The organism is Janibacter anophelis NBRC 107843, from assembly GCF_001570945.1.
GTDB lineage: Bacteria > Actinomycetota > Actinomycetes > Actinomycetales > Dermatophilaceae > Janibacter > Janibacter anophelis.
On sequence record NZ_BCSQ01000017.1, the window covers coordinates 1 to 56,625 of the forward strand.

Annotated in this window: 57 protein-coding genes and 4 tRNA genes; 50 read left to right on the plus strand and 11 right to left on the minus strand. The window is 70.1% G+C overall.

Annotated elements, in window-relative coordinates:
- The 10 genes from JAN01S_RS06160 to JAN01S_RS06205 all read left to right on the plus strand — a co-directional run.
- On the plus strand, positions 1-728 hold a 728-nt coding region (locus tag JAN01S_RS06160), incomplete at its 5' end, for an SDR family oxidoreductase (protein ID WP_157075632.1).
- Positions 728-1,543: an SDR family oxidoreductase gene (locus JAN01S_RS06165; protein WP_306305656.1), complete on the plus strand. Its 816-nt coding sequence runs from the start codon at positions 728-730 to the stop codon at positions 1,541-1,543. The genes JAN01S_RS06160 and JAN01S_RS06165, both read left to right, overlap by 1 nt.
- Positions 1,540-3,066 (plus strand): class I adenylate-forming enzyme family protein, encoded by a 1,527-nt coding sequence (locus JAN01S_RS06170; protein ID WP_068315277.1) that lies wholly within the window; start codon positions 1,540-1,542, stop codon positions 3,064-3,066. The genes JAN01S_RS06165 and JAN01S_RS06170 overlap by 4 nt, the downstream gene beginning before the upstream one ends.
- 17 nt (positions 3,067-3,083) lie before the next feature.
- Positions 3,084-4,301, plus strand: coding sequence for an acyl-CoA dehydrogenase family protein (locus JAN01S_RS06175; RefSeq protein WP_068315281.1), 1,218 nt, complete (start codon positions 3,084-3,086; stop codon positions 4,299-4,301).
- On the plus strand, positions 4,294-5,472 hold the full coding sequence (locus tag JAN01S_RS06180) for an acyl-CoA dehydrogenase family protein (RefSeq protein WP_068315284.1): 1,179 nt from the start codon (positions 4,294-4,296) through the stop codon (positions 5,470-5,472). Before JAN01S_RS06175 ends, JAN01S_RS06180 begins: the two co-directional genes overlap by 8 nt.
- Positions 5,469-6,545: an acyl-CoA dehydrogenase family protein gene (locus tag JAN01S_RS06185; protein ID WP_068315287.1), complete on the plus strand. Its 1,077-nt coding sequence runs from the start codon at positions 5,469-5,471 to the stop codon at positions 6,543-6,545. The genes JAN01S_RS06180 and JAN01S_RS06185 overlap by 4 nt, the downstream gene beginning before the upstream one ends.
- A gap of 40 nt (positions 6,546-6,585) precedes the next feature.
- Complete coding sequence (locus JAN01S_RS06190; protein WP_068315291.1) at positions 6,586-7,782, plus strand: acetyl-CoA C-acyltransferase; 1,197 nt, start codon at positions 6,586-6,588, stop codon at positions 7,780-7,782.
- A gap of 25 nt (positions 7,783-7,807) precedes the next feature.
- Positions 7,808-10,984: a carboxyl transferase domain-containing protein gene (locus tag JAN01S_RS06195; protein ID WP_068315294.1), complete on the plus strand. Its 3,177-nt coding sequence runs from the start codon at positions 7,808-7,810 to the stop codon at positions 10,982-10,984.
- 14 nt (positions 10,985-10,998) lie between these two features.
- Complete coding sequence (locus JAN01S_RS06200; RefSeq protein ID WP_068315298.1) at positions 10,999-12,672, plus strand: AMP-binding protein; 1,674 nt, start codon at positions 10,999-11,001, stop codon at positions 12,670-12,672.
- Between the two features lie 175 nt (positions 12,673-12,847).
- Positions 12,848-14,149 carry an MFS transporter gene (locus JAN01S_RS06205; protein WP_068315301.1) on the plus strand — a complete coding sequence of 434 codons (1,302 nt, stop codon included), beginning with the start codon at positions 12,848-12,850 and terminating at the stop codon, positions 14,147-14,149.
- A gap of 96 nt (positions 14,150-14,245) precedes the next feature.
- Here JAN01S_RS06205 and JAN01S_RS06210 read toward each other — a convergent pair whose 3' ends face one another.
- Positions 14,246-14,740 carry a YajQ family cyclic di-GMP-binding protein gene (locus tag JAN01S_RS06210; RefSeq protein WP_007928706.1) on the minus strand — a complete coding sequence of 165 codons (495 nt, stop codon included), beginning with the start codon at positions 14,738-14,740 and terminating at the stop codon, positions 14,246-14,248.
- A 69-nt stretch (positions 14,741-14,809) separates the two neighbouring features.
- Here JAN01S_RS06210 and JAN01S_RS06215 point away from each other — a divergent pair.
- Positions 14,810-14,895 (plus strand) — tRNA-Tyr (locus JAN01S_RS06215).
- A gap of 76 nt (positions 14,896-14,971) precedes the next feature.
- Here the strand turns inward: JAN01S_RS06215 and JAN01S_RS06220 are convergent.
- Positions 14,972-15,631 (minus strand): hypothetical protein, encoded by a 660-nt coding sequence (locus JAN01S_RS06220; protein ID WP_068315304.1) that lies wholly within the window; start codon positions 15,629-15,631, stop codon positions 14,972-14,974.
- Positions 15,632-15,736: 105 nt separating this feature from the next.
- Here JAN01S_RS06220 and JAN01S_RS06225 point away from each other — a divergent pair, with 105 nt between their 5' ends.
- From JAN01S_RS06225 to JAN01S_RS06265, 9 genes are all read left to right on the plus strand, one after another.
- Entirely contained in the window at positions 15,737-16,372 is a 636-nt protein-coding gene (locus tag JAN01S_RS06225) for a DNA-3-methyladenine glycosylase I (protein ID WP_068315307.1), read from the plus strand.
- Positions 16,365-16,799 carry an acyl-CoA thioesterase gene (locus JAN01S_RS06230; protein WP_068315310.1) on the plus strand — a complete coding sequence of 145 codons (435 nt, stop codon included), beginning with the start codon at positions 16,365-16,367 and terminating at the stop codon, positions 16,797-16,799. The genes JAN01S_RS06225 and JAN01S_RS06230 overlap by 8 nt, the downstream gene beginning before the upstream one ends.
- 57 nt (positions 16,800-16,856) lie before the next feature.
- On the plus strand, positions 16,857-18,434 hold the full coding sequence (locus JAN01S_RS06235; RefSeq protein ID WP_068315313.1) for a choice-of-anchor I family protein: 1,578 nt from the start codon (positions 16,857-16,859) through the stop codon (positions 18,432-18,434).
- A gap of 130 nt (positions 18,435-18,564) precedes the next feature.
- Positions 18,565-18,637, plus strand: a tRNA-Thr gene (locus tag JAN01S_RS06240).
- A 39-nt stretch (positions 18,638-18,676) separates the two neighbouring features.
- Positions 18,677-18,750, plus strand: a tRNA-Met gene (locus JAN01S_RS06245).
- Between the two features lie 171 nt (positions 18,751-18,921).
- Positions 18,922-19,092, plus strand: a complete 171-nt coding sequence (gene rpmG, locus JAN01S_RS06250; protein ID WP_068315316.1) for a 50S ribosomal protein L33 — start codon at positions 18,922-18,924, stop codon at positions 19,090-19,092.
- A gap of 91 nt (positions 19,093-19,183) precedes the next feature.
- Entirely contained in the window at positions 19,184-19,630 is a 447-nt protein-coding gene (locus JAN01S_RS06255) for an FAS1-like dehydratase domain-containing protein (protein WP_068315319.1), read from the plus strand.
- A gap of 2 nt (positions 19,631-19,632) precedes the next feature.
- A complete protein-coding gene (locus JAN01S_RS06260; protein ID WP_068315322.1) occupies positions 19,633-20,067 on the plus strand; it encodes a MaoC family dehydratase in 435 nt (144 codons plus the stop codon).
- Positions 20,067-21,140 carry a UDP-N-acetylmuramate dehydrogenase gene (locus JAN01S_RS06265; protein ID WP_068315325.1) on the plus strand — a complete coding sequence of 358 codons (1,074 nt, stop codon included), beginning with the start codon at positions 20,067-20,069 and terminating at the stop codon, positions 21,138-21,140. The genes JAN01S_RS06260 and JAN01S_RS06265 overlap by 1 nt, the downstream gene beginning before the upstream one ends.
- Positions 21,141-21,264: 124 nt before the next feature.
- On the opposite strand, the gene JAN01S_RS06270 is transcribed toward JAN01S_RS06265, so the two are convergent.
- Genes JAN01S_RS06270 through JAN01S_RS06280 form a run of 3 tightly spaced genes read right to left on the minus strand, consistent with a single transcriptional unit; the run spans position 21,265 to position 24,131 of the window.
- Positions 21,265-22,314 (minus strand): adenosine deaminase, encoded by a 1,050-nt coding sequence (locus JAN01S_RS06270; RefSeq protein WP_068315328.1) that lies wholly within the window; start codon positions 22,312-22,314, stop codon positions 21,265-21,267.
- Positions 22,311-22,826: a DUF5709 domain-containing protein gene (locus JAN01S_RS06275; protein ID WP_068315331.1), complete on the minus strand. Its 516-nt coding sequence runs from the start codon at positions 22,824-22,826 to the stop codon at positions 22,311-22,313. Before JAN01S_RS06275 ends, JAN01S_RS06270 begins: the two co-directional genes overlap by 4 nt.
- A gap of 3 nt (positions 22,827-22,829) precedes the next feature.
- Complete coding sequence (locus JAN01S_RS06280) at positions 22,830-24,131, minus strand: aspartate aminotransferase type Ic (protein ID WP_068315334.1); 1,302 nt, start codon at positions 24,129-24,131, stop codon at positions 22,830-22,832.
- Positions 24,132-24,346: 215 nt separating this feature from the next.
- Between JAN01S_RS06280 and JAN01S_RS06285 the strand changes: the two genes are divergently transcribed.
- The 7 genes from JAN01S_RS06285 to rplL all read left to right on the plus strand — a co-directional run bounded on the left by JAN01S_RS06285 (position 24,347) and on the right by rplL (position 28,542).
- Positions 24,347-24,419, plus strand: a tRNA-Trp gene (locus JAN01S_RS06285).
- Between the two features lie 55 nt (positions 24,420-24,474).
- On the plus strand, positions 24,475-24,732 hold the full coding sequence (gene secE / locus JAN01S_RS06290) for a preprotein translocase subunit SecE (RefSeq protein ID WP_068315337.1): 258 nt from the start codon (positions 24,475-24,477) through the stop codon (positions 24,730-24,732).
- Between the two features lie 70 nt (positions 24,733-24,802).
- Positions 24,803-25,660 carry a transcription termination/antitermination protein NusG gene (nusG, locus tag JAN01S_RS06295; protein WP_068315339.1) on the plus strand — a complete coding sequence of 286 codons (858 nt, stop codon included), beginning with the start codon at positions 24,803-24,805 and terminating at the stop codon, positions 25,658-25,660.
- Between the two features lie 87 nt (positions 25,661-25,747).
- Positions 25,748-26,185, plus strand: a complete 438-nt coding sequence (rplK, locus tag JAN01S_RS06300; RefSeq protein ID WP_068315342.1) for a 50S ribosomal protein L11 — start codon at positions 25,748-25,750, stop codon at positions 26,183-26,185.
- 168 nt (positions 26,186-26,353) lie between these two features.
- Entirely contained in the window at positions 26,354-27,079 is a 726-nt protein-coding gene (gene rplA, locus JAN01S_RS06305) for a 50S ribosomal protein L1 (protein WP_068315346.1), read from the plus strand.
- Positions 27,080-27,460: 381 nt separating this feature from the next.
- Positions 27,461-28,078 (plus strand): 50S ribosomal protein L10, encoded by a 618-nt coding sequence (rplJ, locus tag JAN01S_RS06310; protein ID WP_068315349.1) that lies wholly within the window; start codon positions 27,461-27,463, stop codon positions 28,076-28,078.
- A 71-nt stretch (positions 28,079-28,149) separates the two neighbouring features.
- Positions 28,150-28,542: a 50S ribosomal protein L7/L12 gene (rplL, locus tag JAN01S_RS06315; protein WP_068315352.1), complete on the plus strand. Its 393-nt coding sequence runs from the start codon at positions 28,150-28,152 to the stop codon at positions 28,540-28,542.
- Between the two features lie 192 nt (positions 28,543-28,734).
- On the opposite strand, the gene JAN01S_RS06320 is transcribed toward rplL, so the two are convergent.
- Positions 28,735-29,991, minus strand: a complete 1,257-nt coding sequence (locus tag JAN01S_RS06320; RefSeq protein ID WP_068315355.1) for a phospholipase D-like domain-containing protein — start codon at positions 29,989-29,991, stop codon at positions 28,735-28,737.
- A gap of 359 nt (positions 29,992-30,350) precedes the next feature.
- Between JAN01S_RS06320 and rpoB the strand changes: the two genes are divergently transcribed.
- The 9 genes from rpoB (at position 30,351) to tuf (ending at position 43,916) form a co-directional block, all read left to right on the plus strand.
- Positions 30,351-33,833: a DNA-directed RNA polymerase subunit beta gene (gene rpoB / locus JAN01S_RS06325; protein ID WP_068315359.1), complete on the plus strand. Its 3,483-nt coding sequence runs from the start codon at positions 30,351-30,353 to the stop codon at positions 33,831-33,833.
- Positions 33,834-33,964: 131 nt separating this feature from the next.
- Entirely contained in the window at positions 33,965-37,846 is a 3,882-nt protein-coding gene (locus JAN01S_RS06330) for a DNA-directed RNA polymerase subunit beta' (protein ID WP_068315363.1), read from the plus strand.
- A gap of 220 nt (positions 37,847-38,066) precedes the next feature.
- Entirely contained in the window at positions 38,067-38,342 is a 276-nt protein-coding gene (locus JAN01S_RS06335) for an HU family DNA-binding protein (protein ID WP_068315373.1), read from the plus strand.
- A gap of 82 nt (positions 38,343-38,424) precedes the next feature.
- Positions 38,425-38,706 carry a hypothetical protein gene (locus tag JAN01S_RS06340; RefSeq protein WP_068315377.1) on the plus strand — a complete coding sequence of 94 codons (282 nt, stop codon included), beginning with the start codon at positions 38,425-38,427 and terminating at the stop codon, positions 38,704-38,706.
- A complete protein-coding gene (locus tag JAN01S_RS06345) occupies positions 38,706-39,233 on the plus strand; it encodes a GNAT family N-acetyltransferase (RefSeq protein ID WP_068315381.1) in 528 nt (175 codons plus the stop codon). Before JAN01S_RS06340 ends, JAN01S_RS06345 begins: the two co-directional genes overlap by 1 nt.
- Before the next feature lie 321 nt (positions 39,234-39,554).
- Entirely contained in the window at positions 39,555-39,929 is a 375-nt protein-coding gene (gene rpsL / locus JAN01S_RS06350; protein WP_007930014.1) for a 30S ribosomal protein S12, read from the plus strand.
- Entirely contained in the window at positions 39,929-40,399 is a 471-nt protein-coding gene (gene rpsG / locus JAN01S_RS06355; RefSeq protein WP_068315384.1) for a 30S ribosomal protein S7, read from the plus strand. The genes rpsL and rpsG overlap by 1 nt, the downstream gene beginning before the upstream one ends.
- An 85-nt stretch (positions 40,400-40,484) precedes the next feature.
- Complete coding sequence (gene fusA, locus JAN01S_RS06360; RefSeq protein ID WP_068315387.1) at positions 40,485-42,611, plus strand: elongation factor G; 2,127 nt, start codon at positions 40,485-40,487, stop codon at positions 42,609-42,611.
- Between the two features lie 111 nt (positions 42,612-42,722).
- Positions 42,723-43,916 carry an elongation factor Tu gene (gene tuf, locus JAN01S_RS06365; RefSeq protein ID WP_068315390.1) on the plus strand — a complete coding sequence of 398 codons (1,194 nt, stop codon included), beginning with the start codon at positions 42,723-42,725 and terminating at the stop codon, positions 43,914-43,916.
- Between the two features lie 163 nt (positions 43,917-44,079).
- Here the strand turns inward: tuf and JAN01S_RS06370 are convergent, their stop codons facing one another.
- Positions 44,080-44,742, minus strand: coding sequence for a helix-turn-helix domain-containing protein (locus JAN01S_RS06370; protein ID WP_068315393.1), 663 nt, complete (start codon positions 44,740-44,742; stop codon positions 44,080-44,082).
- Between the two features lie 16 nt (positions 44,743-44,758).
- Here JAN01S_RS06370 and JAN01S_RS06375 point away from each other — a divergent pair, with 16 nt between their 5' ends.
- The gene (locus JAN01S_RS06375; protein ID WP_068315396.1) at positions 44,759-45,337 is read left to right on the plus strand and encodes a LuxR C-terminal-related transcriptional regulator; all 579 of its coding nucleotides are present in this window, start codon (positions 44,759-44,761) and stop codon (positions 45,335-45,337) included.
- A 158-nt stretch (positions 45,338-45,495) separates the two neighbouring features.
- Positions 45,496-46,128, plus strand: coding sequence for a hypothetical protein (locus JAN01S_RS06380; protein WP_068315399.1), 633 nt, complete (start codon positions 45,496-45,498; stop codon positions 46,126-46,128).
- 60 nt (positions 46,129-46,188) lie between these two features.
- Here the strand turns inward: JAN01S_RS06380 and JAN01S_RS06385 are convergent, their stop codons facing one another.
- The 4 genes from JAN01S_RS06385 to JAN01S_RS06400 are packed head-to-tail and all read right to left on the minus strand — an operon-like array spanning position 46,189 to position 49,677.
- Positions 46,189-46,902: an ABC transporter permease gene (locus tag JAN01S_RS06385; protein ID WP_068315403.1), complete on the minus strand. Its 714-nt coding sequence runs from the start codon at positions 46,900-46,902 to the stop codon at positions 46,189-46,191.
- Positions 46,899-47,813 carry an ABC transporter ATP-binding protein gene (locus JAN01S_RS06390; RefSeq protein ID WP_068315406.1) on the minus strand — a complete coding sequence of 305 codons (915 nt, stop codon included), beginning with the start codon at positions 47,811-47,813 and terminating at the stop codon, positions 46,899-46,901. Before JAN01S_RS06390 ends, JAN01S_RS06385 begins: the two co-directional genes overlap by 4 nt.
- On the minus strand, positions 47,810-48,718 hold the full coding sequence (locus JAN01S_RS06395; RefSeq protein WP_068315411.1) for an ABC transporter permease: 909 nt from the start codon (positions 48,716-48,718) through the stop codon (positions 47,810-47,812). Before JAN01S_RS06395 ends, JAN01S_RS06390 begins: the two co-directional genes overlap by 4 nt.
- Complete coding sequence (locus JAN01S_RS06400) at positions 48,715-49,677, minus strand: ABC transporter ATP-binding protein (protein WP_174522275.1); 963 nt, start codon at positions 49,675-49,677, stop codon at positions 48,715-48,717. The genes JAN01S_RS06395 and JAN01S_RS06400 overlap by 4 nt, the downstream gene beginning before the upstream one ends.
- A 97-nt stretch (positions 49,678-49,774) precedes the next feature.
- On the opposite strand from JAN01S_RS06400, the gene JAN01S_RS06405 reads away from it, so the two are divergent.
- The 12 genes from JAN01S_RS06405 to rpsQ all read left to right on the plus strand — a co-directional run bounded on the left by JAN01S_RS06405 (position 49,775) and on the right by rpsQ (position 56,536).
- Positions 49,775-50,869, plus strand: a complete 1,095-nt coding sequence (locus JAN01S_RS06405) for a YihY/virulence factor BrkB family protein (protein WP_068315414.1) — start codon at positions 49,775-49,777, stop codon at positions 50,867-50,869.
- Between the two features lie 402 nt (positions 50,870-51,271).
- Positions 51,272-51,580, plus strand: coding sequence for a 30S ribosomal protein S10 (gene rpsJ / locus JAN01S_RS06410; RefSeq protein ID WP_007924661.1), 309 nt, complete (start codon positions 51,272-51,274; stop codon positions 51,578-51,580).
- 11 nt (positions 51,581-51,591) lie between these two features.
- Entirely contained in the window at positions 51,592-52,248 is a 657-nt protein-coding gene (gene rplC, locus JAN01S_RS06415; protein ID WP_068315417.1) for a 50S ribosomal protein L3, read from the plus strand.
- A gap of 1 nt (position 52,249) precedes the next feature.
- On the plus strand, positions 52,250-52,903 hold the full coding sequence (gene rplD / locus JAN01S_RS06420) for a 50S ribosomal protein L4 (protein WP_068315420.1): 654 nt from the start codon (positions 52,250-52,252) through the stop codon (positions 52,901-52,903).
- Positions 52,900-53,217, plus strand: a complete 318-nt coding sequence (rplW, locus tag JAN01S_RS06425) for a 50S ribosomal protein L23 (RefSeq protein WP_240312487.1) — start codon at positions 52,900-52,902, stop codon at positions 53,215-53,217. Before rplD ends, rplW begins: the two co-directional genes overlap by 4 nt.
- 22 nt (positions 53,218-53,239) lie before the next feature.
- Entirely contained in the window at positions 53,240-54,076 is an 837-nt protein-coding gene (gene rplB / locus JAN01S_RS06430; RefSeq protein ID WP_007924676.1) for a 50S ribosomal protein L2, read from the plus strand.
- A gap of 15 nt (positions 54,077-54,091) precedes the next feature.
- Positions 54,092-54,373: a 30S ribosomal protein S19 gene (gene rpsS, locus JAN01S_RS06435; protein ID WP_007924678.1), complete on the plus strand. Its 282-nt coding sequence runs from the start codon at positions 54,092-54,094 to the stop codon at positions 54,371-54,373.
- Between the two features lie 32 nt (positions 54,374-54,405).
- Positions 54,406-54,783: a 50S ribosomal protein L22 gene (rplV, locus tag JAN01S_RS06440; protein WP_068315448.1), complete on the plus strand. Its 378-nt coding sequence runs from the start codon at positions 54,406-54,408 to the stop codon at positions 54,781-54,783.
- The gene (gene rpsC / locus JAN01S_RS06445; protein ID WP_068315423.1) at positions 54,783-55,607 is read left to right on the plus strand and encodes a 30S ribosomal protein S3; all 825 of its coding nucleotides are present in this window, start codon (positions 54,783-54,785) and stop codon (positions 55,605-55,607) included. Before rplV ends, rpsC begins: the two co-directional genes overlap by 1 nt.
- A gap of 1 nt (position 55,608) precedes the next feature.
- Entirely contained in the window at positions 55,609-56,028 is a 420-nt protein-coding gene (gene rplP, locus JAN01S_RS06450) for a 50S ribosomal protein L16 (RefSeq protein ID WP_068315426.1), read from the plus strand.
- Positions 56,028-56,255: a 50S ribosomal protein L29 gene (rpmC, locus tag JAN01S_RS06455; RefSeq protein ID WP_068315428.1), complete on the plus strand. Its 228-nt coding sequence runs from the start codon at positions 56,028-56,030 to the stop codon at positions 56,253-56,255. Before rplP ends, rpmC begins: the two co-directional genes overlap by 1 nt.
- A gap of 23 nt (positions 56,256-56,278) precedes the next feature.
- Positions 56,279-56,536 (plus strand): 30S ribosomal protein S17, encoded by a 258-nt coding sequence (rpsQ, locus tag JAN01S_RS06460; RefSeq protein WP_240312486.1) that lies wholly within the window; start codon positions 56,279-56,281, stop codon positions 56,534-56,536.
- Positions 56,537-56,625: the final 89 nt, after the last annotated feature.

A 56,625-nucleotide genomic window follows, 5' to 3' on the forward strand; every position in this document is an offset into this window, starting at 1 on the left:
CCGGCGCGGCCCGGGGCATCGGCGCGGGCGTCGCCCGCCGGCTCGCGGCCGACGGGATGGCCGTCGCCGGCCTCGACCTGGACGAGTCGGCCTGCCGCTCCGTCGTCGACGAGATCACCGCGGCCGGGGGACGTGCCCTCGCCGTGGGCGCTGACGTCGCCGACCCGGAGCAGGTCGAGGCCGCGGTCCAGCGCATCGCCGACGAGCTCGGAGCGCCGACCGTCCTGGTCAACAACGCGGGCATCATCCGCGACAACCTCATCTTCAAGATGACCGTCGAGGACTGGGACGCCGTCATGGCGGTCCACCTGCGCGGCGCCTTCCTCATGACCAAGGCCTGCCAGGCCCACATGACCGCGGCGAGGTATGGCCGGATCGTCAACCTCTCCTCGACCTCGGCCCAGGGCAACCGCGGTCAGGTCAACTACTCGGCGGCCAAGGCCGGTATGCAGGGCTTCACCAAGACCCTGGCCATCGAGCTCGGCACGTTCGGCGTGACGGCCAACGCGATCGCCCCGGGCTTCATCGAGACCGAGATGACCGCCGAGACCGCGGCCCGCATCGGCATCGGCTTCGACGAGCTGAAGCAGATGGCGAGCCAGCAGGCCGCCGTCGCCCGCACCGGCCGCCCCGAGGACATCGCGCACGCCGTGTCCTTCTTCGTCAGCGAGGGCGCCGGGTTCACCACCGGCCAGGTCCTCTACGTCGCCGGCGGGCCGTGCGACTGATGGGGACCATGGAGCTGACCGGCAAGGTCGCGATCATCACCGGTGCTGCCGGCGGCATCGGTGCCGCGCTCGCCGAGGCGCTGCTCGCCGCAGGTGCCCGCGTCGTGGTCTCCGACCTCGACGAGGCGCGCCTGGCCGAGACGGCCGAGCGCATCGGCGCGGTCGCCGTGCCCGGCGACGCCTCGAGCGAGGCCGTCATCTCGGCAATGGTCGCCGCGGCGGAGGAGCACTACGGCCCGGTCGACCTCTTCTTCGCCAATGCCGGCGTGGGCGACGGCTCCGGCCTCGCCGCCACCGACGAGCAGTGGCGCACGGCCCTCGACGTCAACGTGCTCGCGCACGTGCGGGCGGCACGTCTGCTCGTGCCCGGATGGGTCGAGCGCGGCAGCGGCTGGTTCGTCTCGACGGCCTCGGCGGCCGGGCTGCTCACCCAGATCGGGTCGGCGACCTACTCCGTCACCAAGCACGGTGCGGTCGCCTTCGCCGAGTGGCTCGCGGTCACCTACGGCGACCGTGGCGTCGGCGTCAGCTGCTTGTGCCCGATGGGCGTCGACACCGACATGCTGCGCGGCGGGATGACCTCGTCCGGGGGAGAAGGGGGCCGGGTCGCCGCGGCCGCCGTCACCGGCGCCGGTGAGGTCCTCGCCCCGCGCGACGTCGCCGACCAGGTGCTCGCCGCCGTCACCGAGGGGACCTTCCTCATCACCCCGCACGCCGACGTGCGGGAGTTCGTCCGCCGCAAGGCCGCCGACCACGACCGCTGGATCCACGGCATGCAGCGCTACCAGCAGCACCTGATGGGAGATGCACGATGAGCAACGCCGCCGGACTGGTCTGGACCTGGGCCGACACGACGCCCGACGTCCTCGCCCTGCGCGAGAGGGAGCGCACCTGGACCTTCGCGCAGCTGCGTGAGGGCGTCCGGGGCGCGATGGAGGAGCTCACCGAGCGGGGCGTGCGACCGGGCGACCGGGTGCTCGTCGTCGTGCCGACGAGCGCCGAGTTCGTCCTGACCTACCACGCGCTCCTCGCCCTCGGCGCGACCGCGGTGACGGTCAACCCGCTGTGCACCCCGCGCGAGCTGACCCACTTCGTGCAGGACGCCGGCTGCACCTTCGCGATCGGCTGGCACGAGGGTGCCGGCCCGGTCACCGAGACCGCGGCGGCGGAGCAGCTGCCCCTGTGGCTGCTGGAGCCGGGGTGCGTGCGCGCGCCCGAGTGGGCGCCCGACCCGCGGGAGGTCGGCGCGCAGGACGCCGCCGTGCTCCTCTACACGTCGGGCACCACGGGTGCGCCCAAGGGTGCGGTCCTCACCCACGCCAACCTGCTGGCGTGCGGCGCTGGCTTCGCCGAGGCGCTCCAGGTGACCGGCGAGGACCGGATGGCCACCGCCCTTCCGCTCTTCCACGTCTTCGGCCAGGCCGCCGTGATGTTCACCGTCTTCACCGCCGGCGGCTCGATGTCGCTGCAGCGCCCCTTCGACCCGGCGGGACTGCTGCGCATGGCCGCAGACCAGCAGCTGACGTCGCTCGCCGGGGTGCCGACGATGTGGAACGCGATGCTCCACGCCGAGACAGACGTGACCGCCGCCGACCTGACCAACCTGCGTCTGGCCTGCTCCGGTGGCGCCGCCCTGCCCCTCGAGGTCGCCAAGGCCTTCCGGGACCGTTTCGGCGCGATGGTGCTCGACGGCTACGGGCTGAGCGAGACGACCGGCGCCGCGAGCTTCAACCGCGAGATCCACCCGCGCAAGGAGATGAGCGTCGGCCGCGCCCTCGACGGCTGCAAGCTCGCGATCTTCGACGACGACCGCAACCAGCTGCCGCCCGGCGAGGTCGGTGAGGTGGCCATCGCCGGCCCGGTCGTCATGCGCGAGTACTGGGGCCGGCCCGAGGCGACCGACGCCGTGCGGGACGGCGAGTGGTTCTTCACCGGCGACATCGGTCGCATGGACGAGGACGGCGACCTGTGGATCGTCGACCGCAAGAAGGACCTGGTCATCCGCGGTGGCTACAACGTCTACCCGCGCGAGGTCGAGGAGGTCCTCTACGGGCACCCCGACGTCCTCGAGGCCGCGGTCATCGGTGTCGCGGACGAGCGACTCGGCGAGGAGATCGCCGCGGTCATCACGCCGCAGCCCGGAGCGAGCATCGACGCCGGCGCGATGCGCGCCTGGCTCGAGGAGCGCGTCGCGGCGTACAAGGTGCCGCGCATCTACCGCATCGTCGAGGAGCTGCCCAAGGGCGCGACGGGCAAGATCCTCAAGAGGCAGATCGACCGCGACGACGTCGCGACCACCGGCGAACGGCCCACCCGGGCCGACGCCCCCACCACCTGAGACGAGAGGAGCGAGCCGTGGACTTCACGACCGACGCGCGGACGACCGAGCTGCAGGAGCAGCTGACCGCCTTCATGGACGAGCACGTCTACCCCATCGAGGCGACCTACCAGGAGCAGCTCGACGCTGCCCCGGACCGGTGGTCCCCGCCGCCGGTCATCGAGCAGGCCAAGGAGGCCGCCCGCAGCCAGGGGCTGTGGAACCTCTTCCTCCCCGGCGAGGACGGGGCCGGGCTGACCAACCTGCAGTACGCGCCGCTGTGCGAGACACTCGGCCGCAGCCTGCACATCGCCCCCGTCGCCACCAACTGCGCGGCACCGGACACGGGCAACATGGAGGTGCTGCACATGTTCGGCACCGACGAGCAGAAGGAGCAGTGGCTCACCCCGCTGCTCGCCGGCGAGATCCGGTCGGCCTTCGCCATGACCGAGCCGCGGGTCGCCAGCTCCGACGCGACCAACATCGAGACCTCGATCGTGCGCGACGGTGACGAGTACGTCATCAACGGCCGCAAGTGGTACATCTCCGGCGCGATGAACCCCAACGCCAAGGTCTTCATCCTCATGGGCAAGACCGACCCGTCGGCCGACCGCCACCAGCAGCAGTCGATGATCCTCGTGCCCCGCGACACCCCGGGCGTCGACGTGCGCCGCGGGATGAAGGTCCTCGGCTACGACGACCGCGACCACGGTGGCCACGCCGAGATCGACTTCACCGACGTGCGGGTGCCGGCGAGCAACCTGATCGGCGAGGAGGGCTCGGGCTTCGCCATCGCCCAGGCCCGCCTCGGTCCCGGACGCATCCACCACTGCATGCGCCTCATCGGCATCGCCGAGCGCTCGCTCGAGATGATGATCGACCGGGCCGCCGACCGGGTCGCCTTCGGCAAGCCGCTGTCCGACCAGGGCGTCGTCCGCGACTGGATCGCGGAGTCGCGGGTGCGCATCGAGCAGCTGCGCCTGCTCACCCTCAAGGCGGCCTGGCTCATGGACACCGTGGGCAACAAGGGCGCGCACACCGAGATCCAGGCGATCAAGATCGCGGCCCCCTCGACCGTCGAGTGGATCGTCGACAAGGCCGTGCAGGTCCACGGTGCCGGCGGCCTGAGTCAGGACTTCCCGGTCGCCGAGTGGTGGGCCCAGGTGCGCACCCTGCGCTTCGCGGACGGCCCCGACGAGGTCCACAAGAACGCCCTCGCCCGCCACGAGATCCGCAGGAGGACCGCCCGTGCCTGACCGGACCGATCTCGCCCAGCGGGTCGCCGACCTCCTCGAGGCGCACGACCCGCAGATGACGCCTCCTGCTGATTTTCTCGGCGCGCAGTTCGACGCCGGTCTGGCCTGGGTGCACTTCCCGGAGGGGAAGGGGGGACTCGGCCTGCCCCGTGGCCGGCAGGCCGAGGTCGACGCCCTCCTCGAGGAGGCGGGTGCACCGCGACCGGACTTCGGCCGCAACAGCATCGGGCTCGGCATGGCCGCGCCGACGATGCTCGCCCTCGGCAGCGAGGAGATGCAGCAGCGTCACCTGCGCCCGATCTTCACCTGCACCGAGATCTGGTGCCAGCTCTTCAGCGAGCCGGGAGCCGGCTCGGACCTCGCCGGCGTCGCCACGCGTGCGGTGCCGGACGGGGACGAGTGGGTCGTCGACGGGCAGAAGGTGTGGACCTCCGGCGCGCACAACGCCGACTTCGCCATCCTGCTGGCCCGCACCGACACCTCCGTGCCGAAGCACGCCGGCATGACCTACTTCCTCGTCGACATGACCGACCCGGGCGTCGAGGTGCGACCCCTGCGCCAGCTGACCGGCGAGGCGGAGTTCAACGAGGTCTTCCTCTCCGGCGTGCGCGTCCACGACCGCAACCGCGTCGGCGCGGTGGGCGAGGGATGGCGGGTCGCGACGACGACGCTCAACAACGAGCGCGTGGCCATCGGTGCCGGTGCCGACCGCGAGCCCGGCCAGATCGGCCTGGTCACCGAGCGGTGGCGCACCGACCCGTCGGTGCGCACGCCCGGCCTGCACGCCGAGCTCATGCACTGGTGGGTCGAGGTCGAGGTGACCCGCCTGGCCGGCGAGCGCCTGCGCCAGGGACTCGAGGCCGGGCAGCCCGGCCCCGAGAGTTCGGCGATGAAGCTCGCCTTTGCCCACCAGGCGCAGCAGGTGAGCGGCTTCGCCCTCGAGCTGGCGCCCGAGGAGGGCCTGACCTACCACGACTGGACGATGGTGCGACCCGAGGGCGGCTCCTTCCTCGGGCACGGCCCCGGCTACCGCTACCTGCGGGCCAAGGGCAACTCGATCGAGGGGGGCACGAGCGAGATCATGCGCAATGTCATCGCCGAGCGGGTGCTCGGCCTGCCCCCGGACCACCGCCCCGACAAGGGCATTCCCTTCAAGGACGTGCCGCGATGACCGACCTGCTCTACACCGATGTCGAGGAGTCGCTGCGCTCCAGCGTCCGCTCGACCCTGGCCCGCTCGCTCGACGAGGACCTGCCCGCCCGGCTGGCCGACGAGCCCGACACCGACGTGAGCGGCCTGTGGCGCGAGCTCGCCGAGCAGCTCGGCCTCGCCGGTCTGCTCGTGCCCGAGTCCCTCGGCGGGGTCGGCGCCGGCCCACGCGAGGCGGCCGTCGTCCTCGAGGAGCTCGGCCGCGCGGTCGCGCCGGTGCCCTTCCTCACCAGTGCCGTCATCGCCACGAGCGCGCTGCTGGCCGCCGGTGACGAGGAGCTGCTGCCGCAGCTCGCCGCTGGCGAGCGCACCGCCGTCCTCGTCCTGCCCTGGACCGCGCGCCGTGGCGCGTGGACGCCGGTGCAGGGCACGGCCGAGCCGGTCGCCGGTGCCCTCGGGGCCGACGTCTTCCTCGTGCCGACCACGGGCGAAGGGGGCGTGACCTCCCTTCGTGCCCTCGGTCGCGACGAGGTCGAGCTGGAGCCGATCACCTCGCTCGACATGACCCGACCGCTCGCGCGGGTGACGGTCGCCGGGCAGGGGAGCGAGGTCGCCTCCGGACAGGCTGCGGACGAGGCCGTCGACGCGGCGCTCGCCGCCGGTGTCGCGCTGCTCGCGTCCGAGCAGCTGGGCCTGGCCCAGTGGTGCCTCGAGACGACCGTGGAGTACGCGAAGACCCGAGTGCAGTTCGCCCGGCCGATCGGCTCCTTCCAGGCGATCAAGCACCGGCTCGCCGACCTGTACCTGCTGCTCGTCGGCACCCAGGCCACCGCCCGTCAGGCGGCGGGTGTGCTCGCCGACGGTGGGGCAGAGCTCGAGCAGCGGATCGCCCAGGCGACCGCGGGCTCGTACTGCTCCGACGCCGCGGTCCACGCGGCCGAGGAGGCCCTGCAGCTGCACGGCGGCATCGGCATGACGTGGGAGCACCGCGTGCACACCCGGCTCAAGCGGGCCAAGGCCGACCAGCTCGCCCTCGGCACCCCCGAGCGGCACCGCAGCGACCTCGCCGCCCTCGTCGACCTGCCCGTGGCCTGACCCCACCCGACCCACCCCCTTCGACCCACCAGGAGTGACCATGCGCGAAGCAGTCATCGTCTCCACCGCACGTACCCCGATCGGCCGCGCCTACCGCGGCGCCTTCAACGACACCCAGGCCCAGGAGCTCATCGGGCACGCCGTGCGGCACGCCGTCGAGCGCGCCGGCGTCGAGGGCGAGCGCATCGAGGACGTCGTCATCGGCGCCGCCATGCAGCAGGGCTCGACCGCGATGAACATCGGCCGCCAGGCCGCCCTGCGCGCCGGCCTGCCCGTGACGGTCGCCGGCATGTCCGTCGACCGGCAGTGCGCCAGTGGCCTCATGGCCATCGCGACCGCGTCCAAGCAGGTCGTCCTCGACGGTCAGGACGTCGCCGTCGGCGGCGGCGTCGACTCGATCTCGCTCGTGCAGAACGAGCACATGAACACCTACCGCGCCCAGGACCCGTGGCTCGTCGAGCACGTCCCGGCGACGTACATGTCGATGCTCGAGACGGCCGAGGTCGTGGCCCAGCGCTATGGCATCAGCCGGGACGCGCAGGACGAGTACGCCCTGCAGTCCCAGCAGCGCACGGCCGCCGCGCAGGAGGCCGGTGCCTTCGACGACGAGATCGTCCCGCTGCCCACGACGATGCTCACCAAGGACAAGGCCACCGGCGAGGTCGGCTCGCAGGAGGTCACCCTGGCCAAGGACGAGGGCAACCGTCCCGGCACGACCATCGAGGACCTGCGCACGCTGGGCCCGGTGCTCGCCAAGGACGGCACGGAGGGGTTCTCGATCACCGCGGGCAACGCCTCGCAGCTGTCCGACGGTGCCTCCGCCGCGGTCGTCATGGAGGCCGCCGAGGCCTCCCGCCGCGGGCTGGAGCCGCTCGGTGCCTTCCGCGGGATGGCGGTCGCCGGGTGCGAGCCGGACGAGATGGGCATCGGGCCCGTCTTCGCCGTACCGAAGCTGCTCAAGCAGCACGGCCTGACCGTCGACGACATCGACCTGTGGGAGCTCAACGAGGCCTTCGCCGTGCAGGCCCTGTACTGCCGCGACACCCTCGGCATCGATCCCGCGAAGTACAACGTCAACGGTGGTGCCATCTCGATCGGCCACCCCTACGGCATGAGTGGTGCGCGCATGGCCGGGCACGTGCTCATCGAGGGTCGGCGCCGCGGCGCGAAGTACGGCGTCGTGACGATGTGCGTCGGCGGCGGCATGGGTGCCGCCGGTCTGTTCGAGATCTTCTGATCACCCCCCGAGCCAGGAGCACAGAGTGAGCGGGTCCGTCTTCGTCGCCAACCGCGGAGAGATCGCCGTCCGGGTCGTCCGGGCGGCCCGGGAGGCCGGTCTCGACGTCGTCGTGGCCGTCACCCGCGCCGAGGCGGACTCGCTCGCCGCGCGCCTGGCGACCGGGGTCCACGAGCTCCCCGGGGACGGGGCGGCGGCCTACCTCGACGCCGCCGCGCTCGTCGCCGGGGCGCTCGAGCACGGGTGCACGCTGCTGCACCCGGGCTACGGGTTCCTCAGCGAGAGCCCGCAGCTGGCCCGGGCCTGTGCCGACGCCGGGGTGACCTTCGTCGGTCCGGACGCGGAGCTGTTGGAGCTCTTCGGCGACAAGGGCAGCGCTCGGGCCGCGGCGGAGCAGTCCGGCGTGCCCGTCCTGCCCGCGACCCCGGTCGGGGTCTCGGCGGCGCAGGTCGCGGACTTCGCGGAGCAGCAGCGCCCGGCGGGCGTGATGATCAAGGCAGCGGCCGGCGGTGGCGGACGCGGGATGCGCGCGGTCCCCGCCGGCACGTCGGTCGACGAGGCGTGGGAGCGAGCCCGCTCCGAGGCCGAGCGCAGCTTCGGCTCCGGTGACCTCTTCGCCGAGCTGTACGTCGAGCGGGCCCGGCACGTCGAGGTCCAGGTCGTCGCGGACGGCGAAGGGGGCGTCGCCCACCTCGGTGAGCGCGACTGCACCCTGCAGCGCCGCTTCCAGAAGGTCGTCGAGGTCGCCCCGGCCCCGCGGCTGCCGGACGCGGTGCGCGCCGACCTGCACCAGGCGGCGGTCCGCCTGCTCACCGGGCGCGGCTACCGCGGCCTCGCCACCGTCGAGTTCCTCCTCGACGCCGACGACCCGACCCGCTGGTGGTTCATCGAGGTCAACCCGCGCCTGCAGGTCGAGCACCCCGTGACCGAGCTCGTGACGGGTGTCGACCTCGTGCTCACCCAGCTGCGCCTGGCGGCGGGGGAGACCCTCGCCGACCTCGGCCTGGCCGCGCCACCGACCGTGACCGGCACGGCGATCGAGCTGCGCGTCGCGGCCGAGCGCGTCGGCAGCACGGGCGAGGCGCTGCCGGCCCACGGCGTCGTCACCGGCCTCGCGCTGCCGACCGGCCCCGGCGTGCGCGTCGACACCCACCTCGTCGAGGGCACCCGGGTCGACGGCTCCTTCGACTCCCTCGTGGCCAAGGTGGTCACCCACAGCCACGGCGGCCTCACCGGTGCCCTGGGCAAGGCCCGCCAGGCACTCGCGGAGTGCGCGGTCGGCGGCGTCGAGACCAACCTCCCGTTGCTGCGCGAGCTGCTCGCCCACGACGACGTCGCGGCGTGGGAGCTGACGACCCAGTGGTTCGCCGGCGCCGGGATCGCGCAGGCCCAGCACGGCACCGAGGGCGCCGACGGGGAGGTGCGGGCCGAGCTGGCCGGCACCGTCGTCGCGGTGCTCGTCGAGGAGGGCCAGCAGGTCGCCGCCGGCACCCCGCTCGTCGTCGTCGAGGCCATGAAGATGGAGCACCTCGTGCCCGCCCCCGTCTCCGGCACGGTCACGTCCGTGCGCACCCGGCCCGGGGTGACGACCGCGCCCGACGACCTGCTCGTGCGGCTGCTCCCTTCGTCCGGGCAGGAGGACACCGGTCCGGTCGACGACGGCCCCGACCTCGACGCCGAGCGGGCCGACCTGACCCGGCTGCGCGAGCGACGCGACCGCCGGCTGGACGAGGCGCGGCCGCAGGCCGTCGCCAAGCGGCACGCGCGGGGACAGCACACGGCGAGGGAAAACATCGCGGACCTGCTCGACGAGGACACCTTCGTCGAGTACGGCGGTCTCGCGGTGGCCGCGCAGCGGGCCCGGCGCAGCGAGGAGGAGCTCATCGCGAGCACCCCGGCGGACGGCATCGTCACCGGCATCGGGGCCGTGGCCGACACCCGCTGTGCCGTCCTCGCCTACGACTACACGGTCCTCGCGGGTACGCAGGGCTACCTCAACCACAAGAAGACCGACCGCATCCTCGAGATCGCCGAGCAGCAGCGCCTCCCGGTCGTCCTCTTCGCCGAAGGGGGCGGAGGTCGCCCCGGCGACACCGACACCACGGTCGCCAGCGGCCTCGACGTGCCGACCTTCGCGACGATGGGTCGGCTGAGCGGACTCGTGCCGAGCGTCGGTATCGCGGCCGGCCGGTGCTTCGCCGGCAACGCCGCGCTCCTGGGGTGCTGCGACGTCATCATCGCCACCCGCGACTCGACGATCGGCATGGGCGGGCCAGCGATGATCGAGGGCGGCGGCCTGGGCGTCTTCGCCCCTGAGGAGGTCGGCCCGATCGAGGTGCAGGGCAGCAACGGCGTCGTCGACGTCGTCGTCGACGACGAGGCCGAGGCGGTCGACGTTGCCCGGCGCTACCTGGGCTACTTCAGCGGATCCGTCGACGAGTGGACCGCCGGCGACCAGCGGCGGCTGCGGCACGTCGTCCCGGAGAACAGGGTGCGTGCCTACGACGTGCGCGCGGCCATCGACGCGCTCGCCGACGAGGGCTCGGTGCTCGAGCTGCGCTCCGGCTTCGCCCCCGGCGTCATCACCGCACTCGTGCGCATCGAGGGCCGCCCGATGGGCCTGGTCGCCAACAACCCGCGGCACCTCGGTGGCGCGATCGACACCCCGGCTGCCGACAAGCTGGCGCGCTTCCTCCAGCTGTGCGACGCGCACGGACTGCCCGTCGTGTCCCTGTGCGACACACCGGGATTCATGGTCGGGCCCGACCACGAGCGCACCGCGACCGTGCGCCACTTCGCCCGGCTCTTCGTCATCGGTGCGCACCTGCGCGTGCCGATGGTGACGGTCGTCCTGCGCAAGGCCTACGGGCTCGGGGCGCAGGCGATGGCGGGCGGCAGCTTCCACCGGCCGGCGGCGACGCTCGCCTGGCCCACGGGCGAGGTCGGGGGGATGGGCCTCGAGGGAGCCGTGCGCCTGGGTTACCGGCGCGAGCTCGACGCGGTGGAGGACCCCACGGAGCGTCGCGCCCTCGAGCAGCGACTGCTCGACGACCTCTACGAGCGCGGGCGGGCGGTCAACGCGGCCGCCGTCGTCGAGCTCGACGACGTCATCGACCCCGTGGACACCCGGCGGTGGATCCTCACCGCCATGTCCACGCCGCCGGTCGGCGGTTCGACGACCCGCTACATCGACACCTGGTGATGCAAGGAGCACACATGGACCTCACCGACCACCTCGCCGAGATCCGTCGACGTCAGGAGCGGGTGCGCCCTGCCGGGGTGCCCCGCGAGGTCGTGCACCCGCTCGGTGAGCTCACCGTGCCCGAGTACGTTGACGCATGGGCGCAGCGCCGGCCCGACCACGCCGCCGTGGTCCACGACGACGTCACGATCGACTACCGCGCACTGGCGGACCGGCACGCCCGGTGGGCCGGATGGCTGCGGTCGAAGGGGGTGGCCCCCGGTGAGCGCGTCGGCGTCCACCTGGGCAACGTGCCCGAGTTCGTCATCGCCTTCCTCGGCACCCTGCGCGCCGGATGCGTGCACGTCCCGGTCAACCCGATGTTCCAGCACGCCGAGCTCGTCCACGAGCTCGACGACTCGGGAGCGAGCGTCGTCGTCACGAGCGCCGCGCTCGCCGAGCGGCTCTGCACCGCCGCGGCGCAGACGCAGGTGCGCACGGTCGTCGTCCTCGCAGGTGAGGGGGACCCCCTTCCGTCCGTCGAGGGCGTCGAGGTGGTGCGGTGGTCCGACACGGTGACCGCAGAGCCCCTCGCCGAGCCGGCCCGCGACCTCGACGCGCTCGCGGCGCTCAACTACACCGGCGGGACGACCGGGCTGCCCAAGGGGTGCGAGCACACGCAGCGGCACATGGTCTACACGGCCGTGAGCGGGGCCGGGGCCAACGGCCTGGCGGGCGAGGAGATCGTCTCGCTGTGCTTCATCCCGGTCTTCTGGATCGCGGGGGAGGACCTGGGCATCCTCATCCCGCTCGTCATGGGCGGGACCACGGTCCTGCTCGAGCGCTGGGACGCCGCGGACGTCGTCGACCTCGTCGAGCGACACCGCGTCACGCTGACCGCTGCGACCGTCGAGAGCTATCTCGACATCCTTGCGCTGCCCGGCATCGAGGAGCGCGACCTGTCCTCCTTCACCGCGCCGATGGCGATGTCCTTCATCCGCAAGCTCACGCCCGAGGTGCGACGGCAGTGGTCGCAGGTCGTGGGGCCCGGGTCGATCCTGCGCGAGGGCTCGTACGGGATGACCGAGAGCCACACGGTCGACGTCGTCCCCTTCGGCCTGCACGAGGACGACCACGACCTGCTGACCGAACCGGTCTTCTGCGGGCTGCCCGTGCCCGGGACGGACGTCGTGGTCGTCGACCCGGTGACCGGCGCGCCGATGGACTTCGGCGAGTCCGGCGAGATCCTCCTGCGCAGCCCGTCGATCATGACCGGCTACTGGCGCAACCCCGAGGCCAGTGCCGAGCAGCTGCGCGACGGATGGCTGCACACGGGGGACACCGGCTACCTCGACGAGGACGGCTGCCTGCACTACCTGGCCCGCAGCAAGGACATGATCAAGGTCAAGGGGATGAGCGTCTTCCCCACAGAGGTGGAGATGATCCTCTCCGGGCATCCCGAGGTTGCTTCTGTCGCAGTGGTGCCCGCCGAGGACGAGGAGACGGGCCAGCGGCCGGTCGCCTTCGTCGGCCTGCGTGCCGCCGACGTCTCCGCGGCCGAGCTCGAGGGCTGGGCGCGCGAGCAGATGGCCGGCTACAAGGTGCCGCTCGTCGAGGTCGTCACGGATTTCCCCATGACCGACACGGGCAAGATCCGCAAGGCCGAGCTGCTCCCGCGGGCGCAGCAGGTCGCCGCCGCGCGCGGCTGACACCCGGCCCGCCCGGGCGGCGTGCCCGGCGCCGGCGCCCGGCGCCGAACCGGCCGCGCGCGGGCCCATCCGCCCGCGTCACTCGTGACCGTCCAGTAAGCGCGGGTGACCCTTGACACAGACCTGAATCACAGTTCAAATACACCTGAATCATCCTTCAAGTACAGGAGTTCACATGACCTCTCCGACAACGACGTCGGACCTCGTGCACGCCCGGGCGACCAAGAAGGCCTTCGTGCGCCTGGTCCCGCTGCTCATGGCCGCGTACTTCATGGCCTTCGTCGACCGCACCAATGTCGGTCTGGCCAAGACCTCGCTCGAGGTCGACGCGGGCATCGACGCCGCGGCCTACGGCTTGGGCGCAGGTCTGTTCTTCATCACCTACGCCGTGCTCGAGGTGCCGAGCAACCTCATCCTCCACCGCGTCGGAGCCAAGGTCTGGATCAGCCGCATCGCGGTCACGTGGGGCCTGATCACGATGGCGATGATGTTCATCTCCAGCCCGACGGTCTTCTACATCCTGCGGCTGCTCCTGGGTGCCGCCGAGGCCGGCCTCTACCCGGGGATCATGTACCTCATCACGACCTGGTTCGCGCAGAAGGACCGCGCGACCGTCGTCGGACTGATCCTCACCGCCTCGTCGGTGGCCTTCATCGTCGCCAACCCCATCGGTGGCGCGCTGATGAAGATGGACGGCATCGCCGGACTGCACGGCTGGCAGTGGCTCTTCGTCCTCGAGGGCATCCCCACGGTCCTGCTCGGCATCTACATCTTCTTCGCCCTGCCCAACTCGCCGGCCACGGCGAGCTGGCTCGAGCCGGAGGAGACCCGCCCGGGCGCGATCATCCGCAACGCGATGTCCAAGCCCTTCCTGCTGACGATCGCCGCGATCTACTTCATGAACCAGATCGCGACCTACGGCGTCGTCTTCTTCGTCCCGTCGATCGTCGAGGCGATGAACGTGACCGACAGCTTCATGATCGGCCTGATCTCCGGTGTCGTCGGGATCGGTGCGGTCATCGGTGTGCTCGTCATCCCACGGATCCTCAAGCGCTCGCCCGGCTCCGAGGTGCGCCTCATCGGCATCACCACCGCCGCCGCGATCGTCTTCGCCCTGGCCTTCATCTCGGTGGGCCACCCGGTGGCCAAGATGATCATCCTCAGCGCGACGATGCTCTTCATCGTCGGCGTCCAACCGCTCTACTGGTCGGTGCTCATGGCCCGCCTCGGCGGGGTCGCCGCGGCGGCCGGACTGGCCTTCGTCAACACCATCGGGCTCACGGGTGCCTTCGTCGGCCCGTACGGCTTCGGGCTGGCGGAGACGGCGACCGGCTCGCCGTCCTCGGGCCTGTGGGTCCTCGTCGCCGCGACCGCCATCGGCCTGCTGTGCGTGCCGCTGCTCGGCGTCCTGCTCGCCCGGCACGACCGCACCGCCTCCGCGAAGGAGCCGGACGAGGCGGTCCCGGTCGCCCTCTGACCCGTGGACGACGGAGCCGGCCGTGACGACGCGTGGTCGTCACAGCCGGCTCTGCCGTGCCCGAGGAGGACGAAGGGGGGCGCGTCGCCCCCTTCGTCAGCGGTAGTTGGTGAACTGCAGCGCGACGTCCAGGTCCTTGCCCTTGAGCAGGGCGATGACCTCCTGCAGCTCGTCGCGGGACTTGCCGGTGACGCGCAGCTCGTCGCCCTGGATCTGCGGCTTGATGCCCTTGGGGCCCTCGTCGCGGATGATCTTGGAGATCTTCTTCGCGTTGTCCTGGTCGATGCCCTCCTTGGTCGGGCCCGAGAGGACGTACTCCTTGCCGGAGGCCTGTGGCTCCTTGTCGCCGAAGTCGATGTTCTTCAGCGAGACGCCGCGGCGCACGAGCTTGGACTCGAAGACGTCGAGGACGGCGAGCACGCGGTCGGCACTGTTGGCCTTGATGACGACGTTGTCGCCGCTCCACTCGATGGAGGCGCCGACACCCTTGAAGTCGTAGCGCTGCGAGACCTCCTTCGCCGCCTGGTTGAGGGCGTTGTCGACCTCCTGGCGGTCGACCTTGCTGACGATGTCGAAGCTGCTGGTGGCCATGGTGTGCGCTCTCCTGGTGCCGGAATTGCGTTGATGGGCGGTCGGCTTGCTATCCTTCCAGACGCACACGGCAGGTTGTCCGAGCGGCCAATGGAAACGGACTGTAAATCCGTCGGGTTATCCCTACGAAGGTTCGAATCCTTCACCTGCCACCAGCAGTGCACGAAGGCCCTCGGGAGTGCTCCCGGGGGCCTTCGCCGTCTCCGGTGGCGTCACCGGAGGGTGCCGTGGTCAGTTGGCGATCCCTCCGCACAGCGCGGGCATGGTCGCGGAGAAGGGGATGCCGGAGCCGGGCACGAGCGGGGCCTCACCGGCGTCGGTGAGGCTGTAGGTGCCGTCACCGTCGACGTCGACGCCGTGCACGACCACCTGGACGGTGTCGGCATTGGCCAGCCCGGAGTCGTTGCGGAAGGTGCGGCTGTAGCTCAGGTGACCGGTCTCGTCCGCGACGGCGTAGCGATCCAGCGCCAGTGCGCTCGAGGCGGTGGTGTCACCCGTCGTCGTCAGCGAGGTGAGGATGCCGCCGTAGAACGGTCCCCCCTCGGGCACGGACACGAAGCCGTCCCCGTCGGTGTCGGCGCCCGGCCCGGGGCACCCGTTGTCGGTCGCCGCCCCGTCGACGCCGTGCAGGTGCATGGCGTGGGGGAGGCCGGGAGCCAGCCCGTCAGCGGTGACCTGGACCCGGATCTTGCCGTTGGGCAGCGTCGTGATCCGGGTGGTGCCGCTCGCCGCGGCGTTGGGGACGCTCGAGGACTGGACGGCGGTCAGGGCGTAGGCGTAGCTGTCGACCCGGTCCGAGGGGTTGGTGTCGTGGGCGGCGAAGGCTGCGCCGGACGCTGCGAAGGTCGAGGCGGTGACGGCCGCGGCCGCGGTGACGAGACGGAACTTCATGGCGGACTCCCTTGTCGTCGGCCCGACGGCTCGGACCGTTGCTGGGAGTTCGTCGCGCGCGCCCGGTGCGGATGGGTCGTCGGTGCCGGGTGGCACGATGCCCGCATGGACGTGGTGGTCGGAGAGGACGGGCTGGCGCGGCCGGCGTGGGCGGACGGGCGCGGCGCCCACGGTGAGCTGCTGCGCAGCTACTACGACACCGAGTGGGGCATGCCCGTGCGCGACGAGCGCGGGCTCTTCGAGCGGCTGAGCCTCGAGGCCTTCCAGTCCGGGTTGTCGTGGGCGACGATCCTCGCCAAGCGCGAGGCCTTCCGTGCGGCCTTCGCCGGCTTCGACCCGGACGTCGTCGCGACCTATGGCGAAGGGGAGGTCGCCCGCCTCATGCAGGACGCGGGGATCGTGCGCAACCGCGCCAAGATCGAGGCGACGATCCGCAATGCCGGCGCGACGATCTCCCTTCGCGACGAAGGAGGTCTGCCGCAGCTCATCTGGTCGTACCGGCCGGACCGCACCCCGACGCCGCGGACGATGGCGGACGTCCCGACGACCTCGGACGAGTCGCGGGCCCTGGCCCGCGAGCTCAAGCGGCGCGGGTTCGCCTTCGTCGGACCGACGACCGCCTTCGCGCTCATGGAGGCGGTCGGCATGGTCGACACCCACCTGCTCGACAGCCACCGACGCGGCTCGTCGGGTCTGTGGCGGGCGGACGGGATGCCGGTGGAGGATGGCCCACGTGAGTGAGATCTTCGACCGCGCCCGCTACCCGCACTGGGTGACCGTCCCGACGCGCTGGAGCGACAACGACCAGTTCGGCCACGTCAACAACGCCGTGCACTACTCGGTGATGGACACGACGATCAACAACTGGCTCAAGGCGCACGACTTCGACGTCGCGCAGGGTGGCGACACGATCAACCTCATCCCCGAGACCGGCTGCCGCTACCTCGCCGAGATCTCCTACCCGGACGCCTTCGAGGTCGGCCTGCGGGCGCTGTCGGTCGGCCGGTCGAGCGTGCGCTGGGAGTGCGCGCTCGTGCGGCAGAGCGACGGAGCGCTCGTCGCGCTCGCGACCTCTGCACACGTCTTCGTCGATGCCGTCACCCGGCGCCCGACGGCCGTGCCCGACGCCCTCAGGCCATCTCTGGAGGAACTCGTCGCCGACGATTAAGGCGTCGTTCACCCGGACGTCGCCGGGGTTGGCGGGCGCGCTGCCTAGGTTCCGGGCATGCACACCCCTGTCACGCGCCCCCGTCGCGCTGCCCTCACCCTCGCCCTGTCCGCCGCCCTCGTCGCTCCGCTCGGAGCCGGGCTGGCCGCCGCCGCCCCCACCGACGACGTCACGCTGAGCCCGCTCGGCACCTACTCCGCCGGCGCCTTCGACGAGGGCGCCGCCGAGATCGTCGCCCACGACCCGGGCACCCAGCGCGCCTTCGTCGTCAACGCCCTCGCCGGGACCGTCGACGTGCTCGACATCTCCGACCCGAGCGCGCCGACCAAGGTCGACACCCTCGAGACCCCCGGCGCCAACAGCGTCGCCGTGGCCAAGGGCGTCGTCGCCGTCGCGCAGCAGGCCGACGACAAGCAGCAGCCGGGCTCCGTCTCCTTCTTCGACGCCCGCACCCTCGAGGCGACCCGCACCGTCACCGCGGGCGCGCTGCCCGACATGGTCGCCCTGAGCGACAACGGCCGGTACGCCGTCGTGGCCAACGAGGGGGAGCCGGAGGGCTACGAGGCGGGCCAGGTCGACCCCGAGGGCAGCGTCTCGGTCATCGACGTGAAGAAGGGCACCGTGCGCACCGCGGACTTCACCGCGTGGAACGGCAAGGCCGACGAGCTGCGCGCAGCGGGCGTGCGCATCTTCGGCCCCGGTGCCACCGTCGCGCAGGACCTCGAGCCCGAGTACGTGACGATCAGCGGCAACGGCCGCACCGCCTGGGTGACCCTGCAGGAGAACAACGCGATCGCCACCGTCGAGCTGGCCAGCGCCACGGTCACCGACATCGACGCCCTGGGCACCAAGGACCACTCCGTGGCGGGCTTCGGGCTGGACGCGTCCAACAAGGACGACGCCGTCAACATCGCCACCTGGCCGGTCAAGGGCGTGTACATGCCCGACGGTGTCGAGTCCTTCCGCACCGGCGGCAGCGAGTACCTCATCACGGCCAACGAGGGTGACGCCCGTGAGTACGACGGCTTCGAGGAGGAGCTCGAGGTCGGCGACGTCGAGCTCGACCCCGAGGTCTTCCCCAACGCCGAGGAACTGCAGGAGAACGAGAACCTCGGCAAGCTGAAGATCACCTCCACCTCGCCCAAGGGCGAGAACGGCTACACCGAGCTGCACTCCTTCGGCGGGCGCTCGGTCACCATCCGGGACGCCGCCACGGGTGAGCTCGTGTGGGACTCCGGCGACTCCTTCGAGCAGATCGTCGCCGAGCAGGCGCCCGAGCTGTTCAACGCCGACAACGCCGAGAACGGCGCCGACGACCGCAGCGACAACAAGGGCCCGGAGCCCGAGGGGGTCGAGATCGGTCGGGTCGACGGACGCACTCTCGCCTTCGTCGGCCTCGAGCGCACGAGCGGCATCATCACGATCGACGTGACCGACCCGCACGCGCCCACGATCGTCGACTACACCCACAACCGAGTTGTCGACGGTGACCCGGAGGCCGGCACGGCCGGCGACCTGGGTCCGGAGGGCCTGCACTTCGTGTCCAAGGGTGACTCGCCGACCGGCTCCCCGCTGCTCATCGTGGGCAACGAGGTCTCCGGCACGACGACGATCTGGCAGGTCGGCACGCACTGAGTGACCCGCACCGACGGGTGATCGGGGGCCGGGCCGCAGGCGGTTCGGTCCCCGATTTCATGTCCACGGCATCTGCCGTGTAATCTCTCCCGAGGTTGTCCACCGGATCGCTTCGGTCCGGAGGGTTCCCGCCCCCTTAGCTCAGTCGGCAGAGCGTTTCCATGGTAAGGAAAAGGTCGTCGGTTCGATTCCGACAGGGGGCTCGGGTCCGGCCCGCGCCACGTGCGCAGGTCGACCGCCAAGGCGGGGTAGCTCAGCTGGTTAGAGCGCACGACTCATAATCGTGAGGTCGCGGGATCGAGCCCCGCTCCCGCTACGCAGCACCACGGGTGCGAGCGACCATCGATTTCCGGTGGCTGTCGCCCGTGGACTATTCTTGTGCGTCGCCGTGTTGCACCGTCCGGTCGCAGCACCACATGCACCTCCCGCCCAGCGCAGACCGGCGCAGGCGAGTACCACCCGAAGTGTCTGAGAGCAGGTTCTTACCGTGGCATCCAAGAGCGCCGACGTCCGCCCCAAGATCACCCTGGCGTGCACGGAGTGCAAGGAGCGGAACTACATCACCAAGAAGAACCGCCGCAACAACCCCGACCGCATGGAGCTCGCGAAGTTCTGCTCGCGGTGCCGCAAGCACACGCCGCACCGCGAGACCCGCTGAGCCCAGCACCTCGCACCACCACGATGCGGCCGTCGAGCACCTGCTCGGCGGCCGCATCGTCGTGCCCGGGGCGGCCGCCTAGACTGCCCGCATGGCCGTGAACGAGGACTACCTGGGTCGCACCTACGACCCCACACCCCCCTTCCAGGTCGGGCGCGAGCACATCCGTGACTTCGCCGAGGCGGTCGGCGCGGTGGACCCGGTCCACCACGACGTCGAGGCCGCCCGCGCCGCCGGCTACGCCGACCTCGTCGCCCCGCCGACCTTCGCGGTCATCCCCGGGCAGCGCACCGACCGGCAGTTCGTCGCCGACCCCGGCGCCGGCGTCGACTACTCCCGAGTGGTCCACGGCGAGCAGCGCTTCACGCACCACCGCCCGATCGTCGCCGGCGACGAGCTGCGCGGCGTCCTGCACATCGACGCCATCCGCGCGGCCGGCGGCCACCAGATGGTGACGATGCGCAGCGAGATCATCGACGCCGACGACGCGCCGGTGGCGACCAGCCTGTCGACGATCGTCGTGCGAGGAGGAGAGTGACGATGAGCCAGCAGACCGTGCGCCAGTTCTCCGAGGTGAGCGAAGGGGAGTCCCTCCCGCCCCGCTCGATCCCCGTCACCCGGGCCCACCTCGTGCACTACGCCGGCGCCTCCGGCGACCGCAACGTCATCCACTGGGACGAGCGGACCGCCCAGGCCGTCGGCCTGCCCGACGTCATCGCCCACGGCATGTGGACGATGGGCGCCGCCGTGCAGGTCGTCAGCGACTGGGTCGGTGACGCCGGCCGCATCGTCGACTACGGCACCCGCTTCACCAAGCCGGTGCCCGTGCCCCACGACGGCGGCACGAGCATCGACGTCGCGGGCGTGGTCCGCTCGCTCGACGAGGCGAACCGGCAGGCCACGGTCGAGCTGACCGTCACCTGCGGCGACGACAAGGTGCTCGGCCGCTGCCGCGCCGTCGTCCAGCTCGGCTGATGGGCCGCACCGAGCACGGCGCCCCGCTGGCGCCGCTCACGACCATGCGGGTCGGCGGGCCGGCCGACACGCTCGTCACCGCCGAGACCGCTGACGAGGTCATCGCCGCGGTGCGGGCTGCGGACGAGGCGGGGACCCCCCTTCTCCTGCTGTCCGGTGGGTCCAACCTCGTCATCGCGGACGAGGGCTTCCGCGGCACCGTCGTGCGCATCGCGACGAAGGGGGTGCACGTCGAGTCCCGGGACGCGGACCGGGTCCTCGTCACCGTTGCCGCGGGCGAGGTCTGGGACGAGGTCGTCGCCCGGGCCGTCGCCGAGGGATGGTCGGGCATCGAGGCCCTCTCCGGCATCCCCGGTCTCGCCGGGGCGACGCCCGTGCAAAACGTCGGGGCCTACGGCCAGGAGGTCGCCCAGACGATCACCCGCGTGCGCGCCTGGGACCGCGAGGAGCGGCGCGACGTGACCTTCGACGCCGAGCAGTGCGCGTTCACCTACCGCCACTCCGTCTTCAAGGAGACGGGGCGCTACGTCGTCCTCGACGTCACCTTCGCGCTCGGCCTCGGTGGGCTCTCGGCCCCGGTGGCCTATGCCGACCTGGCTCGCCAGCTCGGCGTCGAGCTGGGGGAGCGGGTCCCGCTCGCCGCCGCCCGCGAGGCCGTGCTCGTGCAGCGCGGCAACCGCGGCATGGTGCTCGACGAGGGCGACCACGACACGTGGAGCTGCGGGTCCTTCTTCACCAACCCGATCCTGCCGACCGGGCAGATGGACGCCCTGGTGGCCCGTGCCGCCGAGCGGCTCGGCCCGGAGGGGCCGGTGCCCCCGGTCTTCCCCGCGGGGGAGGGCAGCGTCAAGACGAGCGCGGCCTGGCTCATCGACAAGGCCGGCTTCGGCAAGGGGCACCGCATGCCCGGCCCGGCGGCGCTGTCGACCAAGCACACGCTGGCGATCACCAACCGGGGCGAGGCGACGGCCGCCGACGTCGCCGACCTCGCGCGTGAGGTGCGTGACGGCGTGCAGGCCGCCTTCGGCGTGACGCTCGTCAACGAGCCGGTCTTCGTCGGTCACTCGCTCTAGACCCGACCGCGCATCTCCCCCCCGGGAAATGCAAACCCTCGACGTCAAGAGGTTGCATTTGCCCGGGGAAATGCAAACGCTCGACGTCAAGAGACTGCATTGCCGTAGGGCAACGCGGAGTCCCTCAGGCAGGCGAGGCGAGCCAGTCGTCGATGTCCGTCATCGCCCGCTCGACGACCTCGCGCGGCGCCCGGCTGGCCCGGAAGGAGCCGCGCGCCAGCTCCGCGAGCTGGGTGTCGTCCAGGCCGTGGACGGTGCGGGCGCTCTCGTACTGGTCGAGCAGCCGCGAGTCGAAGAGCAGCGGGTCGTCGGCCCCCAGGGCGATCGTCGCGCCCGCGTCGAGCAGCGAGCCGAGAGGCACGTCGGGTGCCTCGCGGTAGACGCCGAGCGAGACATTGGAGCCGGGGCACACCTCGAGGGCGACGCCGTCCGCGACGATCCGCTCGAGCAGGTGGGGGTCCTCCGCGGCGCGCACCCCGTGCCCGAGTCGGTCCGGGTGGAGGGTCTCGAGGGTCTCGGCCACCGCGTCGGGACCCAGCAGCTCGCCCGCGTGCGGCACGAGCGCCAGCCCGGCCCGGTCCGCGATGCGGAAGGCGGGCTCGAAGTCGGGGGTGGACCCCCTTCGCTCGTCGTTGGACAGGCCGAAGCCGAGGACGCCGTCGGCCCCTCGCCCGGCGTAGCGGGCCGCGAGACGGGCGAGCGTGCGTGCCTCGAGGGGGTGCCGGATGCGGCTGGCGGCCATGAGCACGCCGACCCGGGCCGACCCGGTCTCGTCGGCCGTGGAGTTCACCGAGCGGGCCTCGTCGAGGACGATCTCCATCGCCGGGGTGATGCCCCCGACGAAGGGGGCGTACGACGTCGGGTCGACCTGGATCTCCAGCCAGCGGGAGCCCTCGGCGCCGTCGTCGAGCGCGGCCTCGCGCACGATGCGGCGCATGTCCGCCTCCCCGCGCACGCAGTGGCGCGCGGCGTCGTAGAGCCGTTGGAAGCGGAACCATCCGCGCTCGTCGGCAGCGGACAGCCGCGGCGGATACCCCGAGCGAAGGGAGTCAGGCAGCCGCATCCCGTGGCCGGCGGCCATGTCGCGCACCGTCTCGACACGCATCGACCCGGTGAAGTGCAGGTGCAGGTGGGCCTTGGGCAGGGCCCGCAGGTCCCGCGCCGCGGTGCTCAGGCGCGTGGTCCGGGTTCGTCGCGGGCGTCGCCGTCGATGACGTGCACGGCGGCCTCCTCGGCGGAGGCGGCGCCACCGTCGACCCCGACGTCGCGACCCCAGGCCTGGTCGTCGTGGTCCTCGTGGCTGCCCTCGTCGGGGGAGACGAGCCGGCCGGCCCGGGCGTCGCCGACCTCGCTGTCACCGATCCAGTCGTCCTCGGCGGCGATCGAGTCGGGGTCGTCACCACCGATGCGGTCGGCGCCCCGACGGCCCTGCTCCTCGGCCTCCCAGGAGGGGTCCGGCTCCTCCTGCTTGAGGCGCTGGTCGATCGTCTCGCCCTCGCGCTGCTCAGCGGCGGTGACGCCGTGCGCGTAGGAGCCCCGCGCGGAGTCCGGGGGCGAGTAGCCGGCGTCGAGCGCGTCCTCGTCCCCGGTCCCGTCGCCCACGAGGCTGTCCTGGGGCTGCAGCTGGTCCTCGTCGTCGAGGCTGTAGCTGGTCAGGTCGGTGTCGAGGTTCTCGGACTCTGACATTGGTCACTCCTTGGTCGGTGCGGCGCCCATCTGCTCGGCCGCGGCGATCAGCACGCACGTGGCGACCGTCTCCATGGCCTCGGTGAGTTCGGACATCGGCGGCATGGTCGGGGCCAGCCGGATGTTGGTGTCCTGCGGGTCCTCGCCGTGGGGGAAGGAGGCACCGGCGGGCGTCAGCGACAGGCCGGCCTCCTTGGCGAGGGCGACCACCCGCGAGGCGGTCCCCGGCAGGACGTCGAGGTTGACGAAGTAGCCACCCGTCGGGCGGTTCCACGTCGCGACCCCCAGACCACCGAGCCGCTCGGTGAGCACGCGGTCGACTTCGGCGAACTTGGGGGCGATGATCTCGGCGTGCTTGCGCATGTGGGCGCGCACCCCGGCGGCGTCGCCGAAGAACTCGACGTGCCGCAGCTGGTTGACCTTGTCCGGGCCGATCGAGCCCTTGCCCAGGTGCTCGAGGTACCAGGCGACCTGCTCGACCGACGAGGCGAGGAAGGCCACGCCGGCGCCGGCCCAGGTGATCTTGGAGGTCGAGGCGAACATGACCGTCCGGTGCGGGTGCCCGGCGCCAGAGCAGAGACTGATGATGTCGGCGCTCTTGGCCTCGTCCTCGGTGAGGTGGTGCAGCGCGTAGGCGTTGTCCCAGAAGATCTTGAAGTCCGGCGCGGCCGTCTCCATCGCGGCCAGCCGGCTCGCGATCTCCTGGGTGACGATCGAGCCGGTCGGGTTGGCGTAGGTCGGCACGACCCACATGCCCTTGATCGAGGGGTCGGAGGCGGCGAGCCGGGCGACCTCGTCCGCGTCGGGCCCGTCGTCGGTCATCGGGACGGTGACCATCTTGATGCCGAGGTCGGCCAGGAGGGAGAAGTGCCGGTCGTAGCCGGGGACGGGGCAGATGAAGGTGACCTGATCCTCCTTCGCCCACGGACGCGGGGAGTCGATCGCGCCGAAGAGCATCAGGTCGACGAGCACGTCGCGCATCATCGTCAGCGACGAGTTGCCACCGGCGACGATCTGGTCGGGCTCGACCCACAGCAGCTCGGCGAACATCTCGCGCAGCTCGGCCAGACCGGACAGGCCGCCGTAGTTGCGCACGTCGGTGCCGGCGCGGTCGGTGGTGGCGGACGGCAGCGAGAGCATGTCGTCGGAGAGGTCCAGCTGGGCCGAGCTCGGCTTGCCGCGCGTGACGTCGAGCTTGGTGCCCTTGGCCGCCTGGGCCGCGTGGGCTGCGCGCTCGGTCGTCGCGAGGGCGGTGAGCTCCTCGACGGAGAGGTCGGACAGGGGGCGGCTGCTCTGCTCGGTCACGCGGCCAGTCTTCCACCTCGGGCCCCGTCGGCGAAGGGAGGTCCCGCCCTCGGACTCCACCGCGACCGGGGTGGGGCGGCTCGGTTCGCGACCCGGCCCTCGAGTGTCGTACAGTTGTCCCTCGGTTGACTTCGACCAGACTCTCCGGCGTGCCCACGTGCAGGAGACGAAGGGCGGGGGAGACCCGGGCGACCGGCCCCACCGCGGTCTCCCGAAGGGCAGTGGCTCAATTGGTAGAGCACCGGTCTCCAAAACCGGCGGTTGGGGGTTCGAGTCCCTCCTGCCCTGCGTTGCACGACATCCCGTTGCGCAGCCCAGGTGATCCCGGAAGAGAAGAGACGACGTGAGCCAGCTCGGAGCGCAGCCGACCAACGCGCGGCGCGGCCCGAAGGGTGGCAACCCGATCTCTCGCTTCTTCGGGTCGATCGGACTCTTCCTCGCCCAGGTGCTCGACGAGCTCCGCAAGGTCGTCCGACCGACGAGGTCCGAGCTGATCAACTACACGCTCGTGGTCATCGTCTTCGTCGCGATCATGATGCTCATCGTCTCCGGGTTGGACTTCGTGTTCACCAAGGCCGTGCTCTGGGTGTTCGGCGGCTGACGCCGCCACGCACAGCCGCAGTCCGGGCGCTCCCGCGCCGTCGTACGAAGTCGAAGTGAGGAAACAGGTCATGTCCGAGCAGGCCGAGACCCCCGAGCCCCAGGACGAGGGCACGTCGAGCGTCATCGCCGCCGAGCAGGCCGAGCACGCTGCCCAGCCGCCGGCTGACCTCCCTTCGTCCCAGGAGGCCGACGACGCCCGCGCGGCCGACGAGGCCCTCGAGGAGGCCGCCTCCGAGCAGTCCGACGAGGAGCAGGTGCTCGCCGCCGACGTCGACGAGGACGGCGACGTCCTCCCCGAGGACGCGGCCGACCCGGTCCAGGCGTTCAAGGACGACCTCGCCTCCAAGTTCGGCGACTGGTACGTCATCCACACCTACGCGGGCTACGAGAACCGCGTGAAGCACAACCTCGAGACCCGTGTCGCGAACCTCGACATGGAGGACTACATCTTCGAGGTGGCCGTCACGATCGACGAGGTCACCGAGATCAAGTCCGGCCAGAAGAAGGTGCGCAAGCAGCCGCGCATGCCCGGCTACGTGCTCGTGCGCATGGACCTCACCGACGAGTCGTGGGGCGCCGTGCGGCACACCCCGGGCGTCACCGGATTCGTCGGCAACGCGCACGACCCGGTGCCGCTGAGCCTCGACGAGGTCTACACGATGATCAAGCCGGCCGACCTGGAGAAGCCGGCTGCTGCCGCCGCTCCGTCGGGCGCCGCCGCGTCGACCGGCTCCTCGCCGGCCGCACCGATCGACGTCGACTTCGAGGTCGGCGAGTCCGTCACCGTCATGGACGGTCCCTTCGAGACGATGCCCGCGACGATCTCCGAGATCATCCCGGAGAGCCAGAAGCTCAAGGTCCTCGTCTCCATCTTCGGCCGGGAGACCCCGGTCGAGCTCGGCTTCCATCAGGTCGCAAAGCTCTGATGGTCCGGTGCCGCCCACCGGCGGCACCACACTGCAACCGGGTCATCGCCCACGGCGTCGGCCCACGACAGGAAGTAGGAACACCGCATGCCCCCCAAGCAGAAGAAGGTCTCCGGCTACATCAAGCTGCAGATCCAGGCCGGCGCCGCCACCCCGGCCCCGCCCGTCGGCCCGGCCCTGGGTCAGCACGGCGTCAACATCATGGAGTTCGTCAAGGCGTACAACGACGCCACGGCGGACATGCGCGGCAACGTCGTGCCGGTCGAGATCACGGTCTACGAGGACCGCTCGTTCACCTTCATCACCAAGACCCCGCCGGCCGCCGAGCTGATCAAGAAGGCCGCGGGCGTCAAGAAGGCCTCCGGTGAGCCGCACAAGGTCAAGGTCGCGTCGCTGACCAAGGACCAGGTCCGCGAGATCGCCGAGACCAAGATGCCCGACCTCAACGCCAACGACATCGACGCCGCGATGAAGATCATCGCCGGCACCGCTCGTCAGATGGGCATCGAGACGCCCGGTATCTGACGACGGCGGGAGAATCCGAGCGAGCGCCAGCGAGCGAGGCTCGGACCGCCGAGGAAGATGCCAGACAGCGGGTATCTGACCCCCGGGGATCTGATCCCCGGAGCACCACCCCCGTGGGAGGGCCGGCGCTGGCCCGCACCACACCTCCACCACCACCAAGGAGCACTCATGAAGCGCAGCAAGAGCTACCGGGCCGCAGCCGAGAAGATCGACCGCGACGTCGCCTACGCCCCCCTCGAGGCCATCCGCCTCGCCAAGGAGGGCGCGAAGAAGTCCTACGACGAGACCGTCGAGGTCGTCTTCCGCCTCGGCATCGACCCCCGCAAGGCCGACCAGATGGTCCGCGGCACGGTCAACCTGCCCCACGGCACCGGCAAGACCGCCCGCGTCCTCGTCTTCGCCAACGGTGACAAGGCCGACGCCGCCCGCGAGGCCGGCGCCGACTTCGTCGGGTCCGACGACATGCTGGAGAAGGTCCAGGGCGGCTGGATGGACTTCGACGCCGTCGTCGCCACCCCGGACCTCATGGGCAAGGTCGGTCGTCTCGGCAAGGTCCTCGGTCCCCGCGGCCTCATGCCCAACCCCAAGACGGGCACCGTCACGATGGACACGGCCAAGGCCGTCTCCGACATCAAGGGCGGCAAGATCGAGTTCCGCAACGACAAGCACGCCAACCTGCACTTCATCATCGGCAAGGCGAGCTTCGACGAGAAGCAGCTCGTGGAGAACTACGGCGCCGCGCTGGAGGAGATCCTGCGTCTGAAGCCGTCCGCCTCCAAGGGCAGCTACATCACCAAGGCCGTGCTGAGCACGACGATGGGCCCGGGCATCACGCTCGACGCCTCGCGGACCAAGAACCTCCTCGAGGAGTCCGCCGCGGTCGCCGCCGAGTGACCTGAGCACCCGTTGGTCGAGGTGCGAGGCCGTCCGCGGCCGAGTCTCGAGACCATACGAAGGGGGCCGCTTCCCGATCCGGGAGGCGGCCCCCTTCGTGTCTCGTCGCTGGAGCTCCTCGAACCTCAGGGCGGCGCCTTCGTGTCTCGTCGCCGGATTTGGAGCACGCGACCGACCTGCCGTACGCTGATCCACGACCATTGACCGCCGGTTGCCGCATCTGCTCGCAGGGACGGCTGAAGGTTCCGCGAGAGCGGGCGACCCGCGCAGGCCACAGACGCTGACCGCACCATTGGTGCGTGTCCTGGAGTCCCGTGCCTGCGCCGGGGCTCCTTTTCTCGTCTCGGGCCCCGGTGGCACCACACGAGAAGGGAGGCCCGCATGGCGAACGCCGAGAAGGACGCCGTCATTGCCGACATGGCGGAGAAGTTCCGCACGTCGAGCGCGGCCGTCATCACGGAGTACCGCGGTCTGACCGTGGCGCAGCTCGGCGAGCTGCGCAGCAAGCTCCGTGGCAACGCCACCTACTCCGTGGTGAAGAACACGCTGACCGAGCGCGCTGCCAAGGAGGCGGGCGTCGAGGCCGCCTTCGAGGGCCAGCTCGTCGGTCCCAACGCGATCGCCTTCGTCGAGGGCGACCCCGTCGAGGCCGCCAAGGGTCTGCGTGACTTCGCCAAGGACAACCCCCTCCTGGTGATCAAGGGTGGGCTCCTCGACGGGAACCCGCTCACGCCGGAGGACATCGAGAAGCTCGCGAAGCTGGAGTCGCGCGAGGTTCTCCTGGGCAAGCTTGCTGGCGCCATGAAGGCCCAGCTCACCCAGGCCGCGTACCTCTTCAACGCGCCGCTCGCGCAGACGGCTCGCGTCGTCGACGCGCTGCGCGCGAAGGTCGAGGAGCAGGGCCCGGTCGCGACCGACGCCCCCGCTGCGGACACCGAGGAGCCGGCTGCGGCCGACGCCTCCACCGAGACCACCCCCGAGGGTGGCGACGAGGCCTGAGGCATCCGCCTCGAGCCACTGCATTTCCCCGCCACTCACGGCACACACGTTCAAGAGAAAGGACGCCCATCATGGCGAAGCTCAGCACCGACGAGCTCCTTGAGGCCTTCAAGGAGATGACCCTCATCGAGCTCTCCGAGTTCGTGAAGCAGTTCGAGGAGACCTTCGAGGTCACCGCCGCGGCCCCGGTTGCCGTCGCGGGTGCCGCCCCGGCCGCCGGTGGCGACGCCGGTGGCGACGCCGCCGCCGAGCAGGACGAGTTCGACGTCATCCTGGCCGCCGCTGGCGACAAGAAGATCCAGGTCATCAAGGAGGTCCGCGCGCTCACGAGCCTCGGCCTCAAGGAGGCCAAGGACCTCGTCGACGGCGCTCCCAAGCCCGTCCTGGAGAAGGTCGACAAGGAGGCCGCCGACAAGGCCAAGGAGGCCCTCGAGGGCGCCGGCGCCACCGTCGAGCTCAAGTGATCTCCGCCCGTCTCTGACGGGCACGGATCTGCCGAAGGGCGGGTCGCACCTCATGGTGCGGCCCGCCCTTCGTCGTGCTCCCGTTCGTCGACGTCGTCGCGCACTTTCGCCCGCCCCGTTCGTCGAGGAGGTCGCGCAGTACCCCGCCCGTTCGTCGAGGAGGTCGCGCAGCGACCGTCTCGAGACGCCGTGTCAGAGCAGCGGACGCCAGGGGGAGAGGATGCCCTCGCTCACGCGGGCGATGAGCGGCCGGCGGGTCCACTCCTCGAGCGTCAGCTCGGTGCAGTTGCCGGAGTCGAGGTCGAAGATCTCCTCCATGCGCCGCGCGACATCAGCATCGAGGATCTCCATGTTGACCTCGTAGTTGCCCGCGAGGCTCAACCGGTCGATGTTGGCGGTACCGATCGTCGACCAGACGCCGTCGATCGTCGCGGTCTTGGCGTGGACCATCGCGTTCTCGAAGCGCAGCAGCCGCACGCCGCCCTTGAGCAGGCGCTCGTAGGTCACCCGGCTCAACCAGTCGGCGACGATGTGGTTGCTGAAGTGCGGGACGATCAGTCGCACGTCGACGCCACGCTGGGCCGCCTGGACGAGGCTGCGGACGAAGGCGTCGTCCGGGATGAGGTAGGCGGTCGTGAGCCACACGCGGGTGTCGGCCCGGTCGATCGCCTCGAGGTACATGTTGCGGATCGGGTAGACCATGTCGGCCGGCAGGTTGCGGTGGACCCGCATGTCGCGGCTCCACGTGCGCCGAGCCGGCTGGGGGAGGGGCGGCTTGCCGCCGTAGTGGTTCCAGTAGTCGACGAACGCGTTCTCCAGCTCGACGACCATGTCCCCCGCGAACCGGGCGTGTGTGTCGCGCCACCGGTTGGCGTAGTCCTGACCGATGTTGTACCCGCCGATGTAGGCGGCGGTGCGGTCGACGACGAGGAGCTTGCGGTGGTTGCGCCCCCAGTGGCTGGGGAAGAAGAACTTCAGGCCGCCGGTCACGAGGGGGTGGCGCTTGACGTGGATGCCGGCGGGGAGCCCATCGTAGAACTCCTTGGGCACGACGAGGTTGGCGAAGGAGTCGAAGACGACGTAGACCTGCACGCCGCGCTCGTGGGCCTCGATGAGGGCCTGCCGGAAGCGCTCGCCGACGGCGTCGCCCTTCCAGATGTAGGTCTCGAAGTAGATCCGGGAGGTCGCCGAGGCGATGTCGGCGAGCATGTCCTCGAAGAGGTGCTCGCCGAAGGTGTAGATGCTCACCTCGCCGCCGTTGACCGCCAGCGGCTCGCCGGGCCGGTGCGGGAACTCCCGGTCGGGGCGGTCCTTGCGGCGCACGCTGTCGAAGACGAGCAGCCCTGCGACAGTGGCCAGCTGGGTCGCGAGCGTCCCGGCGGCCACCCGGCGGACCGCGCGGCGCACGTCACGGCGCCGGCGTCGGCGGCGAGCGGAGCGCAGGTCCATGGGCCCACACTAAGGGGGCCCGGGACCACGGCGGCGAAGGGAGTCCGCGTCGCGACCCGCCGGGGACGCACCTTGACGTCGGTGCCCGCGTGATCCATCCTCATGGCGTCGATCGATCCGGCGCCGCCCCCCTCGCGGGCGTCGCGTCGCGGACCACCGTCGAGCCGTCGGCTCGACCGGGTTGGACACTCGTGTCTCGTGCGTCTATGCTGTCGCTTTGCGCTGCCCTATTCCTGTCGACGACCTGCCGGAACGCTCCGATCCCCTCAGTGCAGAGGTGTGCTGAGCGCTCCGAGAGGCGTGGTCAGGAGACCCCCGTGGCGCCGCCCGACCCTCAAGGCCCGTGGAAGGATCCATCCTTGGCTGCCTCGCGCACCGCTTCCCCGATGACCACCGCACGGACGGCCAGTGGCCGTCTGTCCTTCGCGAAGATCCGCGAGCCGCTGGAGGTCCCCGACCTCCTGGCCCTGCAGACCGAGAGCTTCGACTGGCTCCTCGGCAACGAGAAGTGGCAGGAGCGCGTCGCTGCCGCTCTCGATGCCGGTCGTCGTGATGTTCCGGAGCGTCCCGGTCTGGAGGAGATCTTCGAGGAGATCTCCCCGATCGAGGACTTCTCCGGCTCGATGAGCCTCTCCTTCCGGGAGAGCCGCTTCGAGGAGCCCAAGTACTCCGTCGACGAGTGCAAGGAGCGCGACCAGACCTACTCCGCGCCCCTCTTCGTCACCGCCGAGTTCATGAACGCCGAGACCGGCGAGATCAAGAGCCAGACGGTCTTCATGGGCGACTTCCCGCTCATGACCGAGCGCGGCACCTTCATCATCAACGGCACCGAGCGCGTCGTCGTCTCGCAGCTCGTGCGCAGCCCCGGCGTGTACTTCGAGCGCACCCCGGACAAGACGTCCGACAAGGACATCTACTCGACCAAGGTCATCCCGAGCCGCGGAGCCTGGCTCGAGTTCGAGATCGACAAGCGCGACCTCGTCGGCGTGCGCGTCGACCGCAAGCGCAAGCAGTCCGTCACGGTCCTGCTCAAGGCCCTCGGCATGACCTCCGCCGAGATCCTCGAGGAGTTCGGCGAGTACGAGTCGATGCGCGCCACCCTCGAGAAGGACGCGGTCGAGGACCAGGACGCCGCGCTGCTCGACATCTACCGCAAGCTGCGCCCCGGCGAGCCGCCGACCCGTGAGGCCGCGCAGAACCTGCTCGACAACCTCTACTTCAACCCCAAGCGGTACGACCTGGCCAAGGTCGGTCGCTACAAGATCAACCGCAAGCTCGGTCTCGACACCGAGCTGTCGGCCTCGGTGCTCACGCTCGAGGACATCGTCGCGACGCTGAAGTACCTCGTCGCCCTCCACGCCGACGAGGCCACCCTGCCGGGTGTCCGCGACGGCGAGGCCATCGAGGTGCCCGTCGAGACCGACGACATCGACCACTTCGGCAACCGCCGCGTCCGCAGCGTCGGTGAGCTCATCCAGAACCAGGTGCGCACCGGCCTCTCCCGCATGGAGCGCGTCGTCCGCGAGCGGATGACGACCCAGGACGTCGAGGCCATCACGCCGCAGACCCTGATCAACATCCGGCCGGTCGTCGCCTCCATCAAGGAGTTCTTCGGGACCAGCCAGCTGTCGCAGTTCATGGACCAGAACAACCCGCTGTCGGGCCTGACGCACAAGCGGCGTCTGAACGCCCTCGGCCCGGGTGGTATCTCCCGTGACCGCGCGCAGATGGAGGTCCGTGACGTCCACCCCTCGCACTACGGCCGCATGTGCCCGATCGAGACCCCTGAGGGTCCCAACATCGGTCTGATCGGCTCGCTCGCCTCGTACGGCCGGATCAACCCCTTCGGCTTCATCGAGACCCCGTACCGCAAGGTCGTCGACGGTCGCGTCACCGACGAGATCGTCTACATCTCCGCGGACGAGGAGGACAAGGTCGTCGTGGCCCAGGCCAACGCCGTCCTCGCCGATGACGGCACCTTCGCCGAGGACCGCGTCCTCGCCCGCACCAAGGGCGGCGAGGTCGACCAGATCCCGGCCGAGGACGTCGACTACATGGACGTCTCGCCGCGCCAGATGGTCTCGGCCGCGACCGCGATGATCCCCTTCCTCGAGCACGACGACGCCAACCGCGCGCTCATGGGCGCCAACATGCAGCGTCAGGCCGTGCCGCTGGTCCGGGCCGAGGCCCCCTACGTGGGCACCGGCATGGAGCACCGCGCCGCGCTCGACTCGGGTGACGTGGTCCGCGCTGACAAGGCGGGCGTCGTCACCGAGGTCTCCGCCGACCTGGTCACCGTCATGCAGGACGAGGGCGGCTCCAAGACCTACAAGATGATGAAGTTCTCCCGGTCCAACCAGGGCAACAGCTACAACCAGCGCGTCATGGTCTCCGAGGGTGACCGTGTCGAGGCCGGCCAGCTGATCGCCGACGGTCCCGCGACCGATGGTGGCGAGATGGCCCTCGGGCGCAACCTGCTCGTGGCCTTCATGCCGTGGGAGGGCTACAACTACGAGGACGCCATCATCCTCAGCCAGCGTCTGGTGCAGGACGACGTCCTCTCCTCGATCCACATCGAGGAGCACGAGGTCGACGCCCGCGACACCAAGCTCGGCCCCGAGGAGATCACCCGGGACATCCCCAACGTCTCCGAGGAGGTCCTCGCCGACCTCGACGAGCGCGGCATCATCCGCATCGGTGCCGAGGTCCGCGACGGCGACCTGCTCGTCGGCAAGGTCACGCCCAAGGGTGAGACCGAGCTGACCCCGGAGGAGCGCCTGCTGCGCGCCATCTTCGGTGAGAAGGCGCGCGAGGTCCGCGACACGTCGATGAAGGTCCCCCACGGCGAGACCGGCACGGTCATCGGCGTCAAGGTCTTCGACAAGGACGAGGGCGACGAGCTGCCCCCGGGCGTCAACCAGCTGGTGCGCGTCTACGTGGCCAACAAGCGCAAGATCACCGACGGTGACAAGCTCGCCGGCCGCCACGGCAACAAGGGCGTCATCTCCAAGATCCTCCCGGTCGAGGACATGCCCTTCCTCGAGGACGGCACGCCCGTCGACGTCGTGCTCAACCCGCTCGGTGTGCCCGGTCGTATGAACATCGGCCAGATCATGGAGCTGCACCTGGGCTGGGCCGCCAGCCGCGGCTGGAAGATCGAGGGCGAGCCGGACTGGGCGTCGATGATCCCGAAGGACGCGCGTGAGGCCCCGGCCGACACCCGCGTCGCCAGCCCGGTCTTCGACGGCGCCGAGGAGGAGGAGATCGCCGGTCTGCTCGACTCGACGACCCCGACCCGTGACGGTGTCCGGCTCATCGACCGCAGCGGCAAGGCCAACCTCTTCGACGGCCGCACCGGTGACCCGTACCCGGACCCGGTGTCCGTCGGCTACATGTACATCCTCAAGCTGCACCACCTCGTGGACGACAAGATCCACGCGCGCAGCACGGGTCCGTACTCGATGATCACCCAGCAGCCGCTCGGTGGTAAGGCGCAGTTCGGTGGCCAGCGCTTCGGCGAGATGGAGGTGTGGGCCCTCGAGGCCTACGGCGCCTCCTACGCCCTCCAGGAGCTGCTGACGATCAAGTCCGACGACGTCACCGGCCGCGTGAAGGTCTACGAGGCCATCGTCAAGGGCGACAACATCCCGGAGCCCGGGATCCCGGAGTCCTTCAAGGTGCTCATCAAGGAGATGCAGTCCCTCTGTCTCAACGTGGAGGTCCTCAACTCCGAGGGCGGCACCATCGAGATGCGCGACAACGAGGACGACGTCTTCCGCGCCGCCGAAGAGCTCGGCATCGACCTGTCCCGGCGCGAGCCGAGCAGCGTCGAGGAGGTCTGACCCTCAGGGGGCGCACGTCCTGACCTGCGCCCCCTGAGCAGCCCCACCACGCCCCGCGTTCGCCCGTCGCGATCGCCACGGGCCACAGAACTTATCGAGTCATCCTCGACAACGAGAGAAGGAAGCACGAAGTGCTGGACGTCAACTTCTTCGACGAGCTGCGCATCGGCCTTGCCACCGCGGAGGACATCCGCAACTGGAGCCACGGCGAGGTCAAGAAGCCCGAGACCATCAACTACCGCACCCTCAAGCCGGAGAAGGAGGGCCTGTTCTGCGAGCGCATCTTCGGCCCCACCCGGGACTGGGAGTGCTCCTGCGGCAAGTACAAGCGGGTCCGCTTCAAGGGGATCATCTGCGAGCGCTGCGGCGTCGAGGTCACCCGCGCCGGCGTGCGTCGTGAGCGCATGGGCCACATCGAGCTCGCCGCTCCCGTCACCCACATCTGGTACTTCAAGGGCGTCCCGTCGCGCCTGGGGTACCTGCTCGACCTGGCGCCGAAGGACCTCGAGAAGGTCATCTACTTCGCCGCGTACATGATCACCAGCGTCGACGAGGACCAGCGGCACACCGACCTGCCCTCGCTCGAGGCGCAGATCGAGGCCGAGAAGAAGGAGCTCGAGAACCGCCGCGACGCGGACGTCGAGACCCGTGCGCAGAAGCTCGAGAAGGACATCGCCGAGCTCGAGGCCGAGGGCGCCAAGTCCGACGCCAAGCGCAAGGTCCGCGACTCCGCCGAGCGCGAGATGAACCAGATCCGCAAGCGTGCCGACCAGCAGGTCGAGCGCCTCGCCCAGGTCTGGGACCGCTTCAAGAACCTCAAGGTCCAGGACCTCGAGGGCGACGAGGTCCTCTACCGCGAGATGCGCGACCGCTTCGGTCTGTACTTCGAGGGCGGCATGGGTGCCGCGGCCATCCAGAAGCGTCTGGAGACCTTCGACCTCGAGGCTGAGGCCGACAAGCTGCGCGAGATCATCGCGACCGGCAAGGGCCAGAAGAAGACCCGCGCGCTCAAGCGCCTCAAGGTCGTCACCGCGTTCCTCACCACGGACAACAAGCCTGCCGGCATGGTCCTGGACGCGGTCCCGGTCATCCCGCCGGACCTGCGCCCGATGGTTCAGCTCGACGGTGGCCGCTTCGCCACCTCCGACCTGAACGACCTGTACCGCCGCGTCATCAACCGCAACAACCGCCTCAAGCGACTGCTCGACCTCGGTGCCCCCGAGATCATCGTCAACAACGAGAAGCGGATGCTGCAGGAGGCCGTCGACAACCTCTTCGACAACGGCCGCCGTGGCCGCGCGGTGACCGGCCCGGGCAACCGCCCGCTCAAGTCGCTGTCCGACATGCTCAAGGGCAAGCAGGGTCGCTTCCGCCAGAACCTCCTCGGCAAGCGCGTCGACTACTCCGGCCGTTCGGTCATCGTCGTCGGCCCGCAGCTGAAGCTGCACCAGTGCGGTCTGCCCAAGGCCATGGCGCTCGAGCTCTTCAAGCCCTTCGTCATGAAGCGGCTCGTCGACCTCGACCACGCCCAGAACATCAAGTCGGCCAAGCGGATGGTCGAGCGGCACCGCTCCGTCGTGTGGGACGTCCTCGAAGAGGTCATCACCGAGCACCCCGTGCTGCTCAACCGTGCGCCCACGCTGCACCGTCTCGGCATCCAGGCCTTCGAGCCGCAGCTCGTCGAGGGCAAGGCCATCCAGATCCACCCGCTCGTCTGCACCGCGTTCAACGCGGACTTCGACGGTGACCAGATGGCCGTCCACCTGCCGCTGAGCGCGGAGGCCCAGGCCGAGGCCCGGATCCTGATGCTCTCGAGCAACAACATCCTCAAGCCGGCCGACGGCCGCCCGGTCACGATGCCGACCCAGGACATGGTCATCGGCCTCTACCACCTCACCGCCGAGCTGGCGCCGGAGACCGAGCACCGTCGTGCCTTCGCCTCCCCGGCCGAGGCCCGCATGGCCTTCGACGCCGGTGAGATCAAGGTCGGCACGCCCGTGCGCATCCGCCTGAAGGACGTCGTGCTGCCCGCCGGCCAGGAGCTGCCCGAGGGCGTCGAGGTCGACGAGCAGGGCAAGGCGGCCACGTGGATCGCCGAGACGACCCTCGGTCGCGCGCTCTTCAACGAGACGCTGCCGGTGGACTACCCCTTCGTCAACGAGCCCGTGGACCGCAAGCGTCTGTCGACGATCGTCAACGACCTGGCCGAGCGCTACACCAAGGTCGAGGTCGCTGCGTCCCTGGACGCCCTCAAGGAGGCCGGCTACCACTGGGCTTCCCGCTCGGGCACCACGGTCGCCCTCTCCGACGTCGTCACCCCGCCCCGCAAGCCCGAGATCCTCGCGGCCTACGAGGAGAAGGCGACGAAGGTCCAGATGCAGTACGAGCGCGGCCTGATCACCGACGACGAGCGTCGTCAGGAGCAGATCGAGATCTGGACGCAGGCGACCAACGAGGTCTCCGCGGAGATGCAGGAGAACTTCCCCAAGGACAACCCGATCTTCCGCATGGTCAACTCGGGTGCCCGAGGCAACTGGTTCCAGCTGCGCCAGATCGCCGGTATGCGTGGCCTCATGGCCAACCCGAAGGGCGAGATCATCCCGCGCCCGATCCGCACGAACTTCCGTGAGGGTCTGTCCGTCGTCGAGTTCTTCATCTCGACGCACGGTGCGCGCAAGGGTCTGGCCGACACCGCCCTTCGTACCGCCGACTCCGGTTACCTCACGCGTCGTCTCGTCGACGTCTCGCAGGACGTCATCGTCCGCGAGGACGACTGCGGGACCGAGCGTGGCCTGGCCATGCCGATCGCGCAGCACGACGAGCTGACCGGCACCCGCCGCATCCACGACGAGGTCGAGTTCACCGTGTACGCGCGGTGCCTGGCCTCCGAGGTCGAGCACGAGGGCCAGGTCCTCGCCGAGGCCGGTTCGGACCTGGGTGACGTCGTCATCGACCAGCTGTACAAGGCCGGCGTCGACGAGGTGAAGATCCGCTCGGTTCTCACCTGTGAGTCCAAGGTCGGCACCTGCGCCAAGTGCTACGGCCGCTCGCTGGCGACCGGCCAGCTCGTCGACATCGGCGAGGCCGTCGGCATCATCGCGGCCCAGTCGATCGGTGAGCCCGGTACCCAGCTGACGATGCGCACCTTCCACACCGGTGGTGTGGCCGGTGACGACATCACGCAGGGTCTGCCGCGTGTCGTCGAGCTCTTCGAGGCGCGCACCCCCAAGGGTGTCGCCCCGATCGCCGAGGCCGACGGCAAGATCACCATCGAGGAGACCGACAAGGGTCGCCGCATCCTGCTCGTCGCGGACCGCGACGGCGAGGAGCACGCCTACCCGGTGAGCAAGCGTTCGCGCCTGCTCGTCGAGGACGGCGAGCGCGTGGCCGTCGGCACCCAGCTGGTCCAGGGCGCCATCGACCCCAAGCAGGTCCTGCGCATCCTCGGCCCGCGCCACGCCCAGAAGCACCTCGTCGACGAGGTGCAGAAGGTCTACCGCCAGCAGGGTGTGTCGATCCACGACAAGCACATCGAGGTCATCGTGCGGCAGATGCTGCGCCGCATCACCATCCTCGAGTCCGGTGACGCGAACCTGCTGCCGGGCATGCTCGCCGAGCGTTCCCGCTTCGAGAGCGAGAACCGTCGGGTCGTGTCCGAGGGCGGTCGCCCCGCCTCCGGTCGTCCGGAGCTCATGGGCATCACCAAGGCCTCGCTGGCCACGGACTCCTGGCTCTCCGCCGCCTCCTTCCAGGAGACGACCCGCGTCCTCACCGAGGCCGCGATGGAGGGGCGCTCGGACCCGCTGCTCGGCCTGAAGGAGAACGTCATCCTCGGCAAGCTCATCCCCGCCGGTACGGGCCTGCCCCGCTACCGCAACGTGGACGTCGAGCCCACCGAGGAGGCCAAGGCCGCGATGTACTCGCTGCCGAGCTACGACGAGTACGCCTACCCGGTCTTCGGTCCGGGCTCCGGCGAGGCGATCCGTCTGGACGACCTCGACCTGGACGTCTGAGTCACCTCGTCCCACGACGAAGGGGGGCGCGCCGCGATCGCGGCGCGCCCCCCCTTCGCCTGTGGTACGGACGTGACGGATGTGGTCACCGAGGGGCGTCGACCCACCAGATCGCCGGAAAATCAAGGGAAACACGCCGGGGCACCAGTCGACGAGGGCCCGGTGTTCGTGGTTGATTGGTCCCTGTTCGATCTACGAACTTCACAGATGGAGATCCCACATGAACAAGTCTGAGCTCGCCAGCGCCGTCGCCGAGAAGGCCGGCGTCTCCGCCTCCGCGGCGTCCGAGGTCATCACCGCCCTGCAGGCGGTCCTGTCCGAGTCGGTCGCCAAGGGCGAGAAGGTCACCGTCCCCGGCTTCTTCAGCCTCGAGCGCGTCGAGCGCAAGGAGCGCAAGGGCCGCAACCCGCAGTCGGGCGAGGAGATGACCATCCCCGGTGGCTACGCCGCCAAGCTCTCCGCCGGCAGCGCCCTCAAGGCCGCCGCGAAGGGCTGAACCACGGCCCACTGACCGAAGGCGCCGTCCCACGGGGGCGGCGCCTTCGGCGTGCACGGACGTCATGGGAGAGGATGAGCGCATGAGCGAGGAGCAACGGGACCAGCCGATGTCGGTGCGGGCCACCGCGGGTCGGTGGGCCTTGGGCACCCTGCTCGCGATCGGGGCCGTCGTGCTGCTGCTCAAGCCGGGAGGCGTCAGCAAGCTCATCGCGCTGGTGCTCGCGGCGGCAGCCGTGACGACCTTCGCCCGGCGGTCGCGCAGCGACGCGACCATCGTCACCGTCGTGCTGCTCCTCGTGGCCGGGTTCTACCTCGTCGCCTTCCTCAGCGGCAACAGCTCCTGGATCACGGACCGGTACTGATGCGCGACGACCTCATCATCCGCCGGGAGGACCCGGGCGACGTCCGGCCGACCGAGCAGCTGCACGACGCAGCCTTCGGCATCCCGCAGGGGCGCAGCGAGTCCATCGAGCGGGAGCTGCTCCGCGGCCTGCGCGCGGACGGGTCGGTCATCGACGAGCTGACCTTCGTCGCCGAGCTCGACGACGAGGTCGTCGGTCACGTCGTGTGCAGCCGCGCGAGCCTGGCGGGGCAGCCGTCCGTCGGTCTCGGTCCGATCGGCGTGCGGCCCGACCTGCAGCAGCAGGGCATCGGGGCGGCTCTGCTCATGGCGGTCGTCGCGAGCGCCGACCGCATCGGCGAGCCGGCCCTCGTGCTGCTCGGCGATCCGGAGTACTACGGCTTCTTCGGCTTTGTCCCCGCGGCGGTCCTGGGCATCGGCGCCCCCGGGCCATGGCAGGAGCACTTCCAGGCCCTGACCCTGCGCGCGTGGCGCCCCGAGATGGCCGGGCCGTTCCGCTACGCACCGGCCTTCGAGCGCCTGACCTGAGCGCAAGCACGTCCGCGCGCCCGAGGCCAGTCGGCACGCCCGGGATACCGATTTGTGACGCTGCGGGGCGCGCCGGTATCGTTGATCAGCGTGCGTGGCACGGCTGTGCCGTGACGCGCGTCGAGGAGGGTCGGAGACGATCCGCCTCGCACCTCTCGCCGGGCGCCTCGGCACGGTCCTTCCGGGACCGGGCAGGGGAGTGCAGGGGAGAGCACCATCGGCGACACACCCGAGTGCGGGGGTCGCCGGTGGCATCCAAGGAGTGTCCGCCGGGTCCGCCCGGTGGGCGCAGACAACATCACCGACGTACGGAGACACAGGTTGCCTACCATCAACCAGCTGGTGCGCAAGGGCCGGCAGGACAAGCCGTCCAAGGCCGCCACGCCTGCCCTCAAGGGCTCGCCGCAGCGCCGTGGCGTGTGCACGCGCGTGTACACCACCACCCCCAAGAAGCCGAACTCCGCCCTTCGCAAGGTCGCCCGTGTGCGCCTGACGAGCGGCATCGAGGTCACCGCCTACATCCCGGGTGTCGGCCACAACCTGCAGGAGCACTCCATCGTGCTCGTGCGTGGTGGTCGAGTGAAGGACCTCCCCGGTGTCCGTTACAAGATCGTCCGCGGGTCCCTCGACACCCAGGGTGTCAAGGGTCGTCAGCAGGCCCGCAGCCGTTACGGCGCCAAGAAGGAGAAGAAGTAATGCCTCGCAAGGGTCCCGCCCCGAAGCGCCCGCTCGTCGTCGACCCGGTCTACCAGTCGCCGCTGGTCACCCAGCTGGTCAACAAGATCCTCCTCGACGGCAAGAAGTCCATCGCCGAGTCCATCGTCTACGACGCCCTCGAGGGTGTCCGTGACAAGACCGGCACGGACCCGGTCCAGACGCTCAAGCGCGCCCTGGACAACGTCCGCCCCTCCCTGGAGGTCAAGTCCCGCCGCGTCGGTGGTGCGACCTACCAGGTCCCGATCGAGGTCAAGCCGGCCCGCGCGACGACCCTGTCGCTGCGCTGGCTCGTCGGCTACGCCCGTCAGCGTCGCGAGAAGACGATGACCGAGCGCCTCATGAACGAGATCCTCGACGCGAGCAACGGCCTGGGTGCCGCGGTCAAGCGTCGCGAGGACACGCACAAGATGGCCGAGTCCAACAAGGCCTTCGCGCACTACCGCTGGTGACAGCAGGTCGGGGCCGGCCCACGCCGGCCCCGACCACCCGCCCGCCCGGGCAGACACGACCGCAACGAGCGAGATGAGATAACGAGTGGCACAGGACGTCCTGACGGACCTGACCAAGGTCCGAAACATCGGCATCATGGCGCACATCGACGCCGGCAAGACGACGACGACTGAGCGCATCCTTTTCTACACCGGCGTCAACCACAAGCTGGGCGAGACGCACGACGGTGCCTCCACCACTGACTGGATGGAGCAGGAGAAGGAGCGCGGCATCACGATCACCTCCGCCGCGGTCACCTCCTTCTGGGACGACACCCAGATCAACATCATCGACACCCCCGGGCACGTCGACTTCACGGTCGAGGTCGAGCGCTCGCTGCGCGTCCTCGACGGCGCCGTCGCCGTCTTCGACGGCAAGGAGGGCGTCGAGCCCCAGTCCGAGACCGTGTGGCGCCAGGCGGACAAGTACGACGTCCCCCGCATCGCGTTCGTCAACAAGATGGACAAGCTCGGTGCCGACTTCTACTTCACCGTGCAGACGATCAAGGACCGCCTCGGCGCGGAGCCGCTCGTCATGCAGCTGCCGATCGGCGCGGAGAACGACTTCGTCGGCGTCGTCGACCTCATCCAGATGAAGGCGCTCGTGTGGCCCGGCGACGCCAAGGGTGACGTCACTCTCGGTGCCTCCTACGAGACCCGCGAGATCCCCGAGGACCTCCAGGCCAAGGCCGAGGAGTACCGCAACGCCCTCGTCGAGCGCGTCGCCGAGTCCGACGACGACCTCATGGAGAAGTACCTCGGTGGCGAGGACCTGACGATCGACGAGCTCAAGGCGGGCATCCGCAAGCTCACCGTCAACTCCGAGCTCTACCCGATCTTCTGCGGCTCCGCCTTCAAGAACCGCGGCGTCCAGCCGGTGCTCGACGCCGTGCGCGACTACCTGCCGAGCCCCCTCGACGTCGCTGCCATGGAGGGCCACGCCCCGGGCAACGAGGACGAGGTCGTCCTGCGCAAGCCGAGCACCGAGGAGCCCTTCTCCGCGCTCGCGTTCAAGATCGCCGCGCACCCCTTCTTCGGCACGCTGACCTTCATTCGCGTGTACTCGGGCAAGCTCGTCCCGGGCACCCAGGTCATCAACTCGACCAAGGGCAAGAAGGAGCGCATCGGCAAGCTCTTCCAGATGCACGCCAACAAGGAGAACCCGGTCGACGAGGCGATGGCGGGCCACATCTACGCCGTCATCGGTCTCAAGGAGACGACCACGGGTGACACCCTGAGCGACATCAACAACCAGGTCATCCTCGAGTCGATGTCCTTCCCGACCCCGGTCATCGAGGTGGCCATCGAGCCGAAGACGAAGGGCGACCAGGAAAAGCTCGGCAGCGCGATCCAGCGTCTCGTCGCCGAGGACCCGACCTTCCAGGTCTCCCTCGACGAGGAGACCGGTCAGACGATCATCGCCGGCATGGGCGAGCTCCACCTCGACGTCTTCGTCGACCGCATGAAGCGTGAGTTCAAGGTCGAGGCCAACATCGGCAAGCCGCAGGTGGCCTACCGCGAGACGATCCGTCGTGCGGTCGAGAAGTACGACTACACGCACAAGAAGCAGACCGGTGGTTCGGGTCAGTTCGCGAAGGTGCAGATCACCTTCGAGCCCCTCGACTCCACGACCGAGGACGCGGACGGCGAGCTCTACGAGTTCAAGAACGCCGTCACCGGTGGTCGCATCCCGCGTGAGTACATCCCGAGCGTCGACGCCGGTATCCAGGACGCGATGCAGTACGGCGTGCTCGCCGGCTACCCGGTCGTCGGTGTCAAGGCCACCCTTATCGACGGTGCCTACCACGACGTCGACTCCTCGGAGATGGCCTTCAAGATCGCCGGCTCGATGGCCTTCAAGGAGGCCGCTCGCAAGGCCGACCCGGTGCTCATGGAGCCGATGATGAAGGTCGAGGTGCGTACCCCCGAGGACTACATGGGCGACGTCATCGGCGACATCAACTCGCGTCGTGGCCAGATCCAGTCCATGGAGGACATCAGCGGGGCCAAGGTCGTCACCGGCCTCGTGCCGCTGTCGGAGATGTTCGGCTACGTCGGTGACCTGCGGTCCAAGACCCAGGGCCGCGCGAACTACTCGATGGAGTTCGACTCCTACGCGGAGGTCCCCAAGGCGGTCGCCGAGGAGATCATCAAGAAGACCCGAGGCGAGTGACCGGTAGCATTACCGGGATCCCGACACGGACCATCCACAACACACCCACAAACGACGCCACCCTGCCGGGCAAAGGCGTAACCGAGAAGACGTCCTGAGGAGGACAACACAGTGGCGAAGGCAAAGTTCGAGCGGAGCAAGCCGCACGTCAACATCGGCACCATCGGTCACATCGACCATGGCAAGACGACGCTGACGGCTGCGATCTCCCGCGTGCTGCACGACCAGCTCCCCGACCTCAACGAGGCCTCGGCGTTCGACACGATCGACAAGGCTCCCGAGGAGAAGCAGCGCGGTATCACCATCTCGATCGCGCACATCGAGTACCAGACGGAGTCGCGTCACTACGCGCACGTCGACTGCCCGGGTCACGCTGACTACGTGAAGAACATGATCACCGGTGCGGCTCAGATGGACGGCGCGATCCTCGTGGTCGCCGCCACCGACGGCCCGATGCCGCAGACGAAGGAGCACGTCCTCCTGGCCCGCCAGGTCGGCGTCCCCTACATCGTCGTCGCGCTCAACAAGGCCGACATGGTGGACGACGAGGAGATCATGGAGCTCGTCGAGATGGAGGTCCGCGAGCTGCTGTCCTCCTACGAGTTCCCGGGCGACGACGTCCCGGTCGTCAAGGTCTCGGCGCTCAAGGCGCTCGAGGGCGACGCCAAGTGGGGCGAGTCGATCATGGAGCTCATGGGCGCCGTCGACTCCTACATCCCCGAGCCGGAGCGCGACCTCGACAAGCCGTTCATGATGCCCGTCGAGGACGTCTTCACGATCACCGGTCGTGGCACCGTCGTCACCGGTCGTATCGAGCGCGGCGTCCTCAACGTCAACGAGGAGGTCGAGATCGTCGGTATCCGCGAGGAGAAGACCACCACGACCGTCACGGGCATCGAGATGTTCCGCAAGCTGCTCGACGAGGGTCGTGCGGGTGAGAACGTCGGTCTGCTCCTGCGTGGCACCAAGCGCGAGGACGTCGAGCGCGGCCAGGTCATCTGCAAGCCGGGCTCGATCACCCCGCACACCGAGTTCGAGGCGCAGGTCTACATCCTGTCCAAGGAGGAGGGTGGCCGTCACACGCCGTTCTACGACTCCTACCGCCCGCAGTTCTACTTCCGGACCACCGACGTCACCGGCGTCGTCTCGCTGCCCGAGGGCACCGAGATGGTCATGCCCGGCGACAACACCGACATGAAGGTCGAGCTCATCCAGCCGATCGCCATGGAGGAGGGCCTGAAGTTCAACATCCGCGAGGGTGGCCGCACCGTCGGCGCCGGTCGCGTCACCAAGATCCTCAAGTGATCCTGGGCTGACCGTCCGGTCAGCGACCACGCAGGGCCCGTCTCCCCGTCAGGGGAGGCGGGCCCTTCGCCGTGACCGGTGGTCCCTGCGTGGGTCCCACGCTCCGCGTGGGCGCGCGCATCGTCTGGTCCCTGAGGGCTTGCGCAGCAAGCGTCTCGAAGGGTCAGTCCCGCCCGGCCGCGCTCCAGACCTGCGCGTCGAGGACCCAGCCGTCCCGCACGAGGGCCTCTCGCACGCTGGACCGGGTGTGGGTGGCGATCCCCGCGCGGCGGTAGCGGCCCCGTCCCCGCTCGAGGTGGCTGCGCACCGTCTCGGTGCGCAGGGCGAGCACCCGCCCGAGGTAGGCGGGTGAGTGGCCTCGTGTCGAGGCGTAGAGGGCGAGCACCTGCAGCTCGCGGTCGGTGAGTGCGGCGAGGGGCGGCTCCGCGGGTGGGATCCGCGCGTGGTCGGCCACCACACCGAGCGCCGCCTCCCGGATCGTCCGGGCGGTCTCGGCGAGCCCTTGGCTCGGCTCGATCCAGGCACCGGCCCCCTCGTGACCGCACCGCCGGGCGAAGGGGGTCTCCCGTCCCGGCCCGAGGATGATGGCCGTCGACCCCAGGCGGCGCAGCGCGCGCACCTTGAGGGGGAGGGGCAGGTGGTCGTCGAGCAGTGCGTCGACGATGACGACGTCGCCGGCGAAGTCCCACTCCCTGCGGAAGTCGGCCCAGGAGTGCACGGTCGTCTCGACCCGCACCGGGGTGGCGCCGGAACGCAGCTCGTGCCGCAGGGCCGTCGTCACCACGGGCGAGGTGTGGACGACATCGAGGCGGGGAGGGGCGGGCATCGGGCACGATGCTCCCATGCGCCCCAACCCGCCGCTCGCCGTGTGGGCCCCGTGGGCGCTGCATGCCGACGCACTGGTTGCGGTGCTGCTGGGAGCCGACGAGGGTGCCGTCGCCGTCGGGGACCCGGAGGTGGTGACGGGGGTGCTCGTCGTGGGCGCGGAGGCTCCCGGCGTGCTGACGCTCGTGCGTCGTCGTGCCCGCCTCGGACGGGAGACGATCGTCTGGGGAGGAACGCTGGCGCAGTCCCGCACCGAGGCCCTGCGGAAGGCGGGGGCGAGTGCCTACGTGTCCGCGCTGGCGCTGCCGGGCGAGCTCGTCGAGGCGGTGCGGCTGGTGCGGTCCGGCGGCGAGGTGGAGTGGCCGGTGGCGGGGTCGTCCGTCGTCCCGCTGACCGCTCGGGAGCTCGAGGTCGCGCGGGCCTACCTCGTGACCGGGGCCGAGCGCACCCGGGCCGAGGTGGCGGCCGGGCTGGGCCTGAGCGAGCGCACGGTGAAGGTCCACGTCTCCCGCATCCGGGACAAGGTCGGTCACGAGGGGACGTCGACGAGGGAGGGCCTACGTCATGTGATGGTCAGATGTGGACTCCTGGCGTAGTCCTTCTGGGTGCAATCCGACCGCACATGTTCAGCGGACCCTAAGGTCCTGTGTGGCGGCTGGACAGGAAGCCGTCAGGGGACACCCGCCTCAGCCGCACCGTCGCCTTCCAGCGCGGTGACTCACAGACAGCGCCTGTCCGCAGAAGGAATCGCCACGTGACCCAGAACGTCATCACCCCCTCCCGCCGCTCCGTCGCCAAGGGCGCGGCGTGGGCCGTCCCCGCCGTCGCCGTCGCGGCCGCCGCTCCGTCGCTCGCCGCTTCGACGACGTACTGCACTGGAACGCCGACCTTCACCATCGACGTGGTCTGCCCCCCCACCGATATCGATCTGCTGGACGGGAACAGCGAGTCCCTGTACTTCGTGGTGACGAACACCAGCGGGTGCACGGTGGAGGCCGGTCAGGAGTTCACCCTGGACACCACCAACCTCGCTGGTGTCACGGTGGAGGGGCTCAACGCCATCAACGCCGGCGTTGCCGTGTTCGGTGCAGATGGCCGCACGGGAACGCTCAGCCAGGACCTCGCGGATGGCGCCAGCGTTGAGATCCACGTCTTCCCCGTGGCGGACGTCGACGTCAACCTGGCCGTCATCGGGGCCACGACGCTGACAATCGAGGCCGCCTCGTTGACTCAGGCGTACACGCTCATCGAGGCCGACGCCATCGGTGCTCTCGCGGTGACGATCGCCTTCTGTGGCGGTGAGGGCTTGGTCGAGACCCTGCTGGACCTCCTTGACGCGAGCGTGGTGGAGGTCGCTGAGATCCTCTTGGCCCTTGGGCTGAGCTGATGCCCTGAGCCGTCCTACATAAGCGCCCGTCGTCCCACGCGGGACGACGGGCGCTTTCGTTCACACCTCAGAGATCGTCGTCCGCGCCAACCGCCGACCAGCGAGCAGCGCCCCCGCGACGAGTACCACGACCGCGGCGACGGCCGAGAACCACGCGGCCGGGTGCGCCTCGACCCCCAGCCCGGAGTGCAGCACGCTGCTCCCGTACGCGCGCGCCGACAGGTACTGCGCGGGCTCGAGCACCGAGGTCAGCAGCGCCTCCCAGACGAGCCAGTACAGCAGGCACCCGGTGACGCTGCGCTTGACGAGCAACGCCAGCAGGGCGAAGGCCCCCGTGTAGGCGATCGCCGACACGCTCCCGCCGAGCAGCGCACTCCACCACAGCCCACCGTCGGTGCCGACCATGATCAGCGTGGCGAGCGCCAAGGGCACGACGGCGAAGGCCAGTGAGCTGGCGAGGATGACGAGCATCTTGCTCGCGACGATCACCCCGCGGGGGACCGGCTTGCTCAGCAGGTAGATGATCGAGCCATCGTCGATCTCGGAGGTGAGCAGGGTCGTCGTCCCGATGAGGGTGACGATCGGCACGACGACCCCGATGCCGAAGGTGCGCACGAGGTCCAGCGGCGCCCCGGTCGCCTCGAGCTGACCGGTCGGCGCGACCCGGATGATGACGGCGAGCATGACCAGGGCCGCGGACATCGCCATGAGGACGATGACGCGCGAGCGCCCCAGCAGCGATCGCAGGGCCAGGCGGATGATGGCAGCGTTCATCGGTTCACCAGGTATCCGAAGATGCTCTCAAGCGACTCGTCGGTCGGCGTCAGCTCGAAGATGCGGATGTCGTGCTCCCGGGCCACCCGGGGAGCGAGTCGGGCGAAGGCCCCGAAGTCGTCGGCCTCGAGCTCGAGGAACCGGTCGCCGTGCAGCCGCACCCCACGGACGGCGTCACCGGCCATGAGCGCCGCGGCGAGCGCGCGGTTGTCGCTGCTGCGGATCCGGTACTGGTTGGGCCGGTCGGTCATGAGACGTCGGATGGCGGTGCGGTCCCCGGACGCCGCGTGCCGGCCCGAGACGATGACCTCGATCTGTCCGGCGAGCGACTCGACCTCCTCGAGGATGTGCGAGCTGAAGACGATCGTGCGCCCCTGTGCGGCGTAGTCCGTGAGCAGCGTCGCCATCGCGTGCCGCTGGATCGGGTCCATGCCGTTGAAGGGCTCGTCGAGCAACAGCACCTGCGGGTCGTGCACGAGCGCCGAGGCCATCTTGACCCGCTGCCGCATCCCCTTGCTGAAGGTCGCGACCGGCCGGTCGGCCGCCTCCACGAGGTCGACGAGCCGCAGCGCGTGATCGGTCGCCGCCTTGGCCGAAGGGAGTCGGTGCAGGTCGGCGTTGAGCCGCACGAACTGGCGTGCGGTGAGGAAGTCGTAGACCGCCTCCTGCACCGGCACCAGGCCGATCTGTCGGTACGCCTGCGTGTCCTGGCGAAGGGGGCGACCGTCCAGGGTCGCGGTGCCCGCCGAGGGTGCGAGCAGGCCGGCCATGATCGACAGCACGGTCGACTTTCCCGCGCCGTTGGGGCCGAGCAGCCCGGTGACGCCCGGCCCGACCTCCATCGTCACGTCGTTGACCGCGACGACATTGCCGTACCAGCGGGAGACCGAGTCCAGCCGCAGCGTGCTCACAGCGCGGCCACCGATCGCATCCGCGCCACGAGGGCGAGCACCGGCAGGATCACCCACGCGAGGCACACGAGCACCGCGGCCGCGATGAGCCATCCCCCGGGCTGGGGGAGTGCGGGCATGACGGGTGGATCGCCGAAGACCCCCGAGACGAGCATCGCGACGGCCGAGAAGGGGTGGGCCGAGGCGATGGCCTGGCCGATGCCGGGACGCTCCAGCTCGGTCGTGATCGCCAGCGCCAGCGTGATCATCGCCGACGGCACCATGAGCACGACGATGATCGCGGCGAGGGCCAGCCCGGACTTCGTCGCGAGCGTCGACACGAGGCCGGCGACGGCCGCGAGCACGAGCGAGAGGATGGCGACGCCGACGAGCGCGGCCCCGAAGCGGCGGGCGTGCAGGCCGCTGTCGACTCCGGTCGACAGGGCGCAGGCGAACCACACGAGCATCGGGGCGATGATGACGACGAAGATCGCCGTGGTCAGCGCCGCGAGCCGCGTCAGCACGAAGCGCGTGCGGGAGACCGGCCGCGCGAAGTACAGGACGATCGTGCGGTAGCGCAGGTCCCGGGCGAAGAGGACCGGCGCCTGCGTCGCGACGAAGATCGTGACGAGCAGCTGCGTCCAGTACGGGTACCCGAAGTAGTTCGACGGCGCGGCCATCCCCGGGGCACCCTCGGGAGCCTGGCCGGCCTGGATGCTCAGGGCACCGAGCACGACGGCCGGCACGGCCATGAGGCCGATGACCATCCACGGCATGACCTTGGCCTTGCCGGAGCGACCGATCCCGAAGGCCTGCGCCAGCGAGTTGCGGTACAGCTCCCACGTGATCGCGCCGTCGCCGAGGCGACGGCCGCCGAACCCGCGGTAGCCGAGGTCGTGGATGACGCCACGCGGGGGCGTGGTCACGGGGCGACACCTCCTGGGGCGGAGGCGACCGCCGGGGACGAAGGGGGAGGAAGGAAGACCTCGTCGAGGGTGTGCCGACGCTCCTGCAGGCGCACCAGCCCGAGGTCGAGCTCGACGGCGACGTCCCGGATGGCGTCCAGGTCCTCGGGGCGCTCGATCCGCACCTCGACGTCGTCGCCGGCGGGCCAGGCGGTGATGCCGCGGTCGAGGAGGGCCTGCCCCAGGATCCGGTCGCCGTCACCGGCGCCGAGCACCTCGACGACGACGGTGCCGGTGCTCTGCGTCAGGTCGGAGGTCGTCGAGGCCCGCAGCAACCGTCCGCTGTCGAGCACGACGATCCGGTCGGCCGTGCGCTCGAGCTCCCCGAGCAGGTGGCTCGTCACGACGACCGAGATCCCGAAGTCGGCGTGCACCCGCGCGATGAGGTCGAGCATGTCGTCGCGGGCACGTGGGTCGAGGCCACTCGTCGGCTCGTCGAGGAAGACGAGGGTGGGGTCGTGGACGAGGGCCTGGGCCAGCTTCGCGCGCTGCTTCATGCCCGTGGAGTAACCGCCCATCGCGCGGTGGCGTTCCTCGTCGAGGCCGACGTGCCGCAGCACGTCGGAGGCCCGCTCGCGGCTGGCCTGGCGGGGCAGCCCGGACATCGTCGCCATGTGCAGGACGAAGTCGGCGGCGCTGACGTCGGCCGGCAGGCAGTCGTGCTCGGGCATGTAGCCGACGAGGGCTCGGATGTCGCGGGCTTGGACGGCCGGGTCCATCCCGAGGACGTGCACCCGGCCCGAGGTCGCGGGCAGCAGCCCGAGCAGCACCTTGATGAGCGTCGACTTGCCGGCGCCGTTGACGCCCACGACACCCGTGATCCCGGCATGCACCTGGAGGGTGAGGTCGTCCAGCGCGGTGACCGACGGGTACCGCTTCGTCAGCGCGTGTGTCTCGAGCACGGGTGCGTCCCCGGTCATCTGCCCCTCCTGGTGTCTGCCCGGATCACCCTACGGGCCCACATCGCCATAGGCTGGGGGCGACCGCTCTGCACCCGACCCGGAGGCGCCACGCGACATGGCCACCGACGCCACGACCGAGACCGACCCCGTCCCCGAGGAGGCCGCGGGACTGGACGAGCAGGCCAAGCCCTCCCTTCGTGAGCTGAAGGGACGCGGCTGGCTCTACGCCGGCAAGCGGGCGATCAAGCAGTTCAGCGCCGACGGCTGCACCGACCTGGCCGCCGCCCTCACCTACTTCTCCGTGCTGTCGATCTTCCCGGCGCTGCTGGCGCTCGTCTCCATCCTCGGGCTCGTGGGGGAGCCGGAGGAGACGAAGACGACGATCATGGACGTCCTCGACCAGCTCGGCACGGGCAGCGTGAGCGACACCCTCGAGGGACCGCTGGACCAGATGGTCAACTCGCCGGCCGCCGGCATCGGTCTCTTCGTCGGTCTCGCCGGTGCCCTGTGGTCGGCCTCCGGGTACGTGGGCGCCTTCGGTCGTGCGCTCAACAAGATCTACGAGGTCCCCGAGGGGCGTGGGTTCATCAAGCTGCGTCCGATGCAGCTCATCGTCACCGCGGTCCTGCTCGTGCTGGCGGCCGCGATCATCCTCTCGGTCGCCGTCAGCGGTGACCTCGCGCGGGTCATCGGCGACACCATCGGCCTCGGTGAGGCCGCGGTCATGACGTGGAACCTCGCCAAGTGGCCGGTCATCCTCCTCGTCGTCATCTTCATGGTCGGCCTGCTCTACTGGGCCACGCCCAACGTGCGGCAGCCGACGTTCCGCTGGCTCAGCCCCGGAGCGGCCGTGGCGATCATCGTCGCGATCCTCGCGTCGGTCGCCTTCGGCTTCTACGTCTCCAACTTCGGCTCCTACAACAAGACCTACGGCTCGCTCGCCGGCGTCATCGTCTTCCTGCTGTGGCTGTGGATCCTCAACAACGTGCTGCTCCTCGGCGCGGAGTTCGACTCCGAGATCGAGCGCTCCCGTCAGCTGCAGGCCGGCATGCCGGCCGAGGAGGACGTGCTGCTGCCGCTGCGCGACACGACCAAGTCGGACGCGGCCGCCGAGGCGGAGGAGGCCGCCCGTGAGGAGGCCCGGTCCCTGCGGATCAAGGGGCTGCGGGACCAGGGTCGCTCGACCGCGGAGCTCGCCGACCAGGACTGAGGACGAAGGGGGGAGGTCCCCCTTCGACACGGATGCTGCGCAACCTGCTCAGGGGACGTTGATCGTCCTGTCAAGCACCGCCCCGGCCCGATTTGGACTGGGGCGGCGGGCTCTGGCACACTGTTCAGGTTGCTTGTTGAGCGGTGACGCCGCGATCGGACTTTGCCACGATCGCCGGTGCCACCGACATGCCGATGACAACGCATCGAACCGCCACGGGCGGGGCGACACATCGGAACCACAGCACGATCCGGTTGATCCGGGTCGACGATCAGACCGACGACCAGCCATTCGGCGCGTCGTCGGGCCGCGGAGCGGGTGCGACACACCCGACCGCGTGGGTCGGAGACCGGGCAACCGACAGAGACCAGGCAAGACGGCGAGAGAGAGACGGAAACACAGATGGCGGGACAGAAGATCCGCATCCGGTTGAAGTCGTATGACCACGAGGTCATCGACAACTCGGCGCGAAAGATCGTCGACACCGTGACCCGTGCCGGCGCGACGGTGGTCGGCCCCGTGCCGCTGCCTACGGAGAAGAACGTGTTCTGCGTCATCCGGTCGCCGCACAAGTACAAGGACAGCCGCGAGCACTTCGAGATGCGCACCCACAAGCGCCTCATCGACATCATCGACCCGACGCCCAAGGCCGTCGACTCGCTGATGCGCCTCGACCTCCCGGCTGACGTCAACATCGAGATCAAGCTCTGAGGCTGAACGAGATGACCACTACTGCCACCAAGACCGTCAAGGGCGTGCTCGGCGAGAAGCTCGGCATGACGCAGGTCTGGGACGAGGAGAACCGCCTCGTCCCGGTCACCGTCATCCAGGCCGGCCCGTGCGTCGTCACCCAGGTCCGCAACGCGGAGACCGACGGGTACGACGCCGTGCAGATCGCCTACGGCGCCATCGACCCCCGCAAGGTGAACCAGCCGCAGAGCGGCCACTTCGCCAAGGCCGGCGCCACCCCGCGCCGTCACCTCGTCGAGCTGCGCACGGCCGACGCCTCCGAGTACTCCCTCGGTCAGGAGGTGACCGTCGAGCTGTTCGAGAACGGCCAGTCCATCGACGTCACCGGCACGACCAAGGGCAAGGGCTTCGCCGGTGTCATGAAGCGCCACGGCTTCGCCGGTGTCAGCGCCTCGCACGGTGCGCACCGCAACCACCGCAAGCCCGGCTCGATCGGTGGCTGCGCCACCCCGGGTCGCGTCTTCAAGGGGATGCGCATGGCCGGCCGCATGGGCGGCGTGCGCCAGACCACCCAGAACCTCACGATCCACGCGGTCGACGCCGACAAGGGCCTCCTGCTCGTCAAGGGTGCCGTCCCCGGCCCCCGCGGCGGCGTCGTCCTCGTCCGCACCGCGGTGAAGGGAGCCTGACGTGCCGACCATCGACATCATCAGCCCGCAGGGTGCCGCTGCCGGCACCGTCGAGCTGCCCGCCGAGATCTTCGACGTGCAGGTCAACGTCCCGCTGATCCACCAGGTCGTCGTCGCCCAGCTCGCCGCCGCGCGCCAGGGCACCCACGCGACCAAGACCCGCGCCGACGTGCGCGGTGGTGGCCGCAAGCCGTACCGCCAGAAGGGCACCGGCCGCGCCCGTCAGGGCTCGACCCGCGCGCCGCAGTTCGCCGGCGGTGGCATCGTCCACGGCCCGCAGCCGCGTGACTACAGCCAGCGCACCCCCAAGAAGATGAAGGCCGCCGCCCTGCGCGGTGCCCTCTCCGACCGGGCGCGCCACGGCCGCATCCACGTGCTCAGCGCACTCGTCGAGGGTGACACCCCCTCGACCAAGAACGTCGCCGCCGTGCTCGGTGGCCTCAGCGAGCGCAAGAACCTGCTCGTCGTGATCGAGCGTGGCAACGAGTCCGCGTGGAAGTCGGTGCGCAACCTCGCCGACGTGCACGTGCTCCCGGCCGACCAGCTCAACACCTACGACGTGCTGTGCGCCGACGACGTCGTCTTCACCCAGGCGGCTCTCGAGGCCTTCCTCGCCGGCCCCGCGCCCAAGACCGCAGAGGAGTCGGACAAGTGACTGAGTCCATTTCGAGCGCGGCCCAGATCAAGGACCCGCGCGACATCCTGATCCGTCCCGTCGTGTCGGAGAAGTCGTACAGCCTGCTCGACGAGGGGAAGTACACCTTCATCGTCGACCCGCGGGCGAACAAGACCGAGATCAAGATCGCCGTCGAGCAGGTCTTCGGCGTCAAGGTCGACTCCGTCCACACCATGAACCGTGTCGGCAAGACCCGCCGCACCCGGTTCGGCACCGGTAAGCGCAAGGACACGAAGCGCGCGATCGTCACCCTCCGCGAGGGCTCGATCGACATCTTCGGCGGCCAGGGCTGACGGAGAGGACAAGGAAGAATCCATGGGAATCCGTAAGTACAAGCCGACCACCCCGGGTCGTCGCGGCAGCTCCGTCGCCGACTTCGTCGAGGTCACGCGCTCCACGCCCGAGAAGTCGCTGGTCCGCCCGCTGACCAAGTCCGGTGGCCGCAACTCCACCGGCCGCATCACCACCCGTCACATCGGTGGTGGCCACAAGCGCGCCTACCGCGTCATCGACTTCCGTCGCCACGACAAGGACGGCATCCCGGCGAAGGTCGCTCACATCGAGTACGACCCCAACCGCACCGCCCGCATCGCGCTGCTGCACTACGCCGACGGCGAGAAGCGCTACATCCTGGCGCCGAACAAGCTGGCGCAGGGCACGGTCATCGAGAACGGCCCGTCCGCCGACATCAAGGTGGGCAACAACCTGCCGCTGCGCAACATCCCCAACGGCACGACGATCCACGCCGTCGAGCTGCGTCCCGGCGGCGGCGCCAAGCTGGCCCGCTCCGCGGGTGCCAGCATCCAGCTGCTCGCCAAGGAGGGGCCGTACGCCACGCTGCGCATGCCCTCCGGCGAGGTCCGTCGCGTCGACGTGCGCTGCCGCGCCACCGTCGGTGAGGTCGGCAACGCCGAGCAGTCGAACATCAACTGGGGCAAGGCCGGCCGCATGCGGTGGAAGGGCAAGCGCCCGACCGTCCGTGGTGTCGTCATGAACCCGGTCGACCACCCGCACGGTGGTGGCGAGGGCCGCACCTCCGGTGGCCGTCACCCCGTCTCGCCCTGGGGTAAGCCCGAGGGCCGTACCCGGCGTCCCGGCAAGGCGAGCGACAAGCTCATCGTCCGTCGCCGCCGCACCGGCAAGAAGCGCTGATAGGAGCCTTTGGACATGCCTCGTAGTTTGAAGAAGGGCCCCTTCATCGACGACCACCTTCAGAAGAAGGTCGACGTCCAGAACGAAGCGGGCACCAAGAACGTCATCAAGACCTGGTCGCGCCGTTCGGTGATCTCGCCGGACATGCTCGGCCACACCTTCGCCGTCCACGACGGCCGCAAGCACGTCCCGGTGTTCGTCACCGAGGCGATGGTCGGCCACAAGCTCGGCGAGTTCGCACCGACCCGCACCTTCCGCGGTCACGTGAAGGACGACAAGAAGGGACGTCGTCGCTGATGCCTGCCATCGAGACCACCGAGCAGGAGGCGCTGGTCGCCCGCGCCTCCGCGCGCCACGTGCGCGTCACGCCGCAGAAGGCGCGTCGCATCGTCGACCTCATCCGCGGCAAGGACACGCAGACCGCCATCGCGACCCTGCAGTTCGCCCCCCAGGGTGCGGCCGAGCCGACCCTCAAGGTCCTGCAGAGCGCCATCGCCAACCTGCGCGTCAAGGCCGACGAGGCCGGGGAGCCCTTCGACGAGCGCAACCTCGTCATCTCCTCCGCCTTCGTCGACGAGGGCCCCACGATGAAGCGTTTCCGTCCGCGGGCCCAGGGCCGCGCCGGCCGGATCAACAAGCGCACCAGCCACATCACCGTCCTCGTGACGAGCAAGCCTGAGAAGGCCGCGAAGGGAGGGACCCGCTGATGGGTCAGAAGATCAACCCGCACGGCTTCCGTCTGGGCATCACCACCGACCACAAGAGCCGCTGGTTCGCCGACTCCAACAAGGAGGGTCAGCGCTACCGCGACTACGTCAAGGAAGACGTCGCGATCCGCAAGCTGCTCTCCACGGGCATGGAGCGCGCCGGCATCGCCCGCGTCGAGATCGAGCGCACCCGTGACCGCGTGCGTGTGGACATCCACACCGCGCGCCCGGGCATCGTCATCGGTCGCCGCGGCGCCGAGGCCGACCGCATCCGCGGCGAGCTCGAGAAGCTCACGGGCAAGCAGGTCCAGCTGAACATCCTCGAGGTCAAGAACCCCGAGATCGAGGCCCAGCTGGTCGCCCAGGGCATCGCCGAGCAGCTCGCTGCCCGCGTCACCTTCCGTCGCGCCATGCGCAAGGGCATGCAGTCCTCCCTGCGCGCCGGTGCGAAGGGCATCCGGATCCAGTGCTCCGGTCGTCTCGGCGGCGCCGAGATGTCCCGCTCGGAGTTCTACCGCGAGGGTCGCGTGCCGCTGCACACCCTCCGCGCGAACATCGACTACGGCTTCTACGAGGCCCGCACGACCTTCGGCCGCATCGGCGTCAAGGTCTGGATCTACAAGGGCGACATGACCGAGAAGGAGTTCGCGGCCCAGCAGGCGACCGCCGCTCCCCGCGGCCGTGGCCCGCGTCGCGACCGCGACGACCGTCCCGCCCGCGCCCGCCGTGGTGGCGACCGCAACGAGGCTCCGGCTCAGGCCGCGGCCCCCGCTGCGGAGGCCCCCGCCGCCGAGGCGCCGGCCAAGACCGAGGGAGAGTCCTGAGATGTTGATCCCCCGACGGGTCAAGCACCGCAAGCAGCACCACCCGAAGCGTTCGGGTATGGCCAAGGGCGGCACCTCGGTCGCCTTCGGTGACTACGGTCTCCAGGCGCTCGCGCCGGCCTACGTCACCAACCGGCAGATCGAGGCCGCGCGTATCGCCATGACCCGCTACATGAAGCGTGGCGGCAAGGTCTGGATCAACATCTACCCGGACCGTCCGCTCACCAAGAAGCCGGCTGAGACCCGCATGGGTTCCGGTAAGGGCTCGCCCGAGTGGTGGGTCGCCAACGTCAAGCCCGGCCGGATCATGTTCGAGATCTCCGGCGTGGACGAGGAGACCGCTCGCGAGGCCATGCGCCTGGCGATGCACAAGCTGCCGATGAAGTGCCGCTTCGTCGTGCGTGAGGGTGGTGGCAACTGATGGCAGTCGGATCCAAGGACCTGACTCCGGTCGAGCTGCGTGAGCTGACCGACGACCGCCTGGTCGACGAGCTGCGCAAGGCCAAGGAGGAGCTGTTCAACCTCCGCTTCCAGTCGGCCACCGGTCAGCTGGAGAACCACGGCCGCCTGCGCGCGGTCCGCAAGGACATCGCCCGGATCTACACCGAGATGCGCGAGCGCGAGCTCGGGATTGGTGAGTCCAAGTGAGCGAGAACGTGAAGGAAGAGACTGTGACCACCCGCAACGACCGCAAGACGCGCCGCGGCTACGTCGTCAGCGACAAGATGGACAAGACCGTCGTCGTCGAGGTCGAGGACCGCGTCAAGCACGCGCTGTACGGCAAGGTCATGCGCCAGACCTCCAAGGTCAAGGCGCACGACGAGCAGAACAGCGCCGGTGTCGGCGACCACGTCCTCATCATGGAGACCCGACCGCTGTCCGCCGGCAAGCGCTGGCGCATCGTCGAGATCCTCGAGAAGGCCAAGTAAGGCCACCCCGTCGCGAAGGGGGCGCACGCCCCCTTCGCCCGGACGAAGACCACATCAGTTCGGCCAGGCTCGCTGCGGCGAGAACCAGC

Coding starts and splice junctions, on each gene's coding strand:
- JAN01S_RS06385 (WP_068315403.1), bottom strand. CDS start 46,902: ATGAACGCTGCCATCATCCGCCTGGCCCTGCGATCGCTGCTGGGGCGC.
- JAN01S_RS06340 (WP_068315377.1), top strand. CDS start 38,425: ATGAGCGAGGAGCAACGGGACCAGCCGATGTCGGTGCGGGCCACCGCG.
- JAN01S_RS06255 (WP_068315319.1), top strand. CDS start 19,184: ATGGCCGTGAACGAGGACTACCTGGGTCGCACCTACGACCCCACACCC.
- JAN01S_RS06260 (WP_068315322.1), top strand. CDS start 19,633: ATGAGCCAGCAGACCGTGCGCCAGTTCTCCGAGGTGAGCGAAGGGGAG.
- JAN01S_RS06220 (WP_068315304.1), bottom strand. CDS start 15,631: ATGAAGTTCCGTCTCGTCACCGCGGCCGCGGCCGTCACCGCCTCGACC.
- JAN01S_RS06200 (WP_068315298.1), top strand. CDS start 10,999: ATGGACCTCACCGACCACCTCGCCGAGATCCGTCGACGTCAGGAGCGG.
- rplL (WP_068315352.1), top strand. CDS start 28,150: ATGGCGAAGCTCAGCACCGACGAGCTCCTTGAGGCCTTCAAGGAGATG.
- nusG (WP_068315339.1), top strand. CDS start 24,803: ATGTCCGAGCAGGCCGAGACCCCCGAGCCCCAGGACGAGGGCACGTCG.
- JAN01S_RS06235 (WP_068315313.1), top strand. CDS start 16,857: ATGCACACCCCTGTCACGCGCCCCCGTCGCGCTGCCCTCACCCTCGCC.
- JAN01S_RS06205 (WP_068315301.1), top strand. CDS start 12,848: ATGACCTCTCCGACAACGACGTCGGACCTCGTGCACGCCCGGGCGACC.
- JAN01S_RS06225 (WP_068315307.1), top strand. CDS start 15,737: ATGGACGTGGTGGTCGGAGAGGACGGGCTGGCGCGGCCGGCGTGGGCG.
- JAN01S_RS06190 (WP_068315291.1), top strand. CDS start 6,586: ATGCGCGAAGCAGTCATCGTCTCCACCGCACGTACCCCGATCGGCCGC.
- JAN01S_RS06275 (WP_068315331.1), bottom strand. CDS start 22,826: ATGTCAGAGTCCGAGAACCTCGACACCGACCTGACCAGCTACAGCCTC.
- JAN01S_RS06210 (WP_007928706.1), bottom strand. CDS start 14,740: ATGGCCACCAGCAGCTTCGACATCGTCAGCAAGGTCGACCGCCAGGAG.
- rplA (WP_068315346.1), top strand. CDS start 26,354: ATGAAGCGCAGCAAGAGCTACCGGGCCGCAGCCGAGAAGATCGACCGC.
- rplB (WP_007924676.1), top strand. CDS start 53,240: ATGGGAATCCGTAAGTACAAGCCGACCACCCCGGGTCGTCGCGGCAGC.
- rplK (WP_068315342.1), top strand. CDS start 25,748: ATGCCCCCCAAGCAGAAGAAGGTCTCCGGCTACATCAAGCTGCAGATC.
- JAN01S_RS06265 (WP_068315325.1), top strand. CDS start 20,067: ATGGGCCGCACCGAGCACGGCGCCCCGCTGGCGCCGCTCACGACCATG.
- JAN01S_RS06400 (WP_174522275.1), bottom strand. CDS start 49,677: ATGACCGGGGACGCACCCGTGCTCGAGACACACGCGCTGACGAAGCGG.
- rpsC (WP_068315423.1), top strand. CDS start 54,783: ATGGGTCAGAAGATCAACCCGCACGGCTTCCGTCTGGGCATCACCACC.
- rpsJ (WP_007924661.1), top strand. CDS start 51,272: ATGGCGGGACAGAAGATCCGCATCCGGTTGAAGTCGTATGACCACGAG.
- rplC (WP_068315417.1), top strand. CDS start 51,592: ATGACCACTACTGCCACCAAGACCGTCAAGGGCGTGCTCGGCGAGAAG.
- rpsS (WP_007924678.1), top strand. CDS start 54,092: ATGCCTCGTAGTTTGAAGAAGGGCCCCTTCATCGACGACCACCTTCAG.
- rpsG (WP_068315384.1), top strand. CDS start 39,929: ATGCCTCGCAAGGGTCCCGCCCCGAAGCGCCCGCTCGTCGTCGACCCG.
- JAN01S_RS06335 (WP_068315373.1), top strand. CDS start 38,067: ATGAACAAGTCTGAGCTCGCCAGCGCCGTCGCCGAGAAGGCCGGCGTC.
- JAN01S_RS06170 (WP_068315277.1), top strand. CDS start 1,540: ATGAGCAACGCCGCCGGACTGGTCTGGACCTGGGCCGACACGACGCCC.
- JAN01S_RS06185 (WP_068315287.1), top strand. CDS start 5,469: ATGACCGACCTGCTCTACACCGATGTCGAGGAGTCGCTGCGCTCCAGC.
- JAN01S_RS06375 (WP_068315396.1), top strand. CDS start 44,759: ATGCGCCCCAACCCGCCGCTCGCCGTGTGGGCCCCGTGGGCGCTGCAT.
- JAN01S_RS06320 (WP_068315355.1), bottom strand. CDS start 29,991: ATGGACCTGCGCTCCGCTCGCCGCCGACGCCGGCGCCGTGACGTGCGC.
- JAN01S_RS06370 (WP_068315393.1), bottom strand. CDS start 44,742: ATGCCCGCCCCTCCCCGCCTCGATGTCGTCCACACCTCGCCCGTGGTG.
- rplP (WP_068315426.1), top strand. CDS start 55,609: ATGTTGATCCCCCGACGGGTCAAGCACCGCAAGCAGCACCACCCGAAG.
- JAN01S_RS06405 (WP_068315414.1), top strand. CDS start 49,775: ATGGCCACCGACGCCACGACCGAGACCGACCCCGTCCCCGAGGAGGCC.
- JAN01S_RS06345 (WP_068315381.1), top strand. CDS start 38,706: ATGCGCGACGACCTCATCATCCGCCGGGAGGACCCGGGCGACGTCCGG.
- rpmC (WP_068315428.1), top strand. CDS start 56,028: ATGGCAGTCGGATCCAAGGACCTGACTCCGGTCGAGCTGCGTGAGCTG.
- rplJ (WP_068315349.1), top strand. CDS start 27,461: ATGGCGAACGCCGAGAAGGACGCCGTCATTGCCGACATGGCGGAGAAG.
- JAN01S_RS06165 (WP_306305656.1), top strand. CDS start 728: ATGGGGACCATGGAGCTGACCGGCAAGGTCGCGATCATCACCGGTGCT.